The organism is Bacteroidales bacterium (assembly GCA_035353855.1).
Lineage (GTDB): Bacteria > Bacteroidota > Bacteroidia > Bacteroidales > CG2-30-32-10 > DAOQAK01.
In genome coordinates this window covers 1-57,671 of the sequence record DAOQAK010000005.1, presented here as the reverse complement: position 1 = coordinate 57,671, position 57,671 = coordinate 1, and the positions used below count along the sequence as shown (strand labels likewise).

The 57,671-nt window shown below is 34.2% G+C and carries 43 protein-coding genes and 1 tRNA gene (1 of these 44 running past the window's edge); 18 read left to right on the top strand and 26 right to left on the bottom strand.

What is annotated here, in order from left to right:
• Nucleotides 1-1,215, top strand: partial view of an indoleacetate decarboxylase gene (locus PKK00_02160; GenBank protein ID HNW97199.1) — the end only. It extends 1,407 nt beyond the left edge of the window; only the last 1,215 of its 2,622 coding nucleotides appear in the window; the start codon falls outside the window, past its left edge; the stop codon is at nt 1,213-1,215.
• Nucleotides 1,215-2,129 carry a glycyl-radical enzyme activating protein gene (locus PKK00_02155; protein HNW97198.1) on the top strand — a complete coding sequence of 305 codons (915 nt, stop codon included), beginning with the start codon at nt 1,215-1,217 and terminating at the stop codon, nt 2,127-2,129. The genes PKK00_02160 and PKK00_02155 overlap by 1 nt, the downstream gene beginning before the upstream one ends.
• 165 nt (nt 2,130-2,294) lie before the next feature.
• Here the strand turns inward: PKK00_02155 and PKK00_02150 are convergent, their stop codons facing one another.
• A complete protein-coding gene (locus tag PKK00_02150; GenBank protein HNW97197.1) occupies nt 2,295-2,711 on the bottom strand; it encodes a hypothetical protein in 417 nt (138 codons plus the stop codon).
• An 86-nt stretch (nt 2,712-2,797) separates the two neighbouring features.
• On the opposite strand from PKK00_02150, the gene PKK00_02145 reads away from it, so the two are divergent.
• From PKK00_02145 to PKK00_02125, 5 genes are read left to right on the top strand one after another with little or no spacing between them, the layout of a single operon-like run.
• Complete coding sequence (locus PKK00_02145; GenBank protein HNW97196.1) at nt 2,798-3,256, top strand: GAF domain-containing protein; 459 nt, start codon at nt 2,798-2,800, stop codon at nt 3,254-3,256.
• A complete protein-coding gene (locus PKK00_02140) occupies nt 3,256-3,825 on the top strand; it encodes a manganese efflux pump MntP family protein (protein HNW97195.1) in 570 nt (189 codons plus the stop codon). The genes PKK00_02145 and PKK00_02140 overlap by 1 nt, the downstream gene beginning before the upstream one ends.
• 2 nt (nt 3,826-3,827) lie before the next feature.
• A complete protein-coding gene (locus PKK00_02135) occupies nt 3,828-4,553 on the top strand; it encodes a hypothetical protein (GenBank protein HNW97194.1) in 726 nt (241 codons plus the stop codon).
• Between the two features lie 31 nt (nt 4,554-4,584).
• Nucleotides 4,585-5,691 (top strand): endonuclease, encoded by a 1,107-nt coding sequence (locus tag PKK00_02130; GenBank protein HNW97193.1) that lies wholly within the window; start codon nt 4,585-4,587, stop codon nt 5,689-5,691.
• A gap of 4 nt (nt 5,692-5,695) precedes the next feature.
• Nucleotides 5,696-6,145 (top strand): 6-carboxytetrahydropterin synthase, encoded by a 450-nt coding sequence (locus PKK00_02125; GenBank protein ID HNW97192.1) that lies wholly within the window; start codon nt 5,696-5,698, stop codon nt 6,143-6,145.
• An 11-nt stretch (nt 6,146-6,156) separates the two neighbouring features.
• On the opposite strand, the gene PKK00_02120 is transcribed toward PKK00_02125, so the two are convergent.
• The 5 genes from PKK00_02120 to PKK00_02100 all read right to left on the bottom strand — a co-directional run bounded on the left by PKK00_02120 (nt 6,157) and on the right by PKK00_02100 (nt 16,591).
• Entirely contained in the window at nt 6,157-6,546 is a 390-nt protein-coding gene (locus PKK00_02120) for a VanZ family protein (protein HNW97191.1), read from the bottom strand.
• A gap of 64 nt (nt 6,547-6,610) precedes the next feature.
• Nucleotides 6,611-6,991 carry a glycine cleavage system protein GcvH gene (gene gcvH, locus PKK00_02115; GenBank protein ID HNW97190.1) on the bottom strand — a complete coding sequence of 127 codons (381 nt, stop codon included), beginning with the start codon at nt 6,989-6,991 and terminating at the stop codon, nt 6,611-6,613.
• A gap of 104 nt (nt 6,992-7,095) precedes the next feature.
• Nucleotides 7,096-14,367 carry a cell surface protein SprA gene (gene sprA, locus PKK00_02110; GenBank protein HNW97189.1) on the bottom strand — a complete coding sequence of 2,424 codons (7,272 nt, stop codon included), beginning with the start codon at nt 14,365-14,367 and terminating at the stop codon, nt 7,096-7,098.
• A gap of 43 nt (nt 14,368-14,410) precedes the next feature.
• Nucleotides 14,411-15,013 (bottom strand): Holliday junction branch migration protein RuvA, encoded by a 603-nt coding sequence (ruvA, locus tag PKK00_02105; protein ID HNW97188.1) that lies wholly within the window; start codon nt 15,011-15,013, stop codon nt 14,411-14,413.
• Between the two features lie 120 nt (nt 15,014-15,133).
• On the bottom strand, nt 15,134-16,591 hold the full coding sequence (locus PKK00_02100; protein HNW97187.1) for an NADP-dependent malic enzyme: 1,458 nt from the start codon (nt 16,589-16,591) through the stop codon (nt 15,134-15,136).
• Between the two features lie 125 nt (nt 16,592-16,716).
• On the opposite strand from PKK00_02100, the gene PKK00_02095 reads away from it, so the two are divergent.
• Both PKK00_02095 and PKK00_02090 read left to right on the top strand, forming a co-directional pair.
• Entirely contained in the window at nt 16,717-17,409 is a 693-nt protein-coding gene (locus PKK00_02095) for an NAD-dependent deacylase (GenBank protein ID HNW97186.1), read from the top strand.
• Between the two features lie 195 nt (nt 17,410-17,604).
• On the top strand, nt 17,605-18,672 hold the full coding sequence (locus PKK00_02090; protein HNW97185.1) for a T9SS type A sorting domain-containing protein: 1,068 nt from the start codon (nt 17,605-17,607) through the stop codon (nt 18,670-18,672).
• 129 nt (nt 18,673-18,801) lie between these two features.
• Here the strand turns inward: PKK00_02090 and PKK00_02085 are convergent, their stop codons facing one another.
• The 6 genes from PKK00_02085 to PKK00_02060 all read right to left on the bottom strand — a co-directional run bounded on the left by PKK00_02085 (nt 18,802) and on the right by PKK00_02060 (nt 23,289).
• The gene (locus PKK00_02085) at nt 18,802-19,623 is read right to left on the bottom strand and encodes a hypothetical protein (protein HNW97184.1); all 822 of its coding nucleotides are present in this window, start codon (nt 19,621-19,623) and stop codon (nt 18,802-18,804) included.
• Between the two features lie 748 nt (nt 19,624-20,371).
• Nucleotides 20,372-20,455, bottom strand: a tRNA-Leu gene (locus PKK00_02080).
• Nucleotides 20,456-20,514: 59 nt separating this feature from the next.
• Nucleotides 20,515-20,988, bottom strand: coding sequence for an IPExxxVDY family protein (locus PKK00_02075; protein ID HNW97183.1), 474 nt, complete (start codon nt 20,986-20,988; stop codon nt 20,515-20,517).
• 47 nt (nt 20,989-21,035) lie between these two features.
• Nucleotides 21,036-21,764, bottom strand: a complete 729-nt coding sequence (rnc, locus tag PKK00_02070) for a ribonuclease III (GenBank protein ID HNW97182.1) — start codon at nt 21,762-21,764, stop codon at nt 21,036-21,038.
• Nucleotides 21,765-21,779: 15 nt separating this feature from the next.
• Nucleotides 21,780-23,033: a beta-ketoacyl-ACP synthase II gene (gene fabF / locus PKK00_02065; GenBank protein ID HNW97181.1), complete on the bottom strand. Its 1,254-nt coding sequence runs from the start codon at nt 23,031-23,033 to the stop codon at nt 21,780-21,782.
• A gap of 16 nt (nt 23,034-23,049) precedes the next feature.
• Nucleotides 23,050-23,289, bottom strand: coding sequence for an acyl carrier protein (locus tag PKK00_02060; protein ID HNW97180.1), 240 nt, complete (start codon nt 23,287-23,289; stop codon nt 23,050-23,052).
• Between the two features lie 296 nt (nt 23,290-23,585).
• Here PKK00_02060 and purN point away from each other — a divergent pair, with 296 nt between their 5' ends.
• The 3 genes from purN to gatD all read left to right on the top strand — a co-directional run bounded on the left by purN (nt 23,586) and on the right by gatD (nt 27,719).
• Entirely contained in the window at nt 23,586-24,173 is a 588-nt protein-coding gene (gene purN / locus PKK00_02055; protein ID HNW97179.1) for a phosphoribosylglycinamide formyltransferase, read from the top strand.
• A 155-nt stretch (nt 24,174-24,328) separates the two neighbouring features.
• Complete coding sequence (gene gatE, locus PKK00_02050; protein HNW97178.1) at nt 24,329-26,296, top strand: Glu-tRNA(Gln) amidotransferase subunit GatE; 1,968 nt, start codon at nt 24,329-24,331, stop codon at nt 26,294-26,296.
• Between the two features lie 37 nt (nt 26,297-26,333).
• A complete protein-coding gene (gatD, locus tag PKK00_02045) occupies nt 26,334-27,719 on the top strand; it encodes a Glu-tRNA(Gln) amidotransferase subunit GatD (GenBank protein HNW97177.1) in 1,386 nt (461 codons plus the stop codon).
• Nucleotides 27,720-28,090: 371 nt separating this feature from the next.
• Here gatD and ssb read toward each other — a convergent pair whose 3' ends face one another.
• On the bottom strand, nt 28,091-28,426 hold the full coding sequence (gene ssb / locus PKK00_02040) for a single-stranded DNA-binding protein (protein HNW97176.1): 336 nt from the start codon (nt 28,424-28,426) through the stop codon (nt 28,091-28,093).
• Nucleotides 28,427-28,696: 270 nt separating this feature from the next.
• Nucleotides 28,697-29,854, bottom strand: coding sequence for an MFS transporter (locus tag PKK00_02035; GenBank protein HNW97175.1), 1,158 nt, complete (start codon nt 29,852-29,854; stop codon nt 28,697-28,699).
• Between the two features lie 563 nt (nt 29,855-30,417).
• On the opposite strand from PKK00_02035, the gene PKK00_02030 reads away from it, so the two are divergent.
• Together PKK00_02030 and PKK00_02025 are read left to right on the top strand one after the other, a co-directional pair.
• Complete coding sequence (locus tag PKK00_02030; GenBank protein ID HNW97174.1) at nt 30,418-30,972, top strand: GNAT family N-acetyltransferase; 555 nt, start codon at nt 30,418-30,420, stop codon at nt 30,970-30,972.
• A 232-nt stretch (nt 30,973-31,204) separates the two neighbouring features.
• Nucleotides 31,205-37,426, top strand: a complete 6,222-nt coding sequence (locus tag PKK00_02025; protein ID HNW97173.1) for an alpha-2-macroglobulin family protein — start codon at nt 31,205-31,207, stop codon at nt 37,424-37,426.
• 439 nt (nt 37,427-37,865) lie between these two features.
• On the opposite strand, the gene infB is transcribed toward PKK00_02025, so the two are convergent.
• The 8 genes from infB to PKK00_01985 form a co-directional block, all read right to left on the bottom strand.
• Complete coding sequence (gene infB / locus PKK00_02020; protein HNW97172.1) at nt 37,866-40,910, bottom strand: translation initiation factor IF-2; 3,045 nt, start codon at nt 40,908-40,910, stop codon at nt 37,866-37,868.
• Between the two features lie 65 nt (nt 40,911-40,975).
• Complete coding sequence (gene nusA, locus PKK00_02015) at nt 40,976-42,211, bottom strand: transcription termination factor NusA (protein ID HNW97171.1); 1,236 nt, start codon at nt 42,209-42,211, stop codon at nt 40,976-40,978.
• Nucleotides 42,212-42,223: 12 nt separating this feature from the next.
• Nucleotides 42,224-42,682 (bottom strand): ribosome assembly cofactor RimP, encoded by a 459-nt coding sequence (rimP, locus tag PKK00_02010; protein ID HNW97170.1) that lies wholly within the window; start codon nt 42,680-42,682, stop codon nt 42,224-42,226.
• Between the two features lie 107 nt (nt 42,683-42,789).
• Complete coding sequence (locus PKK00_02005; protein ID HNW97169.1) at nt 42,790-45,723, bottom strand: FAD-binding and (Fe-S)-binding domain-containing protein; 2,934 nt, start codon at nt 45,721-45,723, stop codon at nt 42,790-42,792.
• A gap of 109 nt (nt 45,724-45,832) precedes the next feature.
• Nucleotides 45,833-46,513, bottom strand: coding sequence for a tRNA (guanosine(46)-N7)-methyltransferase TrmB (gene trmB / locus PKK00_02000; GenBank protein HNW97168.1), 681 nt, complete (start codon nt 46,511-46,513; stop codon nt 45,833-45,835).
• Between the two features lie 12 nt (nt 46,514-46,525).
• Nucleotides 46,526-47,458 (bottom strand): SPOR domain-containing protein, encoded by a 933-nt coding sequence (locus PKK00_01995; protein HNW97167.1) that lies wholly within the window; start codon nt 47,456-47,458, stop codon nt 46,526-46,528.
• Nucleotides 47,459-47,461: 3 nt separating this feature from the next.
• A complete protein-coding gene (kdsB, locus tag PKK00_01990; GenBank protein HNW97166.1) occupies nt 47,462-48,223 on the bottom strand; it encodes a 3-deoxy-manno-octulosonate cytidylyltransferase in 762 nt (253 codons plus the stop codon).
• A 17-nt stretch (nt 48,224-48,240) separates the two neighbouring features.
• The gene (locus tag PKK00_01985; protein ID HNW97165.1) at nt 48,241-48,735 is read right to left on the bottom strand and encodes a GNAT family N-acetyltransferase; all 495 of its coding nucleotides are present in this window, start codon (nt 48,733-48,735) and stop codon (nt 48,241-48,243) included.
• 455 nt (nt 48,736-49,190) lie between these two features.
• Here PKK00_01985 and PKK00_01980 point away from each other — a divergent pair, with 455 nt between their 5' ends.
• Together PKK00_01980 and PKK00_01975 are read left to right on the top strand one after the other, a co-directional pair.
• Nucleotides 49,191-50,903, top strand: a complete 1,713-nt coding sequence (locus PKK00_01980; GenBank protein ID HNW97164.1) for a PKD domain-containing protein — start codon at nt 49,191-49,193, stop codon at nt 50,901-50,903.
• A gap of 457 nt (nt 50,904-51,360) precedes the next feature.
• Complete coding sequence (locus PKK00_01975) at nt 51,361-51,831, top strand: DUF1573 domain-containing protein (protein ID HNW97163.1); 471 nt, start codon at nt 51,361-51,363, stop codon at nt 51,829-51,831.
• Between the two features lie 63 nt (nt 51,832-51,894).
• On the opposite strand, the gene PKK00_01970 is transcribed toward PKK00_01975, so the two are convergent.
• Genes PKK00_01970 through rlmN form a run of 3 tightly spaced genes read right to left on the bottom strand, consistent with a single transcriptional unit; the run spans nt 51,895 to nt 54,463 of the window.
• A complete protein-coding gene (locus tag PKK00_01970; protein HNW97162.1) occupies nt 51,895-52,452 on the bottom strand; it encodes an HDIG domain-containing protein in 558 nt (185 codons plus the stop codon).
• A 15-nt stretch (nt 52,453-52,467) separates the two neighbouring features.
• Entirely contained in the window at nt 52,468-53,391 is a 924-nt protein-coding gene (locus PKK00_01965) for a molybdopterin-binding protein (GenBank protein HNW97161.1), read from the bottom strand.
• A gap of 4 nt (nt 53,392-53,395) precedes the next feature.
• Nucleotides 53,396-54,463 carry a 23S rRNA (adenine(2503)-C(2))-methyltransferase RlmN gene (gene rlmN / locus PKK00_01960; GenBank protein HNW97160.1) on the bottom strand — a complete coding sequence of 356 codons (1,068 nt, stop codon included), beginning with the start codon at nt 54,461-54,463 and terminating at the stop codon, nt 53,396-53,398.
• Between the two features lie 444 nt (nt 54,464-54,907).
• Here rlmN and PKK00_01955 point away from each other — a divergent pair, with 444 nt between their 5' ends.
• Together PKK00_01955 and PKK00_01950 are read left to right on the top strand one after the other, a co-directional pair.
• A complete protein-coding gene (locus PKK00_01955) occupies nt 54,908-56,104 on the top strand; it encodes an amidohydrolase family protein (protein ID HNW97159.1) in 1,197 nt (398 codons plus the stop codon).
• A 99-nt stretch (nt 56,105-56,203) separates the two neighbouring features.
• Nucleotides 56,204-56,947 (top strand): hypothetical protein, encoded by a 744-nt coding sequence (locus PKK00_01950; GenBank protein HNW97158.1) that lies wholly within the window; start codon nt 56,204-56,206, stop codon nt 56,945-56,947.
• A 3-nt stretch (nt 56,948-56,950) separates the two neighbouring features.
• Here PKK00_01950 and PKK00_01945 read toward each other — a convergent pair whose 3' ends face one another.
• Complete coding sequence (locus PKK00_01945; protein ID HNW97157.1) at nt 56,951-57,499, bottom strand: DUF4468 domain-containing protein; 549 nt, start codon at nt 57,497-57,499, stop codon at nt 56,951-56,953.
• Nucleotides 57,500-57,671: the final 172 nt, after the last annotated feature.

Below are 57,671 nucleotides of genomic sequence, written 5' to 3'. Positions count from 1 at the left end.
GCAATTCAACATTTATTACTTACCCATAAGGAAGAAGGCATTACACTTGAAGATGCACGAATGTGCGGACTTGGTGGTTGTGTTGAACTTCAGATGCAGGGAAATTGCCACGGAATCTGCCATCCTGCTTTTATCAACCAGTTAAAAATTTTAGAATGCTTATTAAATAAAGGTATTGACCCAAGAACTAAAATTCAAATCTTTGAAGACCCCGGTGATATTGGAACATATGAGAACTTATGGACTGCCTGGGAAAAAGCACAGTTAAAAGTTGTGCAATGCTATGAAGATTACTGGACCTACGTTATGGCTTGCCACAGGCATGGACAAACACTAGTATTTGGTTCAGCATTTTTAAACGATTGCATAAAAAAAGGAAAAGACCTTGATCATAACGGAGCACGTTATAACAAAACTGTTACCATTCTATGTTCGGGAAATGTAAATGTGGCAAACTCTTTAGCCGCATTAAAAAAATATATTTACGAGGAAAAAATTTATTCATTAGATGAAGTAAGATCTGCTCTTGATAATAATTTTGGATATAAACGGGTTGATGATGAAGGAAAATATTCATTCTTACAACAGGAAAAAGAAAGCAGCAAGTGGGATGATATGTATAATAAATTCCTTGATGCTCCAAAGTATGGAAACGATGATGATTATGTAGATGATATTTTTATTAAAATATGGAATTCATATAACAAAGCCGTTACTTCCCAGAAAAGTTATCTTGGCTTGAATTGGGTTTCTGCAGCATTATCAATAAGCTCTCATGGTCCATTCGGAAGGGTTACCGGTGCAACACCCGATGGAAGGCTTGCGGGAGTAACACTTGCAGATGCCATACAATCGCCATTTCCGGGGACAGATATTAATGGTCCGCTTGCCATGCTGAGAAGTGCGGCAAAGCTTGATTCTGTTGAAATGCGCTCGGTACAGTTGAATATGAAAATTCATCCTTCTGCTGTAAAAGGAATTGATGGTTCGAAAAAATTAATTTCATTAATAAAAAAATATTTTGAACTCGGTGGATATCATATACAGTTTAATATTGTCGATTCAAAAATGCTTAGAGATGCCCAGAAGTATCCTGAAAAATACAGAGATTTAATTGTTCGTGTTGCCGGATTCAGCGCATACTGGGTTGAACTATCAAAGGCAATACAGGATGAGCTTATTGTAAGAACTGAATACGAAGAAACAAAAATATAATGAGTACTCCTTCTGAATCCGGCTATATTTACGATATTCAACCGTATTCCGTTCATGACGGACCAGGAATACGCACACTGGTTTTTTTTAAAGGATGTCCGCTTAACTGCTTGTGGTGCTCAAACCCGGAAAGCATCTATCCTTATCCACAGCTCCGGTATTTTTCAGAAATATGTAAACAGGATTGTTCATTATGTATTGAAGCATGTTCAAATAATGCAATAAAAAAATTTCAGGAGAAAATAAAAATTGATTTTATAAAATGCCGTACTTGCAATGATAACAAATGTATTAAGGCATGTAAAAATAAAGCATTACAAATTTGTGGTTATAAAATTACCCCCGATGATTTAATTAAAAAAATTGAAAAAGATATTCCTTTTTTCGGAGAAGACGGGGGCATTACATTATCGGGAGGTGAGCCGTTTTTTCAACCCGGTTTTGCGTTTTCTGTATTAAAAAAATGTAAAGAAAAAGGCATCTCGACAGTTGTTGAATCCTGTTTAAATGTTCCATTTGAAAATATTAATAGATGTTTACCTTACATTGATTTTTTTATTTTTGATATAAAAATAATTTCCGAAAAAAAACACCTGGAATACTGTAATGCAAACAACAAACAAATTTTAAAAAATATTAAAACAATAACTAAATCCTTTACTATCCCTTTATTAACAAGGCTTCCGCTAATTCCAGGCTATACCGATGATGAAAAAAATATTTTAAATATTTCAGCATTCTTAAAAGAAAATGGATTAAAATATTTAAACCTTTTGCCGTACATGAACCTTGGTAAAGATAAATATGAACAAATCGGCTTGTGCTATAAACTCCACAAATTAAATCCACCATCAACAGATAGCATTCAAAATATTATTGAACTTTTCGAAAAAAATGGAATTTTCTGTATATGATATACAGAATCTTAGCAGGTTTGTAAAGCAAAATGTGCTTAGGTTCTGTTATGCCGATTTATCCCGACTTGTAGCGGGTAGGAAATTTTTGCAACCATACTTGTGAGCTCATGAATACCTTTAAAATAAGTTATGAATAAATCATTTCCGGATAGGTATAAATTCTTACTTCACATAAAACTGTACCGACCTATCTAATTTATCATTAAGGAAAAGGTCAACTCTGTATGTGCCCATAGGCCATTGGCGTGGCAATGATAAATTGAAATCAACATTATCCGATGATTGAAGCACAACTTCATTTTCGTCAATAAGTTTGTTTTTCTCACCCTCCACATCAATTGCATACCAGCTTGCTTTTACCTTTGTTTCCGAAGGTGCATTGGCTACATAAACAATAAAATGAAAAGGACCATCGTTCGGGTGAAATGTATTTTCTGAAATTTTTTCTTTATTACCGCCCGATACTTCCTTTGCTAGATCAGCACTTTGAATATGTGCTGTACTAAACTGACACGAGTTAAAAAAAATTACAACAGAAAAAATTATTCCTGTTCCCAGAAGTAAATTTATTTTTTTCATAAACATCGTTTTTTCAAAATTAACAAATAAATTACTTTTTTCAAATTGAAGAAACATATGTTTGCGTGTTTTCGTAATTTTGCATTATGGAAAATGAAAAGAAAAAAGGCCGTTACGAAAGAATTCTGAAACAAATTGAAGAATTACTTTTAAAGTCGGATAATGATATTGCCCATATGGCAACCATTTCGGCAGTATTGTATCATAAGATGGAATATTTTTTCTGGTGCGGTTTTTATCGTTTGATAGACGGAGAGCTTATTGTTGGCCCTTACCAGGGGCCTGTTGCTTGCCAGATACTGAAAAAAAATACAGGCGTTTGCTGGGCCGGAATTAATGAAAAGAAAACTATTGTTGTTCCTGATGTGGAAAAATTTCCCGGTCATATTGCATGCGATTCACGCTCTAAATCTGAGATTGTTGTTCCTGTAAAAAATAAATCAGGAAATATTATTGGTGTTCTTGATGTCGACAGCAGCGAATTAATTTCTTTTGATGAAATAGATGCCAAATATCTTGAAAAAATAATTTCTTTATTAAAATAATGACTGAAGATATTTTAACTGTAATACTTATCGCCATTGGACTTTCAATGGATGCACTTGCCGTTTCGCTTTGTTTCGGAGCAATCTCAAATAATAAAAGAAAAACAATTGCCCTGAAAGCCGGAATATTTTTCGGAGGGTTTCAGGCGTTAATGCCTTTGGTAGGATGGGTTCTGGGATTTTATCTTAAAAATTATATTGAAGATGTTGATCATTGGATTGCTTTCGGATTACTTGTGTTCATTGGCCTGCGTATGATATCTGAAGCCATCAAAAATAAAGATGAAGTAAAATTATATGATTATTCAAGCTTATGGGTTATGCTTACTTTATCCGTTGCTACCAGCATCGACGCATTAGCTGTTGGACTAAGTATCGCATTATTAAACATTCCTATTATTTTTTCGGTCGCAATTATTGGTACGATCACATTTATTATTTCATATTTGGGCGTCATAATGGGTGGAAGATTCAATCGTTTACTTGGGAATAAAGTTGAAATCGCCGGTGGAATTGTATTATCTTTGATAGGATTAAAGATTCTTATTGAGCATTTATTCTTTCAATAACCATGAAAAAAATTATTTCGGTTTTATTCTTTTGTGTTATTACTGTTGCCATTTATTCCCAAACAGCAGAAGAGTATTATACACAGGCAAAAGAAACAGACTACACCGAAAAAGGTAATGCAAAAAAAGCTATTTCATTTTTGAATAAAGCTATCGAATCAAATCCCAATTATAAAGAGGCATTAGTGTTACGTGCAAAAATTTATGAGTGGCAAGGTTCATATGATAATGAAATAAAAGATATTTCCACGTTGATTAAATCCGACAGCCTGAAACCGGAATACTATAAATTAAGAGCAATAGCTTACGCTCTGAAAACCGAAGCTGAGAAAGCAATAGACGATTATACCAAAGCATATAACCTTGATACCTCAATGATAGATTGCATATACGAAAGAGGAATGATTTATTATAATTCTTATAAGGGGAAAAAAGATCAGCTTGCATTGGCTGACTTTAATTTTTGTATAAACTATGCTTCATTAAATTATAAATCGCTTGCCTATATTGGTCGGGGAAAATTATTCGAAAACCAGGGAGATTTAGTAAATGCAATTAATGAATACAATACTGCCATAAAAATAAATCCTTTATGTAAAGAAGCTTACCTGGCACGTGGCATTCTTAAAATAAGCCAGAACCAGGAAGGTTGTTATGATTTGTTGAAATACCGCGATTTGAACGGTCCCAATGCACAGGAATACCTGAATAATTACTGCTATAAATAATCCATTAATAATAATCTTATTTTTATTTATTATGATTAAAAAGATTTTTACATTTTGTTTTTTATTTTCATTTCTGTTGATCCCATTTGGGATAAAAGCAACAATCCCTCCGGGATATTATGATAGTGCGGCAGGACTTTCGGGCCTTGCTTTAAAAACAGCATTGTATAATATTATCAAAGGACATACTTCTGTTTCGTACGACCAGTTGTGGACTTCATTTCAAAGTACCGACAAAAAAGCTGATGGTAAAGTATGGGATATGTATTCCGATATACCGGGTGGAACAGCTCCTTATGAATTTACATTCGTTACTGATCAATGCGGGAATTACTCTGCGGAAGGCGATTGTTATAATCGCGAACATTCTTTTCCTAACAGTTGGTTTGGTGGAAGCGTTTCACCAATGTACACCGATTTGTTTCACTTAGTTCCTACAGATGGTTATGTAAATAACCGCAGAAGCAATTATCCTTTGGGTGATGTTGGCACTGCATCATGGACTTCACAAAATGGAAGTCAGCTGGGTTCATGTTCTGACGCGGGATATACAAGTACCGTATTTGAACCTGTCGATAGCTTTAAAGGTGATTTTGCACGTTCATATTTTTATATGGCAACACGATATGAGAATGTGATTGCAACATGGTATAGCAACTCTACCGAAGCTGATGCAATACTTTCAAATAACTCAGGATTGGTTTTCGAAACATGGTATATTAATGTGTTGCTTCAGTGGTGTGCACTCGATCCTGTGAGTCAAAAAGAAATTGAAAGAAATGATGCTGTTTATGCCATTCAGAATAACCGCAATCCTTATATCGACCATCCCGAATGGATAGATGCTATATGGGGACCAAATGCCGGTATTAAAAATAATATTTCTTCATCATTAAATATAAATGTATTTCCGGTTCCTTCAAATGGTCAGCTTACTATTCAAACTGATAATAAAGATTTACAAAATGTAAGCATTCAGATTTATTCACCTGACGGAAAACAAATTTTTGAAATTCATGAAAATATTTTAAAAGAAACTATATTTGACATTCCTGATGCTGATGATGGAATTTATTTTGTGAAATTCATTTGTGAAAAAGGAATTGAAGTAAAAAAAATTATTATTCAAAAAAATTAATTATATGTCTGTAATACGAATCACCAAAGAATTCAAATTTGAAATGGCTCATGCTTTATGGGGTTATGATGGTCCATGTAAAAACATTCATGGTCATTCGTATTATTTATATGTAACCATTTCTGGCAAACCTTTGAACGACCCGTCATCACCGAAGAATGGAATGGTGATAGATTATTCTGTTATTAAAAAAATTGTAAAAGAAAATATTACCAACTCGCTTGATCACGCATTATTATTAAATGCCAATACTCCTCACAAAGAGCTTGAAAAATTCAAAAATATGTTTGATAATATTGTATTAGTTCCTTTTCAGCCAACATGCGAAAATCTTCTTTCTGATTTTGCTTCAAGAATACAGAAACTTTTACCTAAAGAGATAAAATTATTTAGTCTCCGGCTTAGCGAAACAGTAACTTCTTTTGCGGAATGGTATGCTGATGATAATAAATAATTATAAAGTCTTTAATTATTTACTTTTTCTTTCCAGTAAATAAAATTGAAGGTAAGTAAACCCAGTAAACAGCCTATGGAATCAGCTATAATATCAATGATATCAGCTGTTCTATGAGTAAAAATAATTAATTGCAGCAGTTCGGTTATCACCCCATAAATAATTCCAAATACAACAGCATGCCATTTTGCATGATAATGCAGGTTAATGTAAGTATGCTGTTTTTTGAACCCGACAATTAAAAGAAGAACAAATATTCCAAATATAACAGAGTGAAATATTTTATCGGGTTGCAGTAACCTCCATAATGATACATCGGGTATGTTCTCTCCAGGTAATCCTATTAAAACCAATATAAAAAGGCCCCAAAGAATTCCCCATAAATTGTATCTGAAAAACATCCGGTTATATAATAAAAAAACCGGAAATATTTTTTCATATTTCCGGCCTGATGCATTAAATCAATCAATGAATTGTAAGTTCCTGATATCTTTCAGCAGTAAGAAGTTCGTTAATTTCTTCCGGTTTGCTGAGTTTAACTTTTATTATCCATCCTTCACCATAAGGATCTTTATTAATGAGTTCGGGTGATGTTTCAAGAGCAGGGTTGAATTCAAGAACTTCGCCTGATACAGGCATAAAAATATCAGAAACAGTTTTAACTGCTTCAATAGTTCCAAAAGCTTCTTCTTTTTCAATAGTTTCGCCAACAGTTTCCACTTCAACATAAACTACATCGCCAAGCTCCCCCTGAGCAAAGTCAGTAATTCCAACATATCCTTCACCACCTTCTACTCTTAACCATTCATGATCTTTTGTGTACTTTAAATTTTCAGGTATTTTCATTTTTCAATTAAGTATTGGTTACAGCATTCAAAATTACATTTTTTTTGAAATAAAATAAAATCCTGCCATTAATTTATGAAATATTCTTATAAAGATTGTAATGATTATTGTGCAAGAGTAAATTTCAGGCTGAATCCTGCATTTGTGTTAGCATTATAAAATTGTGTCTGTATAAACGGTTTCGTGATGATTTTATCAAAGAATATTTTTACTGTAAACTTACTGTTAATCATATAATCAGCAGAGGTATTAATGGTTATGATGCGCTGACCGGTAGAAACCTGGTTTAAATCTTCAAGAAGTTTTCTTAAAATGGTTTTATTGTTTTTAATCGATATATCGGATTTAATATTCAAATCACTCTTTAATTTTTTACTATGTCCGTTACGTCCTTTAAGGTTAATAACCACATCTTTTATCCTGTAGCCAAATCCAACAATATATTCGCTACTGTTAATATCCGTTAGCTGGTTATTTGCAAAACTCAATGACATGTTTCTGCTCTTTTTTATTTCAAAATTGGTCAACATGTTATTATTCCAGGTCATATCAATACCAATAAGCGGGCTGAACTGCTCGGTAATGGTTATTTGTCCTATTTCTCTTTGCGGAATAAAATTATTACTTAATTCATCTTGTACCACAGCACATCCATCATCGCTTTCTTTATAAAGAACATTGGTAGTGTATGCACCTACTGTATAAGTAGATTTATATGAATGGTCTACTGATGCTGATTTTAATAAATCGCTTAAAAAAGGAATTTTTGTCAAACCGTTATAAGTTATTTTCCAGTTAGGCATGGGCAAATCCTTTAATGAAAATTTTTCTTCAAAAGGTTTCAAAGAAATGGTTTTTGCACTTCTGTTAGTATATGCAGCAAGGAATGCAGGTATTAATACATCCTGCGATGTTGGACCATAGCCGGTTGGATAAAGTTCACCCGAAACAGTATCTTTTGTGTAAGTATGATCCCAGTTATTATTTTCTTCTGCAAGTCGTAAAGCTATTTGTAAGCGATAGTCTTTGAATTTTTCAAATGTTTCATTTGAATGTGTTTTTTTATCATCGATAACAAAGGCTGTGTTCCAGCTTAGAAATGAAACACTGTAATTACCGGATTCTATAGGATTAAATGACCTGAAATACCCGGAATCGTTATCAAATTTATAATATTCGGAATGATTTTTTGAGAATGTTCTGGTAGCTGAAAGCTCGATGTTCAATTTACTTACAGGTTCAATAGTAGCACGTGCTGTAAAGTTTTCGGTATATTTTAAGATATATGCATTATTTAGCATCGAGTCTGTTGAAAACCAACCATCAGCAATATTCCTTATATCGGTTTGGTCGCCGAAAACAAAACCCAGTCCCGGTGCAGGAATTCCATCTTTACGGTTCCAGTCCTGACCTAAAACAACAGGACTTGGTAAAAATCCGGGTATATAAGTTCCATTCCCCTGAGAGTATGCAAATGAAACCGTTTTAACTCCCATCAGGAATTTCAACAAGTTATCAGATAATGATTTTACAATATTCGTTTTTATCGTATCGGTCTTTGTTGAATCAGCATCTTTCTTTACTTTAGAAGGAGGCGCTTTGGTACTTGCCTTCTGCTGGTTTAATTTTTTCAGATAAGGAATCTTATTATATAAAGTGGTAAAATTAAAATTCCCGTTAAGCTGTTTATTGTTTGTGTTTTCAATAGTATTACCAAGCTTAGTAGCAGATAAAGGAGCTGCATCCCATGAATACCCACCGGTATATTTTGCTGTTGCCGTAACCCAATTTAATAAAGGAATTTTATTGATAGGTAATGAATAATTCACAGCTAAAGCCTGATCATAATTAGTCATACGCCCCAGGTTCTTTATATTACGTATTATCGAATCCTTCTTCCAATCCAAATCGGCATTAGCATTATCAATCTCACCGGGAGGTTCGTCAATACGTGCAATTGTATTGGCTGTAAAATCTACTTTCAGGTTTTGGGTAATATCCCATTTTAAACCATAATCACGATTCCAGTTAAAAGTTTTTACATAAGTAGGTTCAATTAATAATATGGCTTCGCTTTTATTCCGTAATAAGTTTTCACTATAACCTCTGTCAATATTTGTACGGAATGTTAAAGCTTTTGGCATTAAATTATAATTGAAATCTTTTACCAGTTTGAAAGTATTCTTAGATAAAAATTTCACCTTCGATAAAGGAGTATAATTTTTTGGAGTATTGGAATAAGTATATCCTACTTCACCAAAATATGTTTTTTTCCGGTCATAGTCTATATCAACATTTCTGTGATATTGTTCAGTGAATTTATAAGTAAGGTCGATATTTTCCACATCATATATATGTGCTTTTGTTGAAGTACCGGTTTTTTCTTTTTTCACATTAACAAAGTTCAAACTCTTGCGCATCGTATAATCCTGAACTAATTTTTTTATTGAGTCGCGATCACTTTTATTTTCGTATGAATTTAAATCATCTTTTAATAAGATATCGGGATCCAATGGATTATACTGCGGACTGCTTACAATTTCCGAGTAATCATAATGAAGAGGTATGGTTAATCCTGTTTTTTCAGGTAAGAATTTCCCTAATTCAATTTGGGTTGCTACATCATAAGATGCTGTGGTTTCTTTCAGTCTTTCATTCACTTTATCTTCAATACCTCCGAAACCTGGAGTTGTAATTTTTCCGGCAAGAGTAACACTACCTAAATCAGCAAGAGTAATATTAGCAGTAGAAGTAGCAGCCCATCCGCCATTTTCATCAAAATCAGTAAGCCTTAATTCATTCACCCAAACTTCTGCACATTTTGGCAAACCATCATCGCTGGGTGTGTTCATTGATTTTTTTGGATTTCTGATACCAATCATAATCACACGAACATCACTTAATGAAGGGGTACCTAAAACGGTAATTTTATTTCCTTTATCATCATAATAAGCATAAGGTGATAAAAGAGTAACTCCCGATCCATCCGTTCTCATATCAACATTACGCTGAAGTTTGGCTTCCTGGAAATCACTTAATACCACATCAAACATATTGGCAGTAGGCCATATCAATGTATCATCGTCAGCTGAAACATTCCATGCCGTTGGGGTTAAAGGAATTTCATATTCATAATAATTGCTGGTGAAATCAGTACCCAACCTCATAAACACAGTAAGATCGCCATATTTTAATGCATCTTCTACACCACTCGCTTCAGCATGAACAAACATTTTAATTTTTTTAAACTGGCGCATATCAAACTCGCATGTTTTATAACAAGCTCTTGCATCACCATCCAACAGATTGCATACTCTTAAAGAAAGTGATTGTTCATTCAATTGCTGTAAATTGGTAGTACCAAGGTTTATCTCTCTTTCAATACCAGGAGGAATGACATAAGGGATAGGTTCTTTTTTTGTATTTTCTTCAATGTTAACTACTGAAATATCAAAAGTGGTTTCGTTCACATTATCATCAGGAATATATTCGCCAGGCGATAAAAGTGAATAATTATATTTGCGCCATTCGCCACGAGAGAGTTCTAATGTGGCAAAACGTAAAACAGCATTCTCTGTCCAACCTTTCATAAACATACGCATGAAGCGAATAGATTTATAATCCTGTATATTACCTACCACTTTATCAGGACTGTGAATAGGAATTTTAAACTGATACCATTTTACTTCGGCAGAAGTTCCATTCTCTAATGTTTTTGTAACAGTATAAACATCTGTAATATAATTATCGCCTACCGTCATTTTATTCGGAACAAGTTGCACCCTGTATTGGAAATAACGTTCTGCTTCACTTAAAGTATTGTCACGGTTAATATCTTCAATGTTTGGAATAGTAGTGGCCTGAACAGGATAATTTTCAGAAACGGAACCATTTGGCACCTGTGAGCTTGTTGGCGAATTACCATCTATACCATTAAATTTTTTATACCTATCAAGAATACTGGTTTTTGAATTATCATAATCGGTTCCCCTGAAATAATGATAATCGTCAGAAGACGGGTCTTCTATTGCCTGCAGATATGCAGGGGAATTGCTTCCGAAAGCGTTATTTATTTTCTGAATATATGTTGTATCGAAAAATGTTTTCTCATCACTGTCCATTAAACCATCAAGACCAACATCCTGATATGGGCGGGACTCTTCGTTATTATCAAATGAATTAACAAGAGATTGTACTGTAGGAACGCGACCCCATATAGTTGTATCAACATTTGTTACAGTGGCAGAAATAGGTAATCCATTTTCATAACTTTTGCGGGAATCGCGTAAAACATCTTCGGAAACATCTCCTAAGTTAAAATACAAATCTCCACCATCTTGAACTGGCTGTAAAGGACCTGCACCATCAGGATCAATAAATGGGTCCATCATCCAGAATTCAATATATTCCATGTTTGTGCTTTCAAAATCAGTAGTTTCAATTTTACGCATGATACCTCCCCATCTCGTTTCAGGATTATTAAGTTTTCCATCGGAATTACATCCATCGGAATATACCGTTGGATTCACATCATAATTATATGGACCTCTTTCACCCGGATAATATGCCAGATTTAAAACAGCCAGAGAAGTTGGCTGATCGGTAGAACTTTCTTTTTTAGGGAAAACCTCCGTTTCTAAAATCATTCGAACATAATGATTTGACTGGTCATCTTTTGTAATATGATCTGGCGTAAGATTACTGTTTTTTACGAACAAGGGGTCAATAACATACCAGCAGAATTTTGCCCTGTTATATCCATATGCTAAACCCGTATTTAATTTGCTTTCGGGAAATAATGCACCATTTGTATTAAAATCCTGGGGTGTACTGGCAAGAAACCACGAGCTTATATTCTTCATATCAATTGACGATTTGCTTCCTTCAAAATCATCAATATAAGAAGTTCCTGTTTTACCTATAGCACGGGCATGACCGGGAATCAAGTGTGCAAATTCACCTGTGAGCGAAACTTTAGAAGGCGTTTTACTACTGTAGAATGGTAAAAGATCAACCATCCTGGTAATAAGATTTGATTCTTTTTCATAAGTTCCATTCAGCCCCCAAATTGTATTTGAAATAGGTTCATCTCCATAATTTATTTTTTGGGTAATTGGTCTTTCAGTTAGATTAAGTATCGTACCGCCAAGTGTAAGATTTTTATTCACAACATGGTCAATATGTGTACCCATTAAAGTTTTAGTTTGAATACTGAATGCCGAATTATTTTCAAGAGAAATTTGTAAAGGTGTACCTGAATTTAAAATTCCTTCATTAATAATTTTTACACGACCTAAAGTATAATCAACGGTATAATCAACATTTTCGGTAAGTTGAATTCCACCGGCGCTAACCTTTACCGAACCCTGAGGAACATTCATTGCATTCAATGATATTTCTGAACTTGATGATGATTTGTAAGTTCCCTGGATGTTGAATTTATTTTTATCCGGATATTGCTGTGCGCCTGTCTTTGTTAAAGTATACAAGGAATCAAAACAATATTTATCGGCAATAGCCTGGTCGGTAAAAAGCGCTCTTAAATCTTTTCCGAAGGGTTCAAGTACAGGAAAATATACTCGTCCGTTGGAAGCTTGAATTGTTCCACCTTCTGTAGCTGCTTTATCAATAAAATCAAACACTCCATCGGGAGTTGGATCAAGTTGTGTATTTAAATTATCGAGATTAAGCAATTTAATTATTGCAATACCACTTACATTGCCACTAGTAAAGAAACCAGCAGGGATACCGTTCTCCGCAGCGGTATAAACAACATTTAATCTAAAATCTTCACTGTTTACCTGGTAGGCTCCAATAGAATAAACATTTTTCATCATTAATTTCCATAAAGGAATTTTAGTATTCAGCGAAGTGCTTTTCAATAACTTTACAACTAAAGCATTTGGGTCTGCCAAATCTGTTGAAAATTCACCAACCCGGTATACTGAATCACTTCCAACTATTGTATATTGATATGCTACAGCCAGTGTTTGGTCTGCATTCAATGATGAATTAAGTGAAATAAAACCTAGCTTGCTATTGAAACTATATTCTGTTGGTAAAAGTTTTCGTGCAAGCTCTACCTTTTCATAATCCTGACCTGAAATAAAATAAAACGGGCTGCTTCCAAGATATGAATTAACCAAATTAATATTCCTGATTTTAGAAGTATCTATCAAATCTGTCATCAGGTTATTAGATTTATTAGAAGGAGGAAAATCTGTATAAGGACTAATAACAGAAGAATTATATGGATTATGTTCTCCAAGGTCCATAAATGCCACTATATTCCTGTTATCTGTTGTTGCAGCTCCAATATTTGTAACCCATACTTCTATTTTAGTAATATTAATATTGGAATTAACAATAGGTAATTCTTTTAAAGCATCATTATATTTATCACGAAAATATTGAGCAATAAAGAAATGTTTATTTTCTTCGTATTGGTCAGCTTTTACATCAAAGTCGTTGGTTTGAGCTCCACCTGAAACCTCAATTGTTGAAGTCTGGCTTTCTTGCTGCGAAAAAACGTTAGTTAATGTAGTTTTACCAAATTGAAGTTTGGTTTTTAATCCGAAAAGACTTTGGCTTCCTGAAATCAGGGTGCTGTTCAAAGGAAGCGTAACATCACCGGCTTCAATAAGTTTTACAATTTCATCTTCTTTCCCTTCATAGGCTAATTTCATTTTATTTTCAAATTCAAATGTTGCTTCGGTGTTATAGCTTGTACCAAGCTCAATCTTGTCACCGATTTTTGCAGTTACATTCATCTGAATTTTTTCCTGAAAATCGAAATTGGCTGTTTTCTTTTGTTTCACGTCCAGTGAAGGATCATCACGACGCATCGCATTTAATCCAAAAATCAATTCTGCCGAACCTTGCGGACGAATATCAATAGTGTTACTTCCGAAGATACCTTCAAATGCAGAACCTCCTACATGTATTTTTGGAATTCCGGATTTTGACCCACCAAGTCCGCTAGTTGCATTTCTTTCTTGCCAGTATTCTTTTAATGATTTATCAATATCATATTTTGAATAATCTTCAAACGACATACTGTTTGGTGGATTGATATCATAATTACCAACAGAATTTTTAAAAATATATGTATTTGTTTCGGGATCATAAATTACGCTGTCGGAAATATTTGAAGGATTATGTAAATATAACGAATGGTCATCCTGGTTTCCATCAAATGGATAATTGTATCCCTGGTTAAATGGATATTGAAGAGTGGTGTCATCAGGAATTGTATCGGGGGGTGTAATAAGTTTCTCGTAATTGCCACTAATAAAAGCAGCGTTCGATCCCCAGACAATTAAAAATAAAAATGCCAGGGTGAAAAATTGAACCAGATATTTTAATATTCTTACCAAAATTTTTTACTGTTCAGCTTAAACATTTTATACGGTAATTTGTTCATAAAAGTTTTAACGACTGCTTAATAATATCTTCCAGTGTAATGTTAACTCCTTCGTTCTTAATAACTTTATCAATTGCTTTTAATGCAGCATTGCGGTTAAAACCAAGCATAATTAATGCAGTTAACGCTTCATTACTTAAAGTATTGCCTACTGATGTTAAAATTTCTTTGGAACCTGAAATTTTAGAAATTTTATCACGCAATTCGATAATTATTCTTTGAGCCGTCTTTTCACCTATTCCCTTTACTTTTCTAAACGTTAAAATATCGCCATTAGAAATTGCTGAAACAGTTTCATTTGTTGTTAATGATGATAATATTAATCTTGCAGTATTATATCCTACTCCATTCACTGATATCAGTTCCTGAAAAAGCGAACGCTCATCTTCAGTGAAAAAGCCGTATAATACAAGTCCTACAGGGTTGGTAGCTTCTGATTTAATAGCAAGATGTGTAAATAATTTACATTTCAGGTTGATTTCCTTTAATTGTGAATAGGTATTCAAAGAGATATTCAGTTTAAACCCAACGCCACCACAGTCGATTACTGCAAGTGCAGGACTTTTTTCAACAAGTAAACCTTCAATGTATGAAAACATTTATTCTTAATTTTATTTATAACTCTTTTTAGTACTTACATTAACAACACCCAATAATCAATGATATCGAGATGTTTATTATTGGGTGTTGAAAATACTAATAAAATACTTTATTAATATTTATTTCTTAACCTGATTAACTGCCCAGCTAATGGCTTCCTGTAACATTTCCTGTGATGGTTGCTTTATATAACCTTTATCAACCAATGTTTCGGTCATGGCACGTGCTTGTTTTATATCGGCATCAGCTTTTGCAAAAGCTTCTTCGCGTGAAATTTTTACACGTGCAACACCGTCTTTAATAGCCTGCATTGCCACATCGGCAGCTTCTTCAGGAAATACACCGGCTTCGCTCATGGTTGGAACAATGTTCTCAGGATTTATTCCTCTTCTTTCGCCATAATCGGCCAATGAATGTGCAGCAGCAATAGCCATATTATCGGTAACTTTTTTTGCTTTAACAAGAAGGGCTCCTTTTAAAATTCCAGGAAATCCTATTGAATTATTTACCTGGTTTGGAAAATCGCCACGACCTGTAGCAACTATAAATGCTCCTGCTTCTTTTGCTGCATAAGGATAAATTTCAGGTATCGGATTGGCACAAGTAAACACTATTGCTTTCGGAGCCATGCTGCGAATCCATTCCGGCTTAACGGTATCAGGTCCCGGTGTACTTAATGAAATAAGCACATCAGCGCCTTTCATCGCTTCTTCAATAGTTTTTATTTTATTAGGATTAGTTTGCTCGCATAATTCCCATTTACGATAGAAACGGGTGTCTTTGCGAATATCTTCCCTATCGGTATTCAGAGAACCTTTCGTATCGAACATAACCATTTTCTTAGGGTCGCCACCATCTGTAATAATCAAACGGGCTATAGTTGTATTTGATGCACCTGCACCCATGAAAACAATTTTTACATCTTTTATTGATTTTTTAGCCAGTTTCAATGCATTAATCAAACCGGCAAGAGTAACACATGCTGTACCCTGTGCATCATCATGCCATACAGGAATATCACATTCTTCACGCAAAACATCAAGAACCTTAAAACAATTTGGCTGGGAAATATCTTCCAAATTAACTGCGCCAAAACTATGCTGACACATTTTTACGAAATCGATAATTTTATCAGGATCGTTTTTCCCGTTTTTATCACGACTGTCAACACATAATGCAACCGCATCAATTCCGCCAAGATACTTCATCAGGAACGCTTTACCTTCCATAACTCCTAATCCCCCCGGAGGTGTGCAATCGCCATCACCCAAAACGCGTGTACTATCGCTTACTACAGCCACAAGATTTCCCCGGTTACTTAATTCAAAAGAAGCATTATTGTTATCCCTGATATCTGTAGAAACCTTTGATACACCCGGAGTGTACCATACATTAAACCAATTAAAACCCGGTACCGGTGCTTTAGGAATGGTTTGGATTTTTCCTTCATAAAACTTATGAGCACTTTCAGCAAGTTTTTTTAAAAAAAGAGTTTTTGCCTTAGCAATTTGTTCTTGCGTAAAATTATCAGGAAAAGCTTTGTCCAGGTTTTCCAGGTTTAATTTAATAGGTTCCATATTCTTATATTTTTTTGTTTGTTTTACAAGTACAGGAAAGTGTAAAAGTACAATTTTTCTGAAAATCTAAAAGTATATAAGTTTTTTGAATCTGGTTAACTTTTTTTAATTTTGAAAAAACATTTATGAAAAAAATTGTTGTTCTTACAGGAGCAGGTATTAGCGCTGAAAGCGGGATAAAAACGTTTCGCGATTCAGATGGTTTGTGGGAAGAATACCGTATTGAAGATGTTGCCACTTACGATGCATGGTTAAATAACCAGGATTTGGTTCTTGAATTTTATAACCAACGCCGAAAACAATTATATGATGTAAAGCCTAATGCTGCTCACTATGCACTTGCAAAGCTTGAAAAAAAATTCGATGTTCACATCATCACACAAAATGTTGATGACCTGCACGAACGCGCAGGAAGCTCGAAAATACTGCATCTTCATGGTGAACTTAAAAAAGCAAGAAGCAGTGTTGATGAAAATTTAATTTATGAAATTGATGGATGGGAATTAAAAAAAGGTGATAAATGCGAGAATGGTTCTCAGCTACGTCCACATATAGTATGGTTTGGCGAAGCCGTTCCTAATATCGTTCCAGCAGCTCACCTATCTGAAAAAGCAGATATATTCATAGTAATAGGAACATCATTAAATGTATATCCCGCAGCAGGATTGCTGAATTATGTTCCACATCATGTTCCAAAATATTTAATCGACCCGAAAGCTGCTGCTGTTGCAGTAAGAAATTTAACTATCATTAAAGAAAAGGCTGGAACAGGTGTTCCTGAACTGGTTAAAAAGTTAATGGAAGAAAATAACAATTAATACAATCTTAAATTATTTTTTAACTGTTATTCTATTTATATTTTTCTACATTTCAAAAGTTAAACTTACAGTTTGAATTGAATATTAACTTTCTCATCAAATAAAATTTTTAATTTGTAAAAATTCTGATTTTTTTTACAAATTAATTTATTGATATTCTATACATTTATTGCGTTAATTTAATCACACACCCCAATGAAAAAATTAATCTCATTTATTATTTTATTTGTAACGTGCATTAACATAAATGCACAGATTACAATTTCGCAAACCGATTTTGCTAGTATTGGAACCACCCTGAATCAGGCAACCGACAAATCGCCCGGAACATCTATTACACCCGGAAATACTGGCGGCAACCAGGTTTGGGATTTTTCAGCACTTCAGGCCGACACTACAATTACAATACATTTTGTTGACCCTGCTACCACAGGAAGTTTAAGTTCAAACTTTCCGCAAGCCAATATTTGTGCGGTTATTAACGATTCTATCAATCCGTATTTAAAAAGTACTTCATCATCTGTTCAGCTTTTAGGTGCAACAGGCGACCTTGTCGGAAACGGCGTTATTGCAGCTGTTGTATATAGTAATACCGAAACCATGCTTACTTTTCCCACAACATTCAATACTTCGTTTACTGATACAAGTTATTTTAATCAGAAGATCTACTATGGAAAAACTTACCTGGGCTTAAATGTAGATACGGTAAGGCAAGTTGAACATAATTACATCACTTCCACTATTGATGCATGGGGAACAGTAATAACACCCGATGGTTCGTTTCCTGCGCTACGACAAAACATGAGAAAAATAACTAATGACAGTACCTGGGTTAGAGTAAAATATATTGGGTGGCTATCGGCTGTACAGCGCGTTAATACTATTGATCAGCGCTACTATACATTTTATACAAATACTATTGGAAATGCTTTGGTGAATATTAAATATTACGGAACAGACAGTACAAAAGTGGACTGGACAAGAGTTAATACAACTTCATCAAACTCATTAACTGAAAAAGAAAAGAGCATAAATATTTTTTCAACTATAGTTACTAATAAAATTCAAATTTACAATCCAAAAAATTCAGAAATAAAAAGTAAATTATTTGATTACACAGGAAAGGAAATTCTATCTACAGAATTCGAGAATAATTCAATTATAAATATCTCGATAAATAATTTAAAAAATGGTTTTTACTTACTGAATGTTTACAATAAATCAGGAAAAATAAAATCAGGAAAAATTATTATAAGCAAATGAGTTAATTTTATTGAGTTAGCAAATTTTTTTAAGCAGTAACTTTTGGGTCAACCGTAGATGTTAATCATAAAATAAGCCTGAAAAAATTCAGGCTTATTTTAGAGATATTTATCTTCAATCCGATAATTCTTACTGGCAATTTGTGTTCATATAATTTTCATCCCAGCAATGATAAACATTATCGCCAAAATGTAATGAGTCGCTTACCTGACCGTTTTTATTGGCAACATTCCACTTGATACTTGTAAGATTATTTTTCCCTTTGTTATAAATATTATAGTATGCATTGTAAGTAGTATCTGTTGTTATTCCATAGGAGATATAACCACCATTTTCAGCACCACCGGGAACAATATTGGTATAAGTAATATCAGCTGTTCCATTTATATCATCCTTATGCCAAACTATTCCAAGAAGTTCTTTATTACTTATAGGATTATCATAAAGTGTCCATGTACCTTCGGTATTATCAAGTTGCGAATCGCCCGAATACCAAAGGAAATCCTGGAAATCATTTTGTTTGGAAATATACATTTCCCAATGAACTGTATTCCCGGTAACTTTAGCCTGAAGTTTTGCCGAATAGGTAGTAATAACTGTATAATCATATTTCCATTCCCAGCAGTCTGCACTGTTATTCCATTCAGCCTGGTAACCGAATGCATGTACAAAAGAAGCTACAGGAACAGCAAGACCAACATTTATAATAACATTCCAAACACAAACATTTCCTGCGGCAAAAAGATAATTGCTATACTGCCCTACTGAATCAACTTTTCCAAAAAACTTTCCTCCTGTATTATTCGAATCCAGGGCAGAAAATTCCATTACAAATGCAGACTTAGGAGGAATTGTTGGAACATCACCGTGATCTTTTTTACATCCGGGTTGTAATACAATGGATGTAAGTATGGTTACCGTTAATAAAAATATGCGCATTTTCTTTTTCATTTTTTTTGTTTTTAAATTTATAATTAGGCTTTGATTATTTTCTTAGTTTATTTTTATACTAATACACAAAAAAATTATTTTACCCCTACAATAAAATTTATTTTTTGTGTTAAAAAATTTATTTATACCGACAGAAAAAAGGTTTGCAAAAATATTTTTTGTTTTCTGTACGGTATAACTCGTTCTAAACAGTTTTGCTTTTGCAAACCTGATAAGAACGAGTATAACATATAAATTAATGAACCAAACAAAATTACCATTTATCATATAATATTTTACTTCAGTATAAATACCTAAAAAAACAGGTAAAAATACTTGTTACTCATTCTTAAAATTTTTGAAAAAATAATAGCAAATTGATGATTGAAAATAGAAAATATTAAATTGAAAATTTTGTTGATGGAGATACAACCTTAACCTAATAACCTTCGACTTAACCAGTTGCCACACCTTACAACCATTGACCACTTAGCCAACGCTCCATTCTTCGATAAACTCAGAATGACCCACGTAAACTTAGAATGACCTTTTTTACACGCTTTACGCTACGCTAAACGCACATGAACCATTGGCATACGCGCTATCAATAGATAGATATCAGGACAAGGCTATCAGAAAATTTTTACAAAATATACGGTTAACTTTTCCCATGAAAAAAATATTTTGTATAATGGAATATATGGGTAGCATTATATTTATTTGTTCTCAAAAAAATAAGACCCTTGAAAATCAAAGGTCTTAGCTCTTGTACCCGAAGCCGGAATCGAACCGGCACGATATTGCTATCATTGGTGTTTGAGACCAACGCGTCTACCTATTCCGCCATCCGGGCGTAAATTTAAGGTGTGCAAATTTAATTATTTTTTTCAGGTGAAAAAATTTCATTCGGTATTATTTCTTCTCTTTTGTCTTCTTTCCAATATCAAGCATGTGTAATTCAAGGTCGGAGAAAAAATTATTTATACTCTTAATTGTACTCAAAGTTATTGTATGAACCGTTAGCACTATGCCCAACGAATAAATATCTTTTACCATTTCATTTTTTATGGCTTCGGTCACATTACCTTTTATCAGAAGGAAAAAATTCATTTGTTTGTATTCTGGAAAAAGAAATCCCTGCTCGCCAAGATTAGTTATGAAATAATACGATTTAAATGTTTGGGGTTCGTCGAAATAATAAAGTGAAAATTCCTGGAGTTCATTTTTCTTATCATTGAACACTTTCAGGTTATCCATTTTCGACATTCGCAGTTGCATTTTTTCATTCAAGGCCCAAATCAGCCGATAATCGCGGTGATGCGAAGCAATGCCCAGCAAAGTATAGTCATTATCAAAATTTGAATCGAGTTTTAATTTTTTAGGCATGACAAATGGAAATAAAAGATAAAGGTATAAAAAATATTTCCCTGATGCTACATTGAATTTTTTTCAGAAATGTATTCTATAGCTTTTTCGGCAGCATGTTGTTCTGCTTTTTTAATTGCATAGTCGCGTCCGGTTCCATATGGAATTTTATCAACCATTGCCGTTACAATATATTGTTTATTATAACCGGTGCCACTTTCCTCCACTACAACAAATTCAACCTGTTTTTTTTCACGCTGTGCCCATTCAATAAGTTTGCTTTTATAATTACTATCTTTATTCTGCAGTTCATCAATATCGATGTGATACTTAATTATCCTGTTAATAATAATTCTTTTTGTAAAACTAAACCCTTTGTCAAGGTAAGCTGCGCCAACAAAAGCTTCGAAAGCATCGCCATTCATCGAACGGTAAATATTATTCCCGCTACCGGTAACAATTAATTTCCCAAATCCCAGTTTCTCGGCAAGCTTGTTTAAACTTTCGCGGCTAACGATACGTGAACGCATTTCTGTTAAAAAACCCTCATCTTTATTTGGAAACTTTCGAAAAAGATAATCAGCAATTACTGCGCTTAATATTGCATCGCCTAAATATTCCAGTCGTTCATTGCTGATCTTTAATCCTTTTATTTCTTTTGTAGCAGCCGAACGATGGCAAAAAGCCAGCTTATAAATAAGAATGTTTTCGGGATAATAACCGAAAACATTCTTAATGAAATTAATAAGTTTTTTTTCTTTTGATAAGATTCCCTTAATGGGAGCAATCAGCTTCAATGTTAAGAATTTTTATTATCCCTTATATTTTTTGAAGATGATAGAAGCATTATGTCCTCCAAAACCGAATGTGTTGCTTAATGCAGCATTCACTGTTCTTTTCTGAGCCTTATGAAATGTGAAATTGAGTTTATTGTCAATTTCAGGATCATCAGTAAAATGGTTAATAGTAGGAGGAACAAGATCATTCTGAATAGCCAGAATTGAAGCCAATGCTTCAACAGCACCGGTTGCACCAAGTAAATGACCTGTCATTGATTTGGTAGAGCTGATATTTAATTTATATGAATGCTCACCAAATACCTGGAGTATTGCTTTGGTTTCAGCAATATCCCCAAGTGGAGTGGATGTACCATGAACATTAATGTAATCAATTTCTTCGGGTTTCATACCGGCATCATCCAATGCATTTTTCATTACATTCATAGCACCCAACCCTTCAGGATGTGGGGCTGTCATGTGATATGCATCGGCAGAAAGTCCGCCCCCTGCAACTTCAGCATATATTTTTGCTCCGCGTGCAAGTGCATGACCAAGTTCTTCAAAAACTAATGCGCCACCACCTTCGCCAAGAACAAAACCATCGCGGTCTTTGTCGAACGGACGTGATGCTGTTTTCGGGTCATCATTTCTTGTAGAAAGAGCCTGCATAGAATTAAATCCACCTACACCAGCCGGATTACATGCAGCTTCAGAGCCACCTGTAATAATTATATTTGCTTTACCAAAACGAATATAATTAAAGGCATCGATAATTGAGTTGGTTGATGAAGCACATGCTGAAGTAGTAGTAAAGTTAGGTCCCATAAATCCATATTTAATGGAAATATGTCCTGCTGCTATATCAGCAATCATCTTGGGAATAAAAAATGGGTTGAATCTTGGTGTTCCATCACCTTTAGCATAATCAGAAACTTCATTAAGAAAAGTATCTAATCCGCCAATACCCGAAGCCCAGATAACTCCGGCTTTTTGTTTATCGATTTTTTCCAGGTCAATATTTGAATCCTTAAATGCTTCGTCTGCACATATTATTGCATACTGAGCATAACGATCATATTTTCGAACTTCTTTGCGGTCAAAATATTTTGAGGAATCGTAATCTTTTACTTCACAGGCAAACTGTGTTTTAAATTTTGATGCATCAAAACGTTTGATCGTATCAGCGCCGCTTACTCCATTAAGAAGGTTATCCCAGAATTCCGGAACAGTATTTCCTAATGGAGTAATTGCGCCAACTCCTGTAACGACAACTCGTTTCAGTTCCATAGATAAAAGATATTAATTACCCTTTATTGTTATTTTCTATATAAGCAATAGCTTCACCAACAGTACCGATTTTTTCAGCCTGATCGTCGGGAATAGCAATGTTGAATTCTTTTTCGAATTCCATGATCAGCTCAACAGTGTCGAGAGAATCAGCACCCAGGTCGTTTGTGAAACTAGCTTCAGGTGTAACTTCTTTTTCATCTACACCCAGCTTATCAATAATGATAGCTTTTACTCTTGTTGCAATGTCTGACATTTTAAATATTTTTTAGTTTAACAGGCTGCAAAGAAATGAAAATATACAATTATAACCAAAACTTTAAGGTTACTTTTTGCCCTAACCTATTACATTAATCTGATATACAATATTTTATATAATTATATTTTAGTTAAAAAATGTTAAAATTTTCACGGTTATACTGCATTGCCATTAAAAATGTTAAAAAAGCGAACTGTAAGCAGGAATAAATTTGTGAAATTATTATGTTATTTATTTAATAAAGTTACGGAAATTTGAAAAATATTTTTTCGGATTATCAGCAAATATGTAATATGGTACAAATAGCAATTTTTGCATCGGGTAGCGGAACGAATGCGCAAAATATTATTGAATATTTTAAAGGAAGAAATGATATATCCGTTTCGCTTGTATTATCAAATAAAGAAGATGCATATGTCCTGAAAAGGTCGCAAATGCTGAATGTTCCATCATTTGTATTTTCTCCAAAAGAATTAAAAGAAACCGATATTGTTGAAGCAAAACTTTCGGAATATAAAATTGATTTTATTGTACTTGCAGGATTTCTACTAATGGTACCAGCAAAACTGATAAAGAAATTTCCCGATAAAATAATAAATGTACACCCTGCTCTTCTTCCAAAATACGGCGGTAAAGGCATGTACGGCGAACATGTTCACGAAACTGTTATTGCAAACGGGGAAAAAGAATCAGGCATCAGTATACATTATGTGAATGAAAGATACGACGAAGGAAATATAATTTTCCAGGCACGTTGTGAAGTTAAAATGAATGATACTCCCGAAACCCTTGCCACACGCATACATGAACTGGAGCATAAATATTTTCCGCAAGTGATTGAAAAAGTAGTCCAGGAAAAAGTTCAGAATTCTGAATTCTGAATTCAGAATTAAAATGAATTCTTTATCAACATCTTTTAATAATTATCCTGAATATTTTTTCAATATATGAGATATTATATACTTTTGAAGTCTTAAAAAATAAACTTAAAAATTATTTAAATTTTCAGACTAACTAATAACAATCCTTCTGATTCATGAAAAAGAAGATCGATCCGGTAAAAAATTATAATGATACACGCGAGGCTATAGGATACGTTCCACGTAAACAGGCAACCCAGGAAACATATAACAGGATAGGCTTTATGTCGGGGCTCGAAGTACACCAGCAATTAAAAACTAAAGAAAAACTTTTTTGCCGTTGCCCGGCAGGTTGTTTCCATGAAAATGAGGTTTATGATGCAGAAGTAATACGCCACATGCGTCCAACTCTCAGTGAACTCGGTGAATACGATGGCACTGCACTCATGGAATTTAAAACCAGGAAAGAAATCATTTACAGAATAAAAAATGAGACCACCTGTACTTACGAAGTTGACGACACACCGCCATTTCCTTTAAACAGGGAAGCGCTGGCGGCAGCCATTAGAATTTCACATCTTTCAAAACTTAAAATTGTTGGTGAAGTTCATGTTACACGTAAGCAATATCTCGATGGCAGCATTCCCACAGGTTTTCAGAGAACCGCGATTATCGGCGTTGAAGGTGAGTTTAGTATGAAAAATAAAAAAATACGTTTGATACAATTAAGCCTCGAAGAAGATGCTTGCCGTGAAGTCAGCGATATTCGTCATACACGTATTTATAAAACCGACAGGCTGGGTATGCCGCTAATAGAAACTGTTACCTACCCCGACATGGTTAATCCTGATGAAGTAAAGGAAGCCTGCGACTATATACGTTTCCTGAACCGCAGTACCGGACTGGTTCGCACAGGAATTGGCGCAGGACGTGAAGATGTGAATGTAAGTTGTAAAGGAGGAACACGTGTTGAAATCAAAGGTGTTGCTCATACCAAATGGATACCTGAGCTTACCCACAACGAATGTTTCCGCCAATGGGCATTACTGAATGTTCGCAAAATTTTAAATGAAAGAATTTCTGATACCAAAAACTGGAAAATATCGTCTGTTGAGCTGCCTTATACCGGGCATAAACTTACCGCCTATCCTCCAATAAAAGCAGCCAAAGCAAACAAGAATAAACTTATTGCTGTTAACCTGCCTATGTTCGAAGGCATACTTTCGCATTTTACGCAACCCGGAAAAATGTTTGCCGATGACATTAGCGAACGCCTTAAAGTTATTGCCTGCATTGAAAGACCCAATATGACCCATTCGGAAGATATTCAACAATTGATCAATGAAAAGGATTCCGATAAAATTAAAAAGTTATTGAAAACATCTGATGGCGATGCACAAATCATTTTCTGGGCGCCTGAAGAAGATATAAAAACCGCTCTCGAAACTATTGAAGAACGTTGCAGGATGGCATTTGAAGGTATTCCAAAAGAAACCCGCAAATCGTTCGGTGATGGAACTACTATTTTTGAGCGCGTGCTTCCCGGTGCCGATCGCATGTATCCCGATACCGACTCTAAACCTATTCCACTGGAAGATGCTTATATTAATAAGCTTCGTCAGGATTTGCCCGAAGAAGTTATTGAACGTTATCACCAACTTATTAAATGGAAAATTCCTGAAGATACTTACAATTACATTCTTAAACGCAATCATTACCCAATGATTGAAAAAATTGTGAATGAATTAAAGTTCGATTCAAAATTTATCGGAACCTTTTACGGACACACACTGAAGTTTATTGAAGGGCACTTCAAACCTGTTTCCACTTTTAATTACGAAAAAATTTACGACATGTTCAAATACATTCGTGAACAAAAACTCGACAAGGAAATTGTGAAAAAAATAATTCCCGTTTTATACGAACATCCGCAAATGGATTTCGATTCCATATTGTTAAGCATCAATTTTACAAAAGTTTCTTCAAGTGATATTATTGCCCTGATTCCTTTTCTTAAAGAAAAATTCAAAAATATCCGCCGCAAAAATGAAGACCACGTTGAAACAAAATGGATAATGGGAGAACTTAGAAAGAAAGCTATTGGAAATATTCCTTTTGTTCAACTTTTTAAAGAAGTTCAATAATTAAAAATCAACATTCGTAAATCGTAAATACTAAATTATGTCAGAAGATTTTTTCCAGGGGTATAAAGGCACAGCGCTTGATTTGCTTAAAAAATATAATGTACGTGTATGGGGACAAGCTGAAATAAACACTACCCGCGGAGCTTTTCAGGGTACTATATTGCCACGTTCCGAAAACGATGATGACAAACATATCGTTCTTAAAATCATTACAGGATATAATATCGGGATTGATACTGATACTGTTACCGGCATGAAAGAAACCGGTTATAAAAAAGCCAACTATAAGATTCCTGAAAAGGAATTTCCTTATACCGACGGATTGCCAAAAGTTAAGTTGATAGGAACCGGCGGAACTATTGCATCGCGCCTCGACTACCGCACAGGTGCTGTAATTCCTGCATTCAGCCCCGGTGAACTTTATGGCGCCGTTCCTGAATTGGCAGATATTTGTAACCTTACTACGGAAAAAGTTTTTGCTGTATTCAGCGAAAATATGGGCCCGGAACAATATAAAAAACTGGCTGTTGCCATAGGCAAAGAAATTGAAAATGGTATTGACGGGATCATTATAGGACATGGTACGGATACGTTACATTACACTGCTGCGGCATTAACATTCATGGTTCAGAATTCACCAATACCAATTGTTCTTGTAGGTTCGCAGCGTTCATCCGACAGGCCTTCGTCCGATGCCGCACTGAACCTTATGCATGCTGCAACTGCCGCAGGTCACGGTGATATTGCCGAAACTATGGTATGTATGTTTGGACCTACTTCCGACGACTACGCTTTCCTGCATAGGGGAACAAGAGTAAGAAAAATGCATTCTTCTTATCGCTCTACATTCCGCACTATTGGCGATACTCCATTAGCAACAGTTACACGACAAGGCGTTAAACCCATAAAACAAATTTATAATCATCGGCGCAAAGACCGCAACGTTACCATACTTCCTTATTTTGAAGAAAAAGTTGGTATGCTTTATTATTATACCAATATGAATCCTGATATGATTGACTCAATGGTTGATAACGGATATAAAGGAATCATAATTATAGGAACAGGTCTTGGTCATGTGAATAAACCCATTTATCCGGCAATTGAAAGAGCAGTTAAAAAAGGTGTTGCTATTTATATGACCGTTCAAACTTTATGGGGATATGTTCATATGTTTGTTTACGACACAGGTCGCGACCTTATGGCAAAAGGAATTATTCCTGCCGAAAATATGTTACCCGAAGTAGCTTACATAAAACTTGGTTGGGCATTAGGACAAACGAACGACCTGGAAAAGGTAAAAGAAATAATGCTCACGCCTATCAACGATGAAATAACACGACGTGAACCTTATAATGGTTATTTAATCTACCAGGGTGGCGTTCCTGAAGTGGAAGATTTTATAAGGCAATTCAGGAAATAAATTTTACCATAAATTTATTACATTGTCTTGCTAAGCTAAGCAACTCTATATACTATTTACTTTAGTTTCCTCATTTCATTCGGAAAGACAATGAAATTAGGAATATATTTTTTTACCCCCATCCCCATCCCTTCCCCTTAATCCGCCGCGGCGGAGGGAAGGGTGTAGGCTTCGTGATGTCTTGTATTGCGAAGCGAAACAACTCGGAATAACATCAATTTAGTTTCCTCGTTACACTCGGAAAGACAAAAAGAAAAAATACTTTACTTTTTTATTTGTCTTGCTGAGCGAAGCGAAGCAATTCTAAATGCTATTTACTTTGGTTTCCTCGCTGCGCTCGGAAAGACAATAAGAAATTCGGGATTAGGCTTTTAAGCCGCAACATTTAATGCAAACTCACCGGCTACGACTTCCGATATTGTTCGTTTTATACCAAATTTATCAGTATACTCGCGATTTATCAATTTGCCCCGAAGCGTTACACGACTTCCTTTTTTCAGAAACTCATTAGCCATTTCGGCAACTTTATTCCACAGTACCACGTTATGCCATGTGGTATTACTAACCCACTCGCCGGTTTTTCTTTTAAAACTTTCGTGTGTAGCAAGCGTAATACGCATTACTTTACTTCCTGTTTTTGTTGTTTGCATTTCCGGTTCTGTTCCCACATAACCATTTAATTCTACTTTGTTCATTGTTGTTTTCATAATTCAAAAATTTTAGATTTTAGATTTTTTTAAATTGTTTGATGCAGCAAAGTAACAGTAGTGCAAAACCATCACTCGGTTTTTACATATTTAGTTTCGTTTAAAATTCGTTTATAACCGATTACAATCGGATAATGTTTCTAATAAGTTTTACCGAAGGTCGGTTAATGTATAAACACGAAGATATAATGAAGGATGCTTTTACATTATACTTGAACAAACTATTGCAAACATATAGTAGTTAAGAGATTTCAGCGTGAATGCACGACTCTATTTATTCTCGTATGATTTAAGGACAAATAAGCGGAAAAATAATAACCCTGTAATACTTACCATTGCATTCATCCAAAAGATAGCAGGAATAGAAATATACTGTGCAATCAACCCGGCCATGATCATCCCGAAACCCATTCCAAGATCTACTGCTGTGTATAGCGTAGAATTTGCAGCTCCGCGATGTTCGGGTGCTGCAATATTATTAACCATCGACTGAAACGTTGGAAATATGACTCCATTACCAAATCCAATAATTATTGCAGACATATAAAATAGAACTTCATTTTTCGCTATTGCCAGCATCGGAAACCCTATGATCAGAAGAATCAGGCATAAAGTAATAATTTTTCGCGGACCACTCCTGTCAAACACCTTGCCTACAGTAAGTCGTGCTGCTGCAATACCCGCAGAAAGAATCAGGAAATAAAGGGAAGAATTCTGAACCCCTATCTCACGACCATAAAGAGCAATAAACGATAGCAACCCACCATATGAGATCATAGTTATTACAACATTTAATGAAGGACGTACAGAATTTTTATCAAACATGCTGTTCAGCTTTAATTTAATTCTTTTCCCTACAATAAATCGTTTGCGCAGATTAATAGCATATGCACAAATCAAACTGATAAAACTGATAAAACATCCCGAAATAAACATGGCAAAATAACCCCAATGATGACAAATAAATAATCCGATAATCGGTCCTACTGACATCCCCAGTGTTGTTGAAAGTGCAAAATATCCTATCCCTTCACCTCTTTTCGATACCGGAATGATATCAACTGCTATGGTTGAACCCGAAACCGTGGTAAATCCCCAGACCAGGCCCTGAGCAAAACGAAGTGTTATTATTGATGTGATAGAAATAGCAACCAGATAGCCTGCAAACAATATCGTATAAATTATTAAAGCCAATAAAAAAACAATACGGCGACCAAATCTGTCAAGTGCAAAACCAGAAAACGGACGTACCAGTATTGAAGCAATGGTATATACTCCAACCACTACTCCTACCTGCATTTTAGATGCTTGAAGATCGGTTACTAAATAAATAGGTAATGATGAAAGTATTGCATAATAGGTAATATACATCAAAAAGTTTGACAAAATTAGAAAGATAAAATCCTTATGCCATATCTTTTCATTCATTATATTATAATCATTTATAAAACTTTACTGCAAAGTTATTAATAACTATAGTTATGCAAATAAATAATTATTAGAAAAAGTTTTAGCCTATAATAGATAAGTAAAAAAGTAAAAATTTTTATGAAGAACATTATTTTAGCAATGACTAAGGATTCCCGATATCATCATATAGCGGTTGATTTCAATATAATAATGGTAGTGATTACTAAAACATATAAGCATTGGGCTTTTTATAAAATTTCAATACAAACTTAAATTTGCACCAACCATGATGAATAAATTCAAAACAGAAATTCAGCCGGAATTTACTTTAACATGGATATTATACCGTACAGAAAACAAAAAATATTTTTGCAAAACTCTTTTCTGTCGGTATAAACCATTACTTCACTTCAAATTTTTCTGTTTTTTGATTAATACCATTGAAAATTTATTGAGTTATTACATATATATAATAGGTATAATCGCTTCTTTAAGCTACTCTATAAAGTCATCATTTATTTTACAGAATGTTTGTAATTTCGCCGAAGATAATTTAATCAACCAATAATAATGCATACTTTATGATAACCGAATTGAAAGAAGAGGAGATAGCGCTTGTGCTGCAAATGTCGGATAAATTTGTTGGCAAAAATTTTCAGACTTATGAATCAATAAAAGATTACATTTTAAATCCGCAGAAAGTTATCAGGATTTATAAGATTAATAACGAAATTGTTGGTTTTGTAAAAGGTGAAATACTAAAAAAATCCGAATTTAAAAAAAGCCTGTTGAAGGTAGATAAGCCTTTTGAGAAAAAAGTTACTGATGACGGTTATATGGGATATGCCGAAACCATTTGTGTAAAAGAAGAATACCGACATACACACATTGCACACGATATGGCTGATGAATTAATCCGTGTAATGAAAAAAATTGAAAATATTGATGTAATATGTACCACTGTTTGGAAAAGCGGTGATATTGCAAATGCAAAGAACCTGGTTGAAACCATAGGGTTCAAACTCATAACAGAAATAAAAAATTACTGGTACAACGATTCTATTAAAAAAAAATACATGTGTCCCCATTGTGGTAATCCACCTTGTAAATGCTCGATGTTATTTTATAAGATGTAACATTAAACACATCATAAGCACCATCAAAATATTTATTCTGTCATTCATTCTGTCATTTTATCATTTTAAAAACTCTATCCGTAAAAAATCCGTGTAAATCAGCGTCCTTATAAAAAAACAATTCATAAATCCGAATTCAAAAATCGTTTTATGGAATTGTAAACTATTTTTCATCTTCATTACAAAATTCACCAAATAAAATTTTTAACTTGCAACATTAAATCATACAGCTATGAAAACAAAACTTGTATTATTGGTAAGCGCTTTTGCTTTACTGGTTTTTGGCGGAACATATTTTTCAAACTACAAACCGTTAAGCCCTAAGGAAAAAAATAATCCATCAAATATTATTTCCGGAATTTCAGTTTTCAATTATACCAAAGCCTGGGCAAAAATTGATTCGTTGCTTGCCAAAGGCCTTAGTAAGTCGGCGCTTGAACAGGTGCTGGTCGTTTACAAAAATGCAAAAGCTGAAAATAATGCCCCGCAGTTTGTAAAAGCAGTAATGTATAAAATGAAGCTCGATAATAATTTAAATGAAAATTCTTTCGACAGCAGCATTGCAAATTTAAAGACAGAAATCAATGAAACAGCATTTCCTATTAAACCTGTTTTGCATTCAGTGCTTGCCGAAATGTACTGGCGCTTTTATTCAACAAATCGTTACCGATATTATCAGCGTACTGAAACCGTTGCATACAAAGAATACGATATTCAAACATGGACACTAAAACAAATCCTGAATGAAGTAGTAAAAAATTATGTGGCTTCGCTTACTGATTATGAAAATTTGAAAAAAACAAAATTGAATTTATATGACGATATCATTATTCGCGATACCCTTTCACGCAAGTTCAGGCCTACATTGTACGATTTTCTAGCTCATCGTGCTGTTGACTTTTTCATGAACGATGAATCGGAAATCACCAAACCTGCTTTTAAATTTGATATTGACAAAGAAGAATATTTTAAACCTTATCCCGATTTTGTAAAGCTTAACATCACTACAAAAGATTCGCTATCGCTGAAATATTATGCTGCTGTTATTTTACAAGATCTTATTAAATTTCATGCAAATGATGCTGACCCATCGGCATTGATTGATGTTGACTTAAAACGCATGTCATTTGTAAAAAATAATTCAACTCTTGATTTTAAAGACAGTCTTTATCTTCAAACTTTATTGGCTCTTGAATCAAAATTTTCAAACTCCGCATCTTCAACAGATGTTACTTACGCCATCGCACAGCATTATTACAGCAACGGACTAAAATACAAACCACTGCAGTCGGACGAAAATAAATGGATGCTGAAAAAATCAATTGAGAAATGTGAAGCCGCAATAAAAGCGTATCCATTATCAGATGGGGCTAAGAATTGCGAGAACCTTAAATTCCAGATAAAAACAAGATCCTTTAACATGACTGTTGAAGAAGGAAACGCACCTAATAAGCCTTTCCGTTCACTGGTAACTTATAAAAATGTCAATAATTTATCGCTGCGCATTATTAAAATGACCTATGAAAATGATGAAAAACTTAGGAAAAAATATTATGGTGATGAACTTGTTGGAAAATACCTGAAGGAATCTGCATACAAAGAATGGAATATTACCCTACCCGATGATGGCGATTTCCAAAGCCATTCGGCTGAAATAAAAATCCCTGCACTTCCTTTTGGGTATTATGTTTTGCTCGCAACTGATGGAAAAACTTTCACAACAACCGAAAGAATTATTTCATATAGCCAGTTTTGGATTACCAATATCAGCAGCATCGACAGGTATAAAGAAAATTATGCAATGGATTTTTTTGTTACAGACCGAGAAACCGGAAAGCCAATGAAATCAGTAACCGCGCAATGTTATACCAGTAAATATAATTATGTTTTGCGTGAATATGAAAACGTAAAATGGAAAAAATTTACTACCGATGAGAATGGTTTTTTTGAAATTCCACCTGCAGATGATTACATGTATTTTTATGTAGATTTTTCCAATGGCAGCGATCGCTTTGTTTCGAGCAACAGCTATTACCAGTATAAAGATTACAAATATGATAACAACATTCCTTATAAAACATTTTTCTTTACCGATAGGGCTATCTATCGTCCGGGGCAAACAATTTATTTTAAGGGAATCATCTTAAAAAATGATAATGACGGCAATCTTACAGAAGTTGCACCAAACGTAAAAACTACGGTAACTTTCTACGATGTAAATTATCAAAAGATTAGCGACCTTGAATTAACTTCAAATGAATACGGATCGTTTACCGGGACATTTACGGCACCCGCAGCTATTACAGGTTCTGTACATATTGCTGACTCGTATGGAAGCGCATATTTTTCCGTTGAAGAATATAAGCGTCCGAAATTTTCAGTTAGCATCAATCCTGTTAAAGGAAGCTATAAACTTAACGAAAACCTTGATATTACAGGAACAGCAAAAGCATATGCCGGCAACATGATTGACGGAGCTAATGTTACATACCGCGTGGTTCGTACGGTTTCGTTTCCTTACTGGTGGTATTGGTGGAAAGGATATTATCCACGTTCATCGCAAACTGAAATTGCAAATGGCACAACAACAACTGATGATAAAGGAGAATTTAAGATATCATTCAAAGCATTACCCGATTTAAGTATTTCGAAAAAAAGCAATCCCACTTATACTTTCACTGTTTATGCTGATGTTACCGATATCAACGGAGAAACCCATTCTGCGCAGGATTACGTGAAAGTTGGTTACAAAGCATTGTCCCTCTCTGTTTATGTTCCCGATAATGTTGAGAAAACCGGGAAAAATATTTTCACACTTTCAACAACAAACCTCAGCGGTGAAAAAGAAGCAGCAAAAGGAAACGTTACTATTTATAAATTAAAACAACCCGATAAAATCTTCCGTGAACGAATTTGGGATCGTCCTGATAAGTTCGTGATGACAAAAGATGAATACTATTCAAGTTTCCCTTACGATTTGTACGATGATGAAAACAACATGTACAAATGGGAAAAAGAAACAAAAGTTTTTGAAACAGTTTTTGAAACTCCGAAAGATTCAACAATAAAAATCAGCGACCTTTCTTCATGGAAGCCCGGTACATATATTTTGGAAGCAAAAACAAAAGATAAATATGGTGAAGATGTTGAATATTTCAGCTATTTCAAAGTTTATGGTACAAAAGAAAAACAAATTCCAGAAAACGATATCAGTTATTTTGAACTGGTGAAAAGCTCGGCAGAACCGGGAGAAAACGTATCATTCATACTTGGGACAAAAGATGATTCTGTAAAATTTTATTATGAAATTGAAAAAGACGGCATCATAAAATCGCATCAATGGCTTTCATTAAGTAAAGAACAAAAACTTTTTGAAATTCCTGTAACCGAAGAATACCGAGGTAATTTTGCAATTCATATTTTTGCTGTAAAACATAATCGTTTATTTACGAACAAAGAAATTGTAACGGTTCCTTATACCAATAAAGAACTCGACATTGAATTTGAAACATTCCGCGATAAGCTGCTGCCGGGTCAACAGGAAGAATGGAAAATAAAAATAAAAGGAAAGAACGGCGATAAAGTTGCAGCCGAATTACTGGCAACCATGTATGATGCTTCACTCGATGCATACGAAGCAAACTATTGGTATTTCGATATCCTGAAAAACTTTTATTCAAGTCTGTATTGGGATGGTGAAAAAAGTTTTACTAATAACACATCTACTTCGTACTCGTTTTATAAAGAAACTTATCCTAACCCTATTTACAGGTACTATGATAAATTGAACTGGTTCGGATTTAATTACGGAAACACACATTATCGAAGTAGTGGTTTTATATCTAAAAGCTACGAAGGAGATTACGATATGGTGTATGACGCTGCACCTGTATCACAAAATGCTGTAATGAGCATAACTAAAAGCGAAACCGTAACAACAGGAAATAAAAAAGATAAAAATAAAGAAGAAGCTGATGAAAAAACTATGACAGGTTATGGAATGGGCGCGGGATTAGCTGAACAAGCAAAAGAAACTGTAGATTTATCTGTTGCACTTCCACCAGCACCCGGAAAAAGCGGAGAAGGTTTAACAGATGTAAAAACACGTTCTAATTTTAATGAAACCGCATTCTTCTATCCTCAGCTTAAAACCGATGAAAATGGAAACATTGTAATTTCATTTACTATTCCCGAAGCTCTTACCAAATGGAAGTTTATGGGGCTAGCTCACACAAAAGATTTAAAGTTCAGCCAGATTGAAAAAGAAACGGTAACGCAAAAAGATCTGATGATAGTTCCTAATGCACCGCGTTTCTTCAGGGAAAATGATAAAATTTCATTCACCGCAAAAGTTTCAAATCTTACTGAAAAAGAAATGACAGGCAGTGCACAGCTTTTCCTCTTCGATGCAACAACACTCAAAGCAATTGATGATGTTTGTAAAAACGCCAATGCAACAAAAACATTTACTGCTGCAAAAGGCGGCAGTAGCGCACTTTCGTGGGATATAGAAATTCCCGAAAACATCAGTGCTATAAAATATAAAGTGGTTGCAAAGTCAGGAAATTTCAGTGATGGCGAAGAAATGGTTATTCCTGTTTTAAACAACCGGATGCTGGTAACTGAAACCATGCCGTTACCTGTTCGCGGAAAAGAAACAAAAGATTTCACTTTCACAAAACTTGTGAATTCAAAATCTTCATCAACGCTTAAAAATTATAAGCTCACCCTTGAATATACTTCCAATCCTGCATGGTACGCCATACAAGCATTACCCTACATGATGGAATATCCTTATGAATGTGCCGAACAAACATTCAGTCGTTTTTATGCAAACAGCATTGCTTCACATATCGCGAACTCACATCCCAAAATAAAAGCGGTTTTCGACAGTTGGAAAAATTTAACTCCCGATGCATTGCTTTCCAATCTTGAAAAAAATGAAGACCTAAAATCGCTAATGCTTGAAGAAACGCCGTGGGTATTGCAGGCAAAGAATGAAAGCGAACGGAAACAGCGTGTGGCATTACTTTTCGATTTGAACAAGATGAGTTATGAATTGGATAAGGCTTTAGCAAAACTCGAAAAAATGCAATTGCCTAATGGCGGATTCCCTTGGTTTGGCGGCATGGAAGACGACCGTTATATTACACAACATGTTGTTACCGGCTTCGGACACCTTGATAATCTTGGTGTAAAAAATATAAGAGATGACAACAAATGCTGGAACATGATTAAAGATGCTGTGGAGTATCTCGACAACAGGATGAGAGAAGATTACGAGTGGTTGCTGAAGTATTACAAAAAAGATGAACTTGAAAAAAATCATATCGGTTATTTGGAAATTCAATACTTATATGCACGCAGTTATTTCCTGAAAGATGTTGAAATTGCTTCGAAAAATAAAGATGCATACGATTATTTTGTTGGACAGGCAAAAAAATACTGGCTCGATAATAATCGTTATTTACAGGGAATGATATCGCTTGCATTGAATCGAATCGGAGATAAATCTTTGGCTAATGATATTATAAAATCATTAAAAGAAAATTCAATAAATAATGATGAAATGGGAATGTACTGGAAAGATATGAGTGGCGGATATTTCTGGTACCAGGCTCCTATTGAAACACAGTCGTTGCTGATCGAAGCATTTGATGAAGTTGCGAACGACAGCACTTCTGTTGAAAATATGAAAGTGTGGTTGCTGAAACAAAAACAAACTACCGATTGGAAAACTACCAAAGCAACTTCGGAAGCCTGTTATGCCTTGCTGCTGCGGGGAACCAACTGGCTTGCCAGCGATCAGCTTGTTGAAATATCTCTTGGCGGACAAAAAATTGACCCGAAGAAAATGGACAATGTAAAAGTGGAAGCAGGCACCGGATATTTTAAAACATCGTGGAGTGGAAATGAAATTACTCCGGATATGGGAAATGTAAAAGTGAAGAAAACCGATACAGGTGTATCGTGGGGAGCGCTGTATTGGCAGTACTTTGAACAGCTTGATAAAATTACACCTGCTGAAACTCCTTTGAAATTGGAGAAAAAACTTTTTGTTCAAAAAAATTCTGCAACCGGTCCGGTAATTTATCAAATCACCGATACAACAAAATTGAAAGTGGGTGATAAAATAAAAGTCCGCATTGAACTGCACGTTGACCGCGACATGGAATACGTTCACATGAAAGACATGCGTGCTTCGGGATTTGAACCCATCAATGTTATTTCGCAGTATAAATACCAGGACGGACTTGGCTACTATGAAAGCACTCGCGATGCTTCAACTAATTTCTTTTTCTCTTATTTGCCAAAAGGAACTTATGTTTTTGAATACCCATTGTGGGTAACACACAAAGGTGATTTCAGTAATGGAATTACAACTATTCAATGTATGTACGCGCCCGAATTCAGCACACATTCAGAAGGTGTAAGAGTGAAAATAAATGAATAGGTTCAAATTATACTGAGCGAATGAATTTGCAAAATAATGCAAATTCGTTCAGCCGAAGTATAATAATCAAGCTATCTAAAGTGTTCTCTGTTTCGTGAAATTGATGAAAACTCTGTGAACCTTTGTGTGATTTTTATTTACTACACAGAGGTTCCCAGAGAATGCAAAGAGGATGCAAAGGAAAACGCAAATAAAAAATCGTAAACAGTCTCTTAATATATTTGCAGATAAAGTATTACTGAATGTATAAAAAATAGTAACTCATCAGTATGTATAAATATTTAATTATCAGCGATTTTTATCTGCATTCATCAGCGAGAAATATTTTTTTATCTCTGATCCGTTACAAAAATGTAAATATAAAAAATACTGAATAACACATAAAAAAAGCTGCCTTAACATAGGCAACTTTTTTTAAAACTATAAATTTTTTCTTTACTTATAATTTTTTCTTTACCTCTACCTGTTCATAACCTTCAATAATATCGCCTACTTTAAGATCATTAAAGTTCGCAATATTCAAACCGCATTCATAACCGGCATTCACTTCTTTGGCATCATCTTTAAAACGTTTAAGTGATCCGAGTTCACCGGTGTATACAACAATACCATCACGGATAAGGCGTATTTTGGTATTACGTGTAACTTTACCATCAAGAACCATACATCCGGCAACGCTACCGACTTTTGTAATTTTAAATACTTCCCTGATTTCAATATTACAAATAATCTTTTCTTCCATTTCCGGCGTGTGCATTCCTTCAATAGCTGATTTCAGCTCATTGATGGCGTTATAAATAATGGAGTATAAACGAATATCTATCTGTTCCTGTTCTGCAAGCTTACGTGCACTTACAGATGGACGAACCTGGAACCCGATAATAATTGCATTCGATGCCGAAGCAAGCAATACATCTGATTCAGAAATTTGTCCTACCGATTTATGAATTACATTAACCTGCACCTGGTTTGTTGACAGTTTTAGTAATGCATCAGCAAGAGCTTCAATAGAACCATCAACATCACCTTTAATAATAATATTTAATTCTTTGAAATCACCAATGGCTATACGTCTGCCTATTTCATCAAGAGTAATATGTTTCTGTGTTCTTAAACCCTGTTCACGCTGAAGTTGCAAACGTTTTGTTGCAATATTTTTTACTTCATGCTCATCAGTCATTACATTAAATTTATCACCTGCTTGCGGAGCACCATTCAAACCCAGTAAAAGCACAGGAGCTGAAGGACCGGCAGTTTTAATTGGCTGATTTCTTTCGTTAAACATGGCCTTAACACGCCCCCATGTATAACCTGCCAGAACCATATCGCCGATATTTAATGTTCCATTTTGAACAAGAACTTTTGCAATATATCCACGTCCTTTATCAAGAGCTGATTCAATTACCGCACCCATTGCAAGCCTTTGAGGATTGGCTTTGAGATCGAGCATATCTGCTTCCAGTAAAACTTTTTCTAAAAGCAGGTCAACATTAACACCTTTTTTTGCCGATATTTCCTGCGACTGGTATTTTCCTCCCCAATCTTCAACAAGATAATTCATATTGGCAAGCTGCTCTTTTATTTTTTCAACATTGGCATTAGGTTTATCAATTTTATTGATCGCAAACACAATAGGAACACCAGCAGCCGAAGCATGATTAATAGCTTCAATGGTTTGTGGCATTACACTATCATCGGCTGCAACTACAATAATAACAATATCGGTAATTTTTGCACCACGTGCACGCATGGCTGTAAAAGCTTCGTGGCCGGGAGTATCAAGGAAAGTAATTTTTCTGCCATTCTCCAGCTTCACTTCGTATGCCCCAATATGTTGTGTAATTCCTCCTGCTTCTCCGGCAATTACATTTGTTTTCCTTATATAATCGAGCAATGATGTTTTTCCATGGTCAACGTGTCCCATAACTGTAACAATAGGAGCACGGGAAATCCTGTTTTCATCATCATCATCTTTATCTTCTTTAATTGCATCCTGAACATCAGCGCTAACAAATTCCACTTTATAACCAAATTCATCGGCAACTATTGTAAGGGTTTCTGCATCCATGCGCTGGTTGATGGATACAAAAAGCCCCAGGTTCATACATGTTGAAATGATCTGCGTTACAGGAACATTTAACATGGAAGCTAATTCATTTGCGGTAACAAATTCCGTTACTTTAATGATTTTCTTTTCTTCTTCTATGCGTTCCATTTCTTCCTGGAACTGCTGGTTTACCATATCGCGTTTATGGCGGCGGTATTTTGATGCTTTCGATTTACCTGTACCACTAAGGCGAGCTAAAGTTTCTTTTATCTGTTTTTCAATTTCATCTTCCGAAACTACAGGTTTTAAATGTTCTTTTTTATGTGATTTCTTCTCTTTATGTTTGGGATGTTCAATATTATTATTTACACCACTTCTAGAAGGGTCGACCTTAAATTCTTTTTTAATACGTTTTCTTTTCTTCTTTTTATTTTTTATCTCTTCACTCGAATTGATAATAGGTTTTTTGATAGGTTCTTTTATAGTGGGTAATTCCATTTTGCCAAGAATAGTAGGTCCATCAAGTTTTCTGAATTCTGTTGGTATAAAATTTACAGGAGATTCTTTCTTCTCTTCTTCCGGTATAATTTTTTCTTCTTCCGGTATTTCAACAACAGCTATTTCTTTTACTTCTTCAACAGGTATTATTTCTTCCTCTAAAGGCTGAATCGGTTTCTTTATTTTCTTTTCTTCTTTCTTTGCTAATTTCTCGGCTTCTTTTTCTTTCTTGGTTTTCTTTGCTGGTTTTGTTTTGGTATTCATTGAATCCAAATCAATTTTACCAATAACTTTTATTTTAGAATCCGGCTCAACTGGGGCAACAATCTTTTCTTCTTTTTTCTCTTCTTCAGGAACTTCTTCTTTTTGAATTTTTTTCTTTTTTTCTTCTACAGGAACTATTTCTTCTTTTTCTGCAACAACTTCTTCCTTTGTTTCAATTTTTTCTTCTTTTTTACTTTTTGATTTTACCGTTTCCTTTTTTTCAATTTCCGGTTCGGGTTCAGTTTTCTTTTTTGTTTTCGGCTTGGGCTCAAGTTTTTCTTTATCTATCTTCCCTAATACTTTAGGGGCTTTAATTTCCGTTTCTTCTTTTTCAAGTTTAAAGATTTCCTTTTTGCCGGCTACGTTTGAATCCTTAATCAGAAGTTCTTCTTTTTCTGCATCTTTAGGTTTAACGACAGGTTTAGCATCATCAATCGTGATCGTTTCCTTTTTTGCAAAAGCAATTCCGCTCAGCCGCTTGGATTCTTCCTTTGCGCTTTTTTCTGATTGAAATTCTTTAATTAACAGCTCATACATTTCGCTGTTAACTTTAGCATTTGGATTTGCATCAACAGTAAATCCTTTCTTTTTAAGGAAATCCAGTATTGTCTGAATGCCTATGTTAAACTCTTTTGCGATCTTGCTTAATCGCAATCCTTGTGGTGCATCTACCATATTTTATCCTTATATAATTCTGAACTTAAAAATTATCTAGAATTATGCTGTAAAATTATATTTTTTTATTCAAACTCTGACCTTAATATTCGAATTACTTCTTTAATGGTTTCTTCTTCCAGGTCGGTTCTTTGAACCAATTCTTCAACAGGTATTTCTAAAACACTTTTTGCTGTATCGCATCCGATATTTTTCAGTTCATCAATAATCCACTGATCGATCTCGTCGCTGAATTCCTGTAAGTCAACATCCTCAATGTCTTCCTCTGCATCGCGATATACATCAATTTCATAACCTGTAAGTTTTCCGGCAAGCTTAATATTATACCCGCCTTTTCCTATTGCCATAGAAACCTGGTCTGGCTTAAGATAAACATCGGCACGCTTGGTATCATCATGAATTATGATCGATGAAATTTTTGCCGGACTTAATGCACGCTGAATATATAAAGTAGGATTCGATGTATAATTGATAACATCAATATTTTCGTTTTTCAATTCTCGTACTATCCCGTGAATACGTGAACCTTTCATACCAACGCATGCACCAACAGGGTCAATCCTGTCATCATAAGATTCTACGGCAACTTTAGCTCTTTCGCCGGGAACTCTTACAATGTTTTTAATTGTGATAAGTCCGTCGAAAACTTCAGGAACTTCCTGTTCAAATAATCGTTCAAGAAATACGGGTGATGTACGCGATAAAATTATTACCGGTGTATTATTTTTCATTTCTACTTTTGAAACCACTGCTCTTAATGAATCTCCCTTTCTGTAGAAATCGGATGGGATTTGTTCTGATTTTGGAAGTAAAAGTTCAATCCCTTCATCATCAAGAATAAGAATTTCTTTTTTCCAAACCTGGTAAACTTCGCCTGCAACGATCTCGCCTATACGTTCTTTATATTTTTTATAAACATTATCTTTTTCAAGATCAAGAATTTTAGAAGCCAGATTCTGTCTGATAGAAAGTATTTCACGACGACCAAAATGTTCCATACGGAATTCTTCCGAAACATCTTCACCAATTTCAAAATCGGGTTCTATTTTAATGGCTTCGGAATATGCAATTTGCTGGTTTGAATCTTCTACTGCATTATCGTCAACGATGGTACGATTACGCCATATTTCAAGGTCTCCCTTATCCACGTTTACAATAATATCGAAGTTATCAGCCGAACCGTATTTTTTCGCCAGCATACCTCTGAAAACTTCCTCAAGAATACGCATTAATGTTGCCCTGTCGATGTTTTTAAATTCTTTGAACTCGGAGAATGATTCAACTAAATTAATATGTTCCATTTTGTATAACTATTATAAGTTAATGATAAGTTTGGTTTCCTTCACATCCGAAAATGCTATGGAAACAATATTTTCAACTATTATTTTTTTATTTTTTTCTTTCACTGTGTTTTCTTCAAGTAATTCAAAATCATTATCGGAAACATTTTTAATAATACCTTTTCTTACTGTTCCGTTTTTTAATACTGTTTTTACTTTACGTCCAATATTTTTTTTGTACTGTCTTTGCAGAATCAACGGGTGACTTAATCCTGCCGATGAAACTTCCAGTTCATAATCTTCTGCTTCCCTATCGTACTGCGATTCAATAAAGCGGCTAAGTCCAGCGCAATCATCTATGGTAACAGATGTATCGGAATCGATATAAACAACAATTCTGTTACCCGGGTTTACTTTAACCGAAACCAAAAATTTATCGCTTCCGGAAAGCTTACCGTTAATAAGTTTTGATATATTTTCTTCTTTAATCATCAGTATTTTCAAGTCAATGAAAGAGGGGACTCTCGTCCCCTCTTTCTGTATCGCCGTATTTTCTTCGCTGCAAATATACAATTTTTTTTAATACGCAAAAAACTTTATTAATTTATTAATGCATCATATAAAATTTCAATGGGATGATATGCTTTTCTTCCTGTTCCATCTTTTATCTGATGGCGGCAACTGGTGCCGGGTGCAGCAATAATTACCTCATCGTTTGTTTTTCTGATTTCCGGAAATAAAACCAGTTCGCCCACTTTCATCGAAACATCGTAATGTTCCTTTTCATAACCAAACGACCCGGCCATTCCACAACAACCCGATTTGATTTCATCCACTTTATAATTTTCAGGAATCTCAAGCATTTTCTTCGTAGGTTCAGTTGATGCCAGCGATTTCTGATGACAATGCCCATGTAATTTAATGCTTTTGATTTCTTTTGAGAACAAGTCTTTGCTGATTATACCTTTCTCATATTCCGAAGCAATAAATTCATCAAACATCAAACAATTTTTTGAAAGTTTTTTGGAAGCTTCTTTTAAATTCTCGTCAACAAGTTCCGGGTATTCATCACGGAATGTCAGTATTCCCGAAGGTTCTATGCCTATCAACGGAGAGTTATCATTAACCAAATCTTTTAACAACTCTACATTTTTATTTGCAATTTCTTTTGCTTTTCTTACTAATCCTTTTGATAAATATGTTCTTCCGCTTTGAACATGATTTGGTAGTTCAACCTGGTAACCAAGCCTGGTGAGAAGCTCTACTGCTTTAATTCCAATTTCAGTATCGTTATAGTTTGTGAATTCATCTGCAAATAAAAATACTTTCCCATTTTTTAATTTGTTGTTATCTCTTTCTGAAGAAAATTTCTTAAACCAATTTCGCAGCGTAATTTTATATAATGTAGGAATACTGCGCTTTGGAGCAAATCCAAGAACACTTTTAGCAACACCTGAAAAGAATTTATTTTTTACAAAGAAATTAAATACCGATGGGAGAATAGCGCCAATACTGTTGGTTCGCGTGATGTCGGCAATCATCTTTGAACGAAACGGAACACCATGTTCATCGTAATAATGTTGTAAGAATTCCGCTTTGTATTTAGTAATATCCACATTCGACGGGCATTCCGATTTGCAGCCTTTACATGAAAGACACAAATCCATCACTTCATAAATTTCTTTATGACTGAAAGGATTTTTATTTTGCGAATGCGTCAGGAATTCCCTTAAAATATTGGCTCTTGCGCGTGTTGATTTATTTTCATCTTTCGTAGCCATGTAACTCGGGCACATGGTTCCCCCGATAATATTGGATTTGCGGCAGTCGGCAGAACCATTACATTTTTCAACAGCACGAAGAATGCCATGGTCGTGCGAAAAATCGAAAAATGTTTTTATTTCTTTTTCTTTTGCTCCCTTCTCGAAACGCAGACTGGTATTCATTTTCGGCGTGTCGGTAATTTTTCCGGGATTAAAAATATTTTCTGGGTCCCAGGTTTTTTTAATTTGTTTTAGTAAATTGTAATTATGCTCGCCAATCATTAAGGGAATGAATTCGCCGCGCAGTCTGCCATCACCATGCTCACCACTTAATGAACCTTTATATTTTTTCACAAGCTGAGCTGTTTCCAAAGCAACTGTGCGAAATAATTCAACATCTTTCGGGTCTTTCAAATTCAACACAGGTTTGATGTGAAGCTCGCCTGTAGCAATGTGCGCATAATAAACCGTATTAAGCTTATGTCTTGCAAGCATTGCATCAATATCTTTAATGTATGCAGGAAGAAACTGCGGATTTACTGCAGTATCTTCAATCAGTGAAACCGGTTTTGCATCACCCGGATAGTTGGAAAGCACGCCCAGTCCGGCTTTGCGAAGGTCCCAAACTTTTTTAATATCGCTTCCGGTAACAACAGGAAAATGAAAACCGTAACCTGTAGCTTTCATTTCCTCTTCCATTGCCTTTGCTTTTTCTAAATAGACCTCTTTTTGTTCTTCAGCAAATTCAACAATCAGAATCGCGCCGGGATCACCTTTTACAAAAAACCGATTTTTATTTTGTGTGATATTTTCTTTCGTTAAATCCATGATGGCTTTGTCCATCAATTCAATTGAAACGGGATTATGTTTTAATGCGATAAGGTTTGCATGCAGCGATTCTTCAACACTTTTCAAGTGAATGCAAACCAAAGCTTTTTCTTTTGGCGGAAGCGGAACAAGATTTAATTTTATTTCAGTAATGAAAGCAAGCGTTCCTTCAGAACCTGCAATGAGTTTACAGAAATTAAATTTCTCTCCACCATTTGTAAACGGTTCGCAATCCATAAGCAAATCGATTGCGTAGCCTGTGTTCCGGCGTTTTAAATTTTTATCAGGGTATTGATTTAATATTTCCTTTTGATTTTCCGAATTGGAAAGTATCTCACGAATGTTTTGATAAATGCGGCTTTCAAGTGAGTTGCCTTTGCATTTATTTTCAAATTCATTTTTTTCTATTTCAGAAAATTTTACTTCGCTTCCATCAGAAAGAATAGCATCCACTGAAATCAAATGGTCGCGGGTACTGCCGTAAATCAACGAATGAGCGCCGCAGGAATTATTTCCAACCATTCCTCCGAGCATGCAACGCGAAGATGTGGAAGTTTCAGGGCCAAATAAAAGTCCTTTCGGTTCAAGTATTTTATTCAACTCATCAAGAACAACACCCGGCTGAACACGAACCCATTTTTCTTTTTCATTTATTTCAAGAATGCCGGTCAAATATTTTGAAACATCAACCACAATTCCTCCGCCTACAACCTGCCCTGCAAGCGATGTTCCGGCTGTTCTAGGAATAATTGAAATTTTATTTTCGTGTGCGAATGCAATGATTTTTTTAATATCCTCTTTATTCTTCGGACGCGTTACAGCAAGAGGTTTTTCGCGGTATGCAGAAGCATCGGTAGCATAAATCAATCTTGCTGATTCGTCGGTATATAAGTCGCCTTCAAGTTGTTTTTGAAGAATAGAAAAATTGATATTCAATGTCATAAGTATTATAAAATAATAAATTCAAAATTAATGTTTTTAGATGACTTATTTATTTACTAACTTTCTTTAATAAAAAAATTACACGAAGTTGCACAGAGAAGACACGGAGTTACACGGAGCAAGAATTCAAACTGAATTCGAGATAACAGATGGGAAACCCTTCTTTCAGAAACATTTGCTCATAATACGTTTTTATGTGAAGTTCTTCTTTAATATTTTTCTCGTTATACAAATCGTGAGTTTGGTAAATGAGATGGTGTTTGTAATTTTCAATTACTTCCAGCGTGAAGTCAAATAATGGCGCATTATCGGTTTTAAGATGAATGATACTTTTTTCAGATAATATTTTTTTATAACGCTCCAGGAATTGCAGAGAAGTAAGACGTTTCTTTATATTTGGTTTATTCGGTTGCGGGTCGGGAAACGTTATCCATATTTCCGAAACTTCATCCTGGCTGAAAAAATTATTTATCTTCTCAATATGAATTCTCAGAAAAGCCACATTGACAAGGTTTTTATCCAAAGCTGTTTTACCGCCTCTCCATAATCGATCACCTTTAATATCCACTCCAATAAAATTTTTATCAGGATATACTTCAGCAAGACTTATTGTATATTCTCCTTTTCCGCAACCCAGTTCAAGTATAATAGGATTATTATTTTTAAAATATTCGCTTTTCCATTTTCCTTTAAGAAAAAAATCTTCATGTACAAATTCTTCCGGGCTAGGCTGAATGACATTATTAAAAGTTTCCAGTTGTGCGAACTTAAATAATTTTCTTTTTTTCACTTTCCTGAAATTTTATTTTTCTAAAATCCATGCTGCCGAATTTTCAGAAGCTAAAATACTTGCAAGAGCTTGATTAGCCTGAGTTTTATCGGTATATGTATCATAACTTACCACATATAGATTACGTTCAGGTAAAAATATACTTTCCGATTTATAGCCTTTACTTGTAAGCCGAACAGCATAATTCTCCGCATTCTCTTTGATTCGGAAACTGGCAGCAATTATATAATAACGAACACCCTCCTGTTGTGGGCTTTCAGTAATATTATCCTGTTTTCCTGTTATAACTGAATCTTTATTATTTGTAGTTGAAACTTTATTTTCAGAAATATTTTTATTTTGATTTGTATTCAAAACAGTGTTTGAATTTTCTTGTTTACTAATTTTGTTATTTATTCCAAAACCCTTTAATAAACCGGGTTTTATAAAATAAACAGTTGTAAAACCGGCAATAAATAAAACTACAATTGCAGCAATCCATATCAACTTATGAGTTGTTTTTTTCTTTGATATTATTTTTTCTTCTACAGTATTTCCCATTAGTGGAATGGCAGAAACAGAGCCCAGTCCAAATGAATCAATATTATATATATCACCTTTATCTGCCTTAAAACAAAGGTTTCCCGAATCATCTTTTTTCAGTATCCCGATTTTTTCAAGAGTTATTTCATTTCCTTCATCAAGATTCTTTAGAATATTTGAAACATAATTCTGAATTTGTGAGCAGGCATCAACAAATGAGATCCTATCTTTTTCAGAAATATAATTTGCTAATACCCCATCATTCACATTTAATGAAGGATCAAATAATATTTTTTTCCCCGGAGGAATTATTGTATTTCCCGACATTGTTGCTGGAACATTTTTTAACTGAAATGTTCCCAAACCCGGAAGTACTACTGTATCGAAACGGAGTAACAGTTCGCTGAGATATTGCGCAATCATGATTTATTTTTCTTTCAGCAACTTAATGATTTTGTCAATATCAGAAGGGATATCAACCGAATGACTTTCATATTTAGTAAATTCAACATGTATAGGAAACCCGTTTTCAAGCCATCGTAATTGCTCAAGCGATTCCGCTTTTTCAAGCGAAGATTGCTGAAGTTTTACAATTTCATTTAATACCGAAGCACGATATGCATAAATTCCTATATGCATAAAAAAATTATTTTCGGAAATATTTTTATTCTCTGAATTACCCGCCAAATAAGGAATTGCAGCCCTGCTGAAATATAATGCTTTTTTATTTTTATCAATAACTACTTTAATAACCGTGTTGCTTTTTAAATCTGTTTCCGATTCAAGTTTGCGAATTAATGTCGCAATATGAACTTCTTTTCTTGCAAACAATGAGCTAACCAGATTAATTTGTTCCGGATTGATAAGCGGTTCATCACCCTGTATATTTATAACAACATCATTATCTGAAAATTTATTTTCACTCTTCAAAATCTGAAAAGCTTCGTGACATCTTTCCGTTCCGCATTTATGTTCAGACTTCGTCATTATTGCTTTTCCGCCAAAGGAAATAACATGTTTAAAAATCCTTTCATCATCAGTAGCAACAGCAAGTGCAGATAAAACCTTTGATTTCGCACATTGTTCATACACGCGCTGTATCATCGATTTTCCTTCAATAACATGCAAAGGTTTTCCCGGAAAGCGTGTAGAACCGTAACGTGCAGGAATGAAACCAATAAAATTCATAAAATAATTTTATACAATTAATTTACAAAAATATCAATTTCGGGAATAAAATCATGAATTTGTTTTTCGGTAAGTCTTCCATTGACCCACGACTGATCGAGCGATGCATTGTATTTTTTATAAAAATTTATTGCCGGAGTATTCCAGTCGAGTACCTGCCACATCATTCTTCTAGCTTTTACTTCTTTGCATTTCATGATCACAGCTTCAAATAAAAGCTTGCCAATTTTTTTCCCTCGATACGCTTCACGAACAATAATATCTTCAAGATAAATACATTTTCCTTTCCAGGTAGAATAGGCATAAAAATAAAATGCCATCCCAAGAATTTCATTATTAACCTCGGCAAGAATTATTTCATAAATTGGATTTTTTCCGAAACCATCATTTTTCAAATCGTTTAATGTAACGGTAACTTCATCAGGAGCTTTTTCATACAAAGCAAGTTCTTTAATTAAATCAAAAACCTCAGGAAGGTCGGATTCATTGGCTTTGCGGAGTTTTATATTCATAGGAATTAATATCTAATAGTTAAAAAAGTTTGCTTCAACAAAAATAGTCTTTAATAATTAAAAAAGTAAAATGAACCGAAATGAATTCATATAAATTATTTAATTAAAACGGTTTTTAACAGAAAATTTTGATTTCTAATATATTTTTTTTATAAATTTATATGTTTTTTACAAAAAATATTTAATTTTGTCATCATAATATCGAAATATACATATACTTTTATTCACCAAATCACAAAATAATTAATAACTAAAAACAAAAAGCTATGAAAAAAAAATTATCTATTTTAACTTTGATTCCATTGGTTCTAGCTATACTGTTTGCACAGAACCTTTGGGGACAACAAAAGTCACAAAGAATGGTCTTACTTGAACAGTTTACTAATACTGGCTGATCGAACTGCCCAAGTGCTGATGCAAGCATTACGACCTTACATACTAATAATGCAACTAAAATGGCATTGATCTATTATCATGTTGATTGGCCAGGAGATGATCCGATGAATCAGGACAATCCAACCGAAGTAAATACTCAAGCAACTTTATATGGAGTTAACGATCCTAATACTGGTGGTGTACCTTGGTCACAACTGGATGGTGTACATTCGTCTTCAACACCCACACAAACTAATATAAACACTAATTATGCTGTTACTTCTCCTTTTACTATTTCAATGATTCATGAAGTTAGTAATGGGGTTATTGCTGTAAAAATGGTTATCAAGAAAACAGCAACTACTACTGGTACCTATGCTGCAAAAATTGCAGTTATCGAAGAAAATATGAATTACCAGGGAACATATGGAACAGCAGATCACATTAACGTATTTAAGAAATTCTTGCCCGACCCAAATGGCATGACTTTACCTACTATGGCTGTTGGAGATTCAGTAGTTTATATCAAATCATGGACTTATGCAAATGTTGATAATTCAGCAAATTTAGCTGCTGTTGGATACATACAAGATGCCTCATCTAAGGCTGTACAACAAGCTGGTATGAGTACAGCAGGTGCAATACCTGCAAGTGCTGATTTTGCTGCTTCCATGACAAAGCTTGCATGTGTTTCATCACAAATTTCTTTTTCTGATCAATCTTATAAAGCAACTTCTTGGCTTTGGGATTTTGGTGATGGTTCAACTTCTACATTACAGAACCCAACACATACATATAGTGCAAGTGGTAATTACACAGTGACTCTAAAAATTAATAACAACTCTGCATACACCACAACAAAAACTAATTTTATTTCCGTTACTGTTCCTACTGCTCCTTCTACTACTGGAGGAAGTGGAAATGTAGGTTCTACAGTAACTTTATCTGCTAGTGGTTCGGGTGTGCTAAAATGGTATACTGCTCAAACAGGAGGAACAGCAATTGCTAAAGGAAATTCATATACTACTCCTCCTCTTTCCACAACTACCAACTACTATGTTGAAGATGTTATCGGAAATGCAGTACAATCAGTTGGGATGACAGCAAAAGGTACAGCAGGTGGTTATTATACTGCAGCTGCAAGACAGGGATTAACATTTGATACATATACTCCAGTAACTATTAAATCGGTTACTGTTTATGAACAAACCGCCGGAACAAGAACCATCTGGTTAAGAAATAGCAACGGAACTTACCTGGATTCAGTAAAAACAAGCGTTTCAACAGGAACACAATCCGTTACTTTAAATTTCCACGTTCCCGCTGGAACAGGTTATGTTTTAGGAGCAGGTGTTTCTAATTATTTCTGGAGAGAAACTTCGGGACCAGCTTATCCTTATACATTAGCTAATGTTTTATCCGTAACGGGTAGTACTGCTGGATCCTCTTACTACTACTACTTTTATAACTGGCAGGTACAATCCGATTCATGTATAAGCCCTAGAGCTATTGTTACAGCTGATATTTTAACCGGAATAGAAGATTATTCAAAGAATATCATTACTGTATATCCAAATCCAAATAATGGTAGCTTTACTGTAAGTATTGATAATCCCGAAAAATATAATGAACTTTCGATTAGCAACGTGGTAGGACAAACTATTATTTCTGAAAATTTAGTGAATAATAAATACGAAAAAACCTTTGATTTTAGCGATTTACCTAAGGGTATTTATATGATAAAATTATCAGGTGAAAATACTAATTTTTATAAGAAGATAATTATTAGGTAAGTTCGGTTTATCTAATTCTTTAAAGGCACAACAAATTTTGTTGTGCCTTTTTTATAAAAAATAATTTAACTATTGTATTAAATAAGAAATTTATACATTTGTCTTAGTTATTAAGAATCTTATTAAAATAATTTTTTAATGTTTTTTATTAAACAAATAAATTGAGGTCGGTCTTGGAGACTATCAGTGGTCTTCCCGATATTACTTCGTGTTCGCAAAACACACAAATCCTTTTTGCGCATCGTGAAAATAGAAAAAGTATAAATACTTTTATCTATAGAAAATCTATTTCCCCGCTTATTTTAATTTTTCTTCTCTGTAATTTTTCCCAGAATAGTTTTATTCCGGTCGCATTAATAATATCTCTGATAAAAATATTTTTATCTAATAAATCTTTTCCAATATATAATTCAAACATCAAATTTTTAATTTATAATCATTATAAAAATTTCAAATTATGAAAAATGTTTTATTATCATTTTATTTTCTAATTATTGCAATGGCAATAAATGCACAGAACAACTCTACACAGGATAAAAGTAGTGATAATGCAAATGCAGCTATTATTACTTTTGATAATATAGTGCATGATTATGGCGCTATTGTTAAAGGCAGCAATGGTAACTGCACATTCACATTCAAAAACACAGGTAATGAACCCTTAGTTTTAACTAATGTAACTACAAGCTGTGGTTGTACTATAGCTGCATGGACAAAAGAACCAATACTACCAGGAAAAACAGGAGAAATAAAAGTTAATTATACCAAAACAAATATTGTAGGAACCATCAGCAAACAAATTACCGTAATTTCTAATGCAAGCAATGGTACTATCGTTTTAAGTATAAAAGGTAGCGTTGTTGAAGATACAAGTTCTGGAGTTGTACCCGAAAAGCAACCCAATGAACTTGTTACTCCCAAAAAATAATTATTAGGTAAGTTTGGTATATCTTATTTTTAAAGGACACCGCAATTTGTTGCTGTGTCTTTTTTATAAACCAATCTGGTCGGCAATGCCTCGCATAGCATTTACGGCTATTTCAGCAAATTCATTTAAAGGAATTCCTATTAATTCGCATTCGCGGATACTTTCTCTTTTCACCGATGCTGCAAATAATTTTTCTTTCATTCGTTTTACAACTGATGAAGATTTTACTGATGCAATTTTTTTATCGGGATAAACATAAGTGGTAGCCTGAATTAATCCGGTGATTGTTTCGCCTGCTGCTAAAGCATGATGAAACTTGGTACTGCGTGCAGGTACTCCTTCTGCTTCTTCATTATGAAGTTTTATTGCTTCAATAATTTCAGCATCAAAATTTTTTTCTTCCAGCATTTTTGCTGTAATTAATCCATGAACTTTCGGATCGGCATTGGTAATTTCAACATCCAAATCATGCAGCAATCCTGCCATTGCCCATTTTTCAGGATTTTCATTAAGCTTTACTGCCAATGCATGCATCACTGCTTCTGATGCAAGTGAATGCCAAATGGTGCGTTCGTTTTTTATATTTTCTTTTAATAATTGCAGCGCTTCTTCCCTGGTCATAAATAACTCCGATAATTAATGTGAATCAATTTCATGTAGCATAAGAACCAAATGATTCAACGATTTTAAAATTTCTGTCATGTATTCGTTTACGGCTTTTACACTTCCGGGCAAAGTAAAAATCATTGTCTTATTAATCAATCCTGCAACCGAGCGACTGATTAGTGCATTCGGTTTTTCAGAACCATATTTGTATCGAATGAATTCCATGATACCTGGAATTTCCTTATGCAGCATGGGTTTTGTAACGTCAACTGTTATATCTTTTGAACCAATTCCTGTTCCTCCTGTGGTAAAAATAAAATCGAAATTTTTATTTGTAAAATCTTCCAATAATTTTTTTAATTGATTTGCATCATCTGGAATTAGTTTGTATGAATTTTCAAATTCACGTTTTTCTTCTATAAAATATTTTTCTAAAAATTCAATAACTTTTGGTCCGCTAAGATCGTCGTATTCTCCACGACTGGCACGGTCGCTGAGCGTTATGACGGCAGCTTTAAAAATTTTCGGTTTATAAATTATTTCATCGTCTGCTTTTACTTCACCACCTTTGATAACGCGACAAAAAATTCCTTCTTTCGGCATAACGCAAGTTCCCACTTCACGAAAAATTGCACATCTGTCGCCATGGCATTTTTTCCCGATTTGTGTAACTTCAAGAATTACATTTTTTGTTTCAAAACGGTCGAGGATATTTGACTTGTATACATCAAAACCTTCAGTAGTAATATTCTCAGCAAGCTCACCAAAATTTATTTTGCGTTTGACCTGCTTTGAAAATCTTTCTATACTCTCTGCACCAAGCATGCTAACCTGCCGAATCCAATAGCCTGCATGGGCATCACCTTCCACACCTTTATCATTCAAAATAATTTTATCGACAGGATGTTTTATGGTTCCTTTTTTTTCGGAAATATTTACAGATACTACTTTCATAAAATCAAGATTTATTTTTTAATTTTCCTGCAAGCTGTCCGCAAGCTGCATCAATATCTTCACCTCTACTTTTACGAATATTCACTATTAAATTTTTTGTTTCCAGGTAACCGGCAAATCCTTTTACGCTTATCTCTCTTGACTTTCCAAATTCACTTCCGGCAATAGGATTGTATTCAATAATATTTATTTTACATGGAAAGTTTTTACAAAATTCGGCAAGTTCTTTTGCATCGGCAATGGAATCGTTGAAACGATCGAGAATTAAATATTCCAGTGTAATTCGTGTTCCGGTTTTTTCATAAAAATATTTCAATGCCTCAGCAAGCTTGCTCATCGAATTCTGTTCATTCGCAGGAATAATCTGGTTTCTCTTTTTATCATTTGCTGCATGAAGCGAAAGCGCAAGATTGAATTTTACATTATCATCGCCTAATTTTTTTATCATCTTCACCAATCCTACTGTTGAAACGGTAATGCGTGATGGCGACATATTCAATCCATCAGGAGAAGTTATTCGATCAATCGCTTTTAAAAGATTTTCATAATTCAGCAAGGGCTCGCCCATGCCCATGAATACTATGTTTGTAAGATGATGCTGATAATGCTCCTGTGCCTGCTTACCAATAATTGCAACCTGATCGTAAATTTCATCGAACAATAGATTTCGGGTAAAACCTAATTTTCCCGTTGCACAAAATTTGCATCCAAGGGAACATCCTACCTGTGATGAAACACAAGCAGTCATGCGGTTTTCGGCTGGTATTAAAACACCTTCAGCAATATGTTCGTTGCGAAAACGAAAAGCAGTTTTAATTGTCTTATCCTTGCTAATGTTGATTATTTCAGGCTTTGCCGTTTCGAAAATAAAATTTTCCCTCAGCATTTCCCGTGTAGCAAGTGAAACATTTGTCATTTCATCAAAGCTATGTGCCGATTTTTTCCACAACCATTCCCACACCTGCTTTGCACGAAATGCTTTTTCGTTTTTCTCAATGAAAAAATTTTTTAATTCTTCCTGTGAAAGAAAACGAATATCTTGTTTTTTGTTTATTTCTGAAGTATTTGTCATTTCTTATTCTCCGACACAAAGTTAAAAATAAAACCCTTTTAAACTCAAAATCTAAAGAACCAAATTTTAAAATCTAAAAAATATTCAAAAAGAATAAAATTCATTGTAAAACGAATGTATTAAATATATCGCCCCGATGGGGCTTTGTTATGTAGTGTTTGAATTTTTACCAATATGTCGCCTCTAACGAGGCTAAATAAAGTTTCGCAGAAACATTATATTGGTAAAACTAAAATATAAACAAAATAAAAAAGTATCGCCTGACTTGCCTGACTCGATGCGAATCAGGCTGGAGAGGCAGGTAGGTACGAAATACTTTTGTTTAATTTTTGAATTTGGGTCTTGAAATTTGGTACTTTTTAAACTCCCTTTGTTAATAACTCTTCCAGCTTACAAAAAATACAAAAAGATGATTTAATAATTTTGTTAAAACTAAATTTCACTTTGCGAAAAATTTCGGCCGATATTGTTTTTCCGATTTCACAGCAACCTGTCAGAAACGGCATTATTATTATTGATGAGCAAGGTGTTTTAAAAGAAAATGTAATTGAACCAAATAACCTTGATCATTCAATTTCTGATGTAGAAAAATTTGAGGGATTTATTTGTCCGGGTTTTATCAATGCACATTGCCATCTTGAATTATCATGGTTGAAGAACAGAATTCCCGAACATACAGGTCTTGATAATTTTATAATCAACCTTCAAAATATTCGCAAAGAAGAAGATGATATTTCAACTGAAGAATATATTTTTTCGGCGGAACAAGAAATGAAAAACGGCGGCATTGTTGCTGTTGGCGATATTTGCAATACGAATATTACTTTTTCATTAAAAGAAAAAAGCAATATTTACTTTCATAATTTTATCGAAACATTTGCATCTGCACCACAAAAAGCCGAAAAAGCTTTTGAAAAATCGTTACGATTAATTGATGAAGTAACACAAATCAAAAAAAATAATAGCGCTTCAATAACACCACATGCGCCTTATTCTTTATCTAAAAAATTATTTCAACTTATAAAGGAACACAACGAAAATACCGGTGAAATTTTAAGCATTCATCACCAGGAAAGTGAAGAAGAAAATAAATTTTTCCTGACAAAAAACGGAAACATTAAAGACATGCATTTTCGTTTTGGTGTGGAACATTCCGATTTTTCAAATTGCGGAAAACGCCCTATTGAAGCCATTTCTGAACACCTTGCAAAAAATAATAAAATACAATTAGTACATAATACTGTTGCTACAGAAACCGATATTGATTTTGCTTTAAATTATTTTTCTGATATCTATTGGTGCTTTTGCCCGAATGCAAATTTATATATCGAACAAAAACTTCCCGACTTTGCAATGTTCTTCAACAAATCGTGTAAAATAACTTTAGGAACCGACAGTTTTGCTTCAAATAAAAATCTTTCCATACTTGACGAAATAAAAACCATTCGTTCAAGCATGCCATTCATTCCATTACAGGAAATGTTGAAATGGGCTACGTTAAATGGTGCAGAATTTTTAAATATTTCAGAAAAATATGGTTCGCTTGAAAAAGGAAAATCGCCGGGAGTCATTCTTCTCGAAAACGTAAATACCGCGTCAAATCACTTAACCAGAAGTTCTAACATCAAAGTGATTTTCTAAAACAGAATTTGCATCTTATTATATCACAGGTTTTTATTTTCTCGATATTTTATTCTTGGCATAAGATTTGTTTTTTGATTTCATTTAAAAATTTTCAATATGAAAAACTATATCTCAATTAAAGTAAAAACATTTTTGTTTTTAATAGGCTTTGTCATTATTGTTTTTTCTGGTTGCTCTAAATATCAATATGTTTATGTAAATAGTAATCTATATCAAAACGAGAATAAAGAATATTTTGTCGGAAATGATACGGTGGTGATTAGATTTACGTTTAAAGGTAAGAATTCACCAATACAGGTTACCATTTATAATAAACTCCTTAAACCTCTTTACATCGACTGGAAAAGAAGTACGGCAATTTTCGAATACGAACAAGTAAATGATTTTTTTAATGATAGCACACAACCTAATTTTATTGCACCTCAATCATATATTAATATTTCAAGTTACCCTTTAACCACTGAATTTTATAACATAAATAAAAATGATTCAATCACTCCGGTAACTTTTACAACAGAAAACGGGACTTCAAAAGAATTTTTACATACTTACAGCGAACAAACAAGTCCACTTCATTTCAGATGTATTTTTGCATTATCAACTAATGAAGATTTTTCATCTCTGACATTTTATGATAATTCGTTTTGGATTTCAGGAATAATAAGAACAATGACTAATCCATCATCCATAACTTATCAACCCTCGAATCAATTTTATATCAAGAAGTCAACAACGTTTACTAAAATCTTCGCAGGTACTGCCGGATGTTTATTCTTTACCGGAGCATTTTTATATGCATTAGGGAATATGGAAAATCAAGATGAAAATGAAGGAGAATAAGCTTTACCAGTTGTCATTTACTTTCTTCACTTCCTGCATTCCTTTTTTCAGGTTTTTTATAAAATCTTTCATGTACTCATCAACTTGTGTAAGGTAGTAATCCCACTGTGGAACGTATGCCTTATCTGTTTTGTCGAGCCAGCGTTCAAGAGCAAAATAGGATGCACCTTTAAGATTTAAATCGGTAATTTTAATACGATATTTATTTTCTTTAAGTTCAATTGTAAATGAGTATTTAACTATTCCGGCATCGGTTTTTAATCCATTTTTATCAGGAGCATTTGTAACTTTAAATTGGTATTTTCCTTCAATCTTTCCCATGGCAACATCACGTAAAGTTGTTGCTGACTGTGGATTTGCAAAGAATGAATTACACCAATGTATTGCACGATTATATAAAGTATCTTTTGTTCCGGTTTGTTGCGCAACTTCGGTATAAGTTATTTTTTTGGTAACTGAATCAACCGGGATTTTAGAAGCAGTGATTTGTTGTGTAAAAGCAGTAAATGTAACACCTGCAATAAGTATGATTGCAATCAAAAATCTTTTCATAATCATTTTATTTGTTGATTTATTTAAGAACAATATTACAATTTTTTTACTTAATTTATGCTATTGATCATCAATTTTTTTTACTATAAATATACTGAATCTTTGCAAATTTGCGTTCCGAATTCTAAGATATAAACAAACATTTCGGAATATTTTTTTTACACATAAAATT

Coding starts and splice junctions, on each gene's coding strand:
- PKK00_02100 (HNW97187.1), bottom strand. CDS start 16,591: ATGGAACCTATTAAATTAAACCTGGAAAACCTGGACAAAGCTTTTCCT.
- gcvH (HNW97190.1), bottom strand. CDS start 6,991: ATGAAAATACCTGAAAATTTAAAGTACACAAAAGATCATGAATGGTTA.
- kdsB (HNW97166.1), bottom strand. CDS start 48,223: ATGAATTTTATTGGTTTCATTCCTGCACGTTACGGTTCTACACGCTTT.
- rlmN (HNW97160.1), bottom strand. CDS start 54,463: ATGACAAATACTTCAGAAATAAACAAAAAACAAGATATTCGTTTTCTT.
- PKK00_01970 (HNW97162.1), bottom strand. CDS start 52,452: ATGACCAGGGAAGAAGCGCTGCAATTATTAAAAGAAAATATAAAAAAC.
- PKK00_02060 (HNW97180.1), bottom strand. CDS start 23,289: ATGTCAGACATTGCAACAAGAGTAAAAGCTATCATTATTGATAAGCTG.
- PKK00_02095 (HNW97186.1), top strand. CDS start 16,717: ATGAAAAAAATTGTTGTTCTTACAGGAGCAGGTATTAGCGCTGAAAGC.
- purN (HNW97179.1), top strand. CDS start 23,586: ATGGTACAAATAGCAATTTTTGCATCGGGTAGCGGAACGAATGCGCAA.
- fabF (HNW97181.1), bottom strand. CDS start 23,033: ATGGAACTGAAACGAGTTGTCGTTACAGGAGTTGGCGCAATTACTCCA.
- PKK00_02150 (HNW97197.1), bottom strand. CDS start 2,711: ATGAAAAAAATAAATTTACTTCTGGGAACAGGAATAATTTTTTCTGTT.
- nusA (HNW97171.1), bottom strand. CDS start 42,211: ATGGAACATATTAATTTAGTTGAATCATTCTCCGAGTTCAAAGAATTT.
- PKK00_01995 (HNW97167.1), bottom strand. CDS start 47,458: ATGATTGCGCAATATCTCAGCGAACTGTTACTCCGTTTCGATACAGTA.
- PKK00_01980 (HNW97164.1), top strand. CDS start 49,191: ATGGCATTGATCTATTATCATGTTGATTGGCCAGGAGATGATCCGATG.
- PKK00_01945 (HNW97157.1), bottom strand. CDS start 57,499: ATGAAAAGATTTTTGATTGCAATCATACTTATTGCAGGTGTTACATTT.
- PKK00_01950 (HNW97158.1), top strand. CDS start 56,204: ATGAAAAACTATATCTCAATTAAAGTAAAAACATTTTTGTTTTTAATA.
- ssb (HNW97176.1), bottom strand. CDS start 28,426: ATGAAAACAACAATGAACAAAGTAGAATTAAATGGTTATGTGGGAACA.
- gatD (HNW97177.1), top strand. CDS start 26,334: ATGTCAGAAGATTTTTTCCAGGGGTATAAAGGCACAGCGCTTGATTTG.
- PKK00_02130 (HNW97193.1), top strand. CDS start 4,585: ATGATTAAAAAGATTTTTACATTTTGTTTTTTATTTTCATTTCTGTTG.
- PKK00_02035 (HNW97175.1), bottom strand. CDS start 29,854: ATGAATGAAAAGATATGGCATAAGGATTTTATCTTTCTAATTTTGTCA.
- PKK00_02155 (HNW97198.1), top strand. CDS start 1,215: ATGAGTACTCCTTCTGAATCCGGCTATATTTACGATATTCAACCGTAT.
- rimP (HNW97170.1), bottom strand. CDS start 42,682: ATGATTAAAGAAGAAAATATATCAAAACTTATTAACGGTAAGCTTTCC.
- infB (HNW97172.1), bottom strand. CDS start 40,910: ATGGTAGATGCACCACAAGGATTGCGATTAAGCAAGATCGCAAAAGAG.
- PKK00_02140 (HNW97195.1), top strand. CDS start 3,256: ATGACTGAAGATATTTTAACTGTAATACTTATCGCCATTGGACTTTCA.
- PKK00_02125 (HNW97192.1), top strand. CDS start 5,696: ATGTCTGTAATACGAATCACCAAAGAATTCAAATTTGAAATGGCTCAT.
- PKK00_02135 (HNW97194.1), top strand. CDS start 3,828: ATGAAAAAAATTATTTCGGTTTTATTCTTTTGTGTTATTACTGTTGCC.
- PKK00_01975 (HNW97163.1), top strand. CDS start 51,361: ATGAAAAATGTTTTATTATCATTTTATTTTCTAATTATTGCAATGGCA.
- PKK00_02145 (HNW97196.1), top strand. CDS start 2,798: ATGGAAAATGAAAAGAAAAAAGGCCGTTACGAAAGAATTCTGAAACAA.
- PKK00_02085 (HNW97184.1), bottom strand. CDS start 19,623: ATGAAAAAGAAAATGCGCATATTTTTATTAACGGTAACCATACTTACA.
- PKK00_02090 (HNW97185.1), top strand. CDS start 17,605: ATGAAAAAATTAATCTCATTTATTATTTTATTTGTAACGTGCATTAAC.
- PKK00_02005 (HNW97169.1), bottom strand. CDS start 45,723: ATGACATTGAATATCAATTTTTCTATTCTTCAAAAACAACTTGAAGGC.
- gatE (HNW97178.1), top strand. CDS start 24,329: ATGAAAAAGAAGATCGATCCGGTAAAAAATTATAATGATACACGCGAG.
- PKK00_01985 (HNW97165.1), bottom strand. CDS start 48,735: ATGAATATAAAACTCCGCAAAGCCAATGAATCCGACCTTCCTGAGGTT.
- PKK00_02025 (HNW97173.1), top strand. CDS start 31,205: ATGAAAACAAAACTTGTATTATTGGTAAGCGCTTTTGCTTTACTGGTT.
- PKK00_02120 (HNW97191.1), bottom strand. CDS start 6,546: ATGTTTTTCAGATACAATTTATGGGGAATTCTTTGGGGCCTTTTTATA.
- ruvA (HNW97188.1), bottom strand. CDS start 15,013: ATGTTTTCATACATTGAAGGTTTACTTGTTGAAAAAAGTCCTGCACTT.
- PKK00_01965 (HNW97161.1), bottom strand. CDS start 53,391: ATGAAAGTAGTATCTGTAAATATTTCCGAAAAAAAAGGAACCATAAAA.
- PKK00_02030 (HNW97174.1), top strand. CDS start 30,418: ATGATAACCGAATTGAAAGAAGAGGAGATAGCGCTTGTGCTGCAAATG.
- PKK00_02075 (HNW97183.1), bottom strand. CDS start 20,988: ATGCCTAAAAAATTAAAACTCGATTCAAATTTTGATAATGACTATACT.